The organism is Mycobacterium innocens (genome assembly GCF_900566055.1).
Lineage (GTDB): Bacteria > Actinomycetota > Actinomycetes > Mycobacteriales > Mycobacteriaceae > Mycobacterium > Mycobacterium innocens.
Genome location: NZ_UPHQ01000256.1, coordinates 1 through 56,527, shown reverse-complemented (window position 1 = coordinate 56,527; position 56,527 = coordinate 1). Strand labels below are relative to the sequence as shown.

The 56,527-nt window shown below is 66.8% G+C and carries 58 protein-coding genes and 3 pseudogenes (1 of these 61 cut by a window edge); 37 read left to right on the top strand and 24 right to left on the bottom strand.

Annotated elements, in window-relative coordinates:
- The 14 genes from folB to EET03_RS24940 form a co-directional block, all read left to right on the top strand.
- A protein-coding gene (folB, locus tag EET03_RS25005) for a dihydroneopterin aldolase (protein ID WP_075541684.1) crosses the window boundary here: on the top strand, positions 1-42 show its end. 360 nt of this gene lie to the left of the window's left edge; the window shows 42 of its 402 coding nt (coding positions 361-402); its start codon lies beyond the left edge, outside the window; the stop codon is at positions 40-42.
- Positions 39-566, top strand: a complete 528-nt coding sequence (folK, locus tag EET03_RS25000) for a 2-amino-4-hydroxy-6-hydroxymethyldihydropteridine diphosphokinase (protein ID WP_063473150.1) — start codon at positions 39-41, stop codon at positions 564-566. Before folB ends, folK begins: the two co-directional genes overlap by 4 nt.
- The gene (locus EET03_RS24995) at positions 566-1,042 is read left to right on the top strand and encodes a DUF3180 domain-containing protein (protein ID WP_075541685.1); all 477 of its coding nucleotides are present in this window, start codon (positions 566-568) and stop codon (positions 1,040-1,042) included. The genes folK and EET03_RS24995 overlap by 1 nt, the downstream gene beginning before the upstream one ends.
- 110 nt (positions 1,043-1,152) lie before the next feature.
- Positions 1,153-2,532, top strand: coding sequence for a DUF6779 domain-containing protein (locus EET03_RS24990; RefSeq protein WP_075541686.1), 1,380 nt, complete (start codon positions 1,153-1,155; stop codon positions 2,530-2,532).
- 83 nt (positions 2,533-2,615) lie between these two features.
- A complete protein-coding gene (locus tag EET03_RS24985) occupies positions 2,616-3,527 on the top strand; it encodes a Rossmann-like and DUF2520 domain-containing protein (protein ID WP_075541687.1) in 912 nt (303 codons plus the stop codon).
- The gene (gene panC / locus EET03_RS24980) at positions 3,524-4,462 is read left to right on the top strand and encodes a pantoate--beta-alanine ligase (protein ID WP_075541688.1); all 939 of its coding nucleotides are present in this window, start codon (positions 3,524-3,526) and stop codon (positions 4,460-4,462) included. Before EET03_RS24985 ends, panC begins: the two co-directional genes overlap by 4 nt.
- Positions 4,462-4,881 (top strand): aspartate 1-decarboxylase, encoded by a 420-nt coding sequence (gene panD / locus EET03_RS24975; protein ID WP_063473145.1) that lies wholly within the window; start codon positions 4,462-4,464, stop codon positions 4,879-4,881. Before panC ends, panD begins: the two co-directional genes overlap by 1 nt.
- 2 nt (positions 4,882-4,883) lie before the next feature.
- Positions 4,884-5,702, top strand: a complete 819-nt coding sequence (locus EET03_RS24970) for a type III pantothenate kinase (RefSeq protein WP_075541689.1) — start codon at positions 4,884-4,886, stop codon at positions 5,700-5,702.
- Between the two features lie 107 nt (positions 5,703-5,809).
- A complete protein-coding gene (gene lysS / locus EET03_RS24965) occupies positions 5,810-7,309 on the top strand; it encodes a lysine--tRNA ligase (protein WP_075541690.1) in 1,500 nt (499 codons plus the stop codon).
- 115 nt (positions 7,310-7,424) lie between these two features.
- Positions 7,425-7,763, top strand: coding sequence for a histone-like nucleoid-structuring protein Lsr2 (gene lsr2 / locus EET03_RS24960; RefSeq protein WP_023368518.1), 339 nt, complete (start codon positions 7,425-7,427; stop codon positions 7,761-7,763).
- Between the two features lie 301 nt (positions 7,764-8,064).
- The gene (gene clpC1, locus EET03_RS24955) at positions 8,065-10,611 is read left to right on the top strand and encodes an ATP-dependent protease ATP-binding subunit ClpC (RefSeq protein ID WP_063468840.1); all 2,547 of its coding nucleotides are present in this window, start codon (positions 8,065-8,067) and stop codon (positions 10,609-10,611) included.
- A 265-nt stretch (positions 10,612-10,876) separates the two neighbouring features.
- A complete protein-coding gene (locus EET03_RS24950; protein WP_063468841.1) occupies positions 10,877-11,086 on the top strand; it encodes a CbtB domain-containing protein in 210 nt (69 codons plus the stop codon).
- Positions 11,087-11,105: 19 nt separating this feature from the next.
- Positions 11,106-11,897 carry a CbtA family protein gene (locus EET03_RS24945; RefSeq protein ID WP_075541691.1) on the top strand — a complete coding sequence of 264 codons (792 nt, stop codon included), beginning with the start codon at positions 11,106-11,108 and terminating at the stop codon, positions 11,895-11,897.
- Between the two features lie 7 nt (positions 11,898-11,904).
- A complete protein-coding gene (locus EET03_RS24940; RefSeq protein ID WP_075541692.1) occupies positions 11,905-12,456 on the top strand; it encodes a histidine phosphatase family protein in 552 nt (183 codons plus the stop codon).
- A 4-nt stretch (positions 12,457-12,460) separates the two neighbouring features.
- Here EET03_RS24940 and EET03_RS24935 read toward each other — a convergent pair whose 3' ends face one another.
- Positions 12,461-13,837 (bottom strand): serine hydrolase, encoded by a 1,377-nt coding sequence (locus EET03_RS24935; protein WP_425271559.1) that lies wholly within the window; start codon positions 13,835-13,837, stop codon positions 12,461-12,463.
- On the bottom strand, positions 13,800-14,117 hold the full coding sequence (mhuD, locus tag EET03_RS24930; protein ID WP_023368509.1) for a mycobilin-forming heme oxygenase MhuD: 318 nt from the start codon (positions 14,115-14,117) through the stop codon (positions 13,800-13,802). Before mhuD ends, EET03_RS24935 begins: the two co-directional genes overlap by 38 nt.
- 14 nt (positions 14,118-14,131) lie before the next feature.
- Here mhuD and EET03_RS24925 point away from each other — a divergent pair, with 14 nt between their 5' ends.
- Complete coding sequence (locus EET03_RS24925) at positions 14,132-14,908, top strand: alpha/beta fold hydrolase (protein ID WP_099193800.1); 777 nt, start codon at positions 14,132-14,134, stop codon at positions 14,906-14,908.
- 156 nt (positions 14,909-15,064) lie between these two features.
- The gene (locus EET03_RS24920) at positions 15,065-15,388 is read left to right on the top strand and encodes a helix-turn-helix transcriptional regulator (protein ID WP_063468853.1); all 324 of its coding nucleotides are present in this window, start codon (positions 15,065-15,067) and stop codon (positions 15,386-15,388) included.
- A 38-nt stretch (positions 15,389-15,426) separates the two neighbouring features.
- Here EET03_RS24920 and EET03_RS24915 read toward each other — a convergent pair whose 3' ends face one another.
- The 6 genes from EET03_RS24915 to EET03_RS24890 all read right to left on the bottom strand — a co-directional run bounded on the left by EET03_RS24915 (position 15,427) and on the right by EET03_RS24890 (position 22,928).
- Positions 15,427-16,197, bottom strand: a complete 771-nt coding sequence (locus EET03_RS24915; protein ID WP_075541695.1) for a hypothetical protein — start codon at positions 16,195-16,197, stop codon at positions 15,427-15,429.
- A 422-nt stretch (positions 16,198-16,619) separates the two neighbouring features.
- On the bottom strand, positions 16,620-17,234 hold the full coding sequence (locus EET03_RS24910; RefSeq protein WP_075541696.1) for a carbonic anhydrase: 615 nt from the start codon (positions 17,232-17,234) through the stop codon (positions 16,620-16,622).
- 33 nt (positions 17,235-17,267) lie between these two features.
- Positions 17,268-17,591 (bottom strand): P-II family nitrogen regulator, encoded by a 324-nt coding sequence (locus EET03_RS24905; RefSeq protein WP_075541697.1) that lies wholly within the window; start codon positions 17,589-17,591, stop codon positions 17,268-17,270.
- Positions 17,573-20,179 (bottom strand): DUF2309 domain-containing protein, encoded by a 2,607-nt coding sequence (locus EET03_RS24900; protein ID WP_075541698.1) that lies wholly within the window; start codon positions 20,177-20,179, stop codon positions 17,573-17,575. Before EET03_RS24900 ends, EET03_RS24905 begins: the two co-directional genes overlap by 19 nt.
- On the bottom strand, positions 20,176-21,738 hold the full coding sequence (locus EET03_RS24895; RefSeq protein WP_075541699.1) for a proton-conducting transporter transmembrane domain-containing protein: 1,563 nt from the start codon (positions 21,736-21,738) through the stop codon (positions 20,176-20,178). The genes EET03_RS24900 and EET03_RS24895 overlap by 4 nt, the downstream gene beginning before the upstream one ends.
- A gap of 278 nt (positions 21,739-22,016) precedes the next feature.
- Entirely contained in the window at positions 22,017-22,928 is a 912-nt protein-coding gene (locus EET03_RS24890) for an HhH-GPD family protein (RefSeq protein WP_075541700.1), read from the bottom strand.
- Here EET03_RS24890 and EET03_RS24885 point away from each other — a divergent pair.
- Both EET03_RS24885 and EET03_RS24880 read left to right on the top strand, forming a co-directional pair.
- On the top strand, positions 22,927-23,550 hold the full coding sequence (locus EET03_RS24885; RefSeq protein ID WP_075541701.1) for a carbonic anhydrase: 624 nt from the start codon (positions 22,927-22,929) through the stop codon (positions 23,548-23,550). The two genes, EET03_RS24890 and EET03_RS24885, sit on opposite strands and share 2 nt — an antisense overlap.
- A 119-nt stretch (positions 23,551-23,669) precedes the next feature.
- The gene (locus EET03_RS24880) at positions 23,670-24,464 is read left to right on the top strand and encodes a hypothetical protein (protein WP_099194274.1); all 795 of its coding nucleotides are present in this window, start codon (positions 23,670-23,672) and stop codon (positions 24,462-24,464) included.
- Between the two features lie 17 nt (positions 24,465-24,481).
- Here EET03_RS24880 and disA read toward each other — a convergent pair whose 3' ends face one another.
- From disA to EET03_RS24865, 3 genes are read right to left on the bottom strand one after another with little or no spacing between them, the layout of a single operon-like run.
- The gene (disA, locus tag EET03_RS24875; RefSeq protein ID WP_099193798.1) at positions 24,482-25,558 is read right to left on the bottom strand and encodes a DNA integrity scanning diadenylate cyclase DisA; all 1,077 of its coding nucleotides are present in this window, start codon (positions 25,556-25,558) and stop codon (positions 24,482-24,484) included.
- Positions 25,559-25,578: 20 nt separating this feature from the next.
- Positions 25,579-26,991: a DNA repair protein RadA gene (gene radA, locus EET03_RS24870; RefSeq protein WP_075541703.1), complete on the bottom strand. Its 1,413-nt coding sequence runs from the start codon at positions 26,989-26,991 to the stop codon at positions 25,579-25,581.
- Between the two features lie 56 nt (positions 26,992-27,047).
- Positions 27,048-27,605, bottom strand: a complete 558-nt coding sequence (locus tag EET03_RS24865) for a copper chaperone PCu(A)C domain-containing protein (protein WP_075541704.1) — start codon at positions 27,603-27,605, stop codon at positions 27,048-27,050.
- Between the two features lie 227 nt (positions 27,606-27,832).
- Between EET03_RS24865 and EET03_RS32805 the strand changes: the two genes are divergently transcribed.
- From EET03_RS32805 to rlmB, 7 genes are all read left to right on the top strand, one after another.
- On the top strand, positions 27,833-27,967 hold the full coding sequence (locus tag EET03_RS32805; RefSeq protein ID WP_122508839.1) for a PE domain-containing protein: 135 nt from the start codon (positions 27,833-27,835) through the stop codon (positions 27,965-27,967).
- Positions 27,945-28,415 carry a PE family protein gene (locus EET03_RS32800; protein WP_341868771.1) on the top strand — a complete coding sequence of 157 codons (471 nt, stop codon included), beginning with the start codon at positions 27,945-27,947 and terminating at the stop codon, positions 28,413-28,415. Before EET03_RS32805 ends, EET03_RS32800 begins: the two co-directional genes overlap by 23 nt.
- Positions 28,416-28,833: 418 nt before the next feature.
- Positions 28,834-29,322 carry an RNA polymerase-binding transcription factor CarD gene (gene carD / locus EET03_RS24850; RefSeq protein ID WP_007166539.1) on the top strand — a complete coding sequence of 163 codons (489 nt, stop codon included), beginning with the start codon at positions 28,834-28,836 and terminating at the stop codon, positions 29,320-29,322.
- Positions 29,323-29,339: 17 nt separating this feature from the next.
- Positions 29,340-30,020 (top strand): 2-C-methyl-D-erythritol 4-phosphate cytidylyltransferase, encoded by a 681-nt coding sequence (gene ispD, locus EET03_RS24845; protein ID WP_099193797.1) that lies wholly within the window; start codon positions 29,340-29,342, stop codon positions 30,018-30,020.
- Entirely contained in the window at positions 30,017-30,514 is a 498-nt protein-coding gene (gene ispF / locus EET03_RS24840; protein WP_063471552.1) for a 2-C-methyl-D-erythritol 2,4-cyclodiphosphate synthase, read from the top strand. The genes ispD and ispF overlap by 4 nt, the downstream gene beginning before the upstream one ends.
- A gap of 43 nt (positions 30,515-30,557) precedes the next feature.
- Complete coding sequence (gene cysS, locus EET03_RS24835) at positions 30,558-31,964, top strand: cysteine--tRNA ligase (RefSeq protein WP_099193796.1); 1,407 nt, start codon at positions 30,558-30,560, stop codon at positions 31,962-31,964.
- Positions 31,965-32,897: a 23S rRNA (guanosine(2251)-2'-O)-methyltransferase RlmB gene (gene rlmB / locus EET03_RS24830; protein WP_075541708.1), complete on the top strand. Its 933-nt coding sequence runs from the start codon at positions 31,965-31,967 to the stop codon at positions 32,895-32,897.
- A 194-nt stretch (positions 32,898-33,091) separates the two neighbouring features.
- Here rlmB and EET03_RS24825 read toward each other — a convergent pair whose 3' ends face one another.
- The 5 genes and pseudogenes from EET03_RS24825 to EET03_RS24805 form a co-directional block, all read right to left on the bottom strand.
- Entirely contained in the window at positions 33,092-34,153 is a 1,062-nt protein-coding gene (locus tag EET03_RS24825; RefSeq protein WP_244232521.1) for an adenylate/guanylate cyclase domain-containing protein, read from the bottom strand.
- 453 nt (positions 34,154-34,606) lie between these two features.
- Positions 34,607-35,356: pseudogene (locus EET03_RS24820) on the bottom strand (SLC13 family permease); the annotation flags it as partial.
- A 13-nt stretch (positions 35,357-35,369) separates the two neighbouring features.
- Positions 35,370-36,290: an MBL fold metallo-hydrolase gene (locus tag EET03_RS24815; protein ID WP_075541709.1), complete on the bottom strand. Its 921-nt coding sequence runs from the start codon at positions 36,288-36,290 to the stop codon at positions 35,370-35,372.
- Complete coding sequence (locus EET03_RS24810; RefSeq protein ID WP_075541710.1) at positions 36,290-37,048, bottom strand: LamB/YcsF family protein; 759 nt, start codon at positions 37,046-37,048, stop codon at positions 36,290-36,292. Before EET03_RS24810 ends, EET03_RS24815 begins: the two co-directional genes overlap by 1 nt.
- Positions 37,049-37,092: 44 nt before the next feature.
- Positions 37,093-37,781: pseudogene (locus tag EET03_RS24805) on the bottom strand (sensor domain-containing protein).
- Between the two features lie 186 nt (positions 37,782-37,967).
- Between EET03_RS24805 and EET03_RS24800 the strand changes: the two are divergent.
- Positions 37,968-39,047 carry an Rv3575c family transcriptional regulator gene (locus EET03_RS24800; protein WP_075541711.1) on the top strand — a complete coding sequence of 360 codons (1,080 nt, stop codon included), beginning with the start codon at positions 37,968-37,970 and terminating at the stop codon, positions 39,045-39,047.
- Positions 39,048-39,049: 2 nt separating this feature from the next.
- On the opposite strand, the gene kstR is transcribed toward EET03_RS24800, so the two are convergent.
- On the bottom strand, positions 39,050-39,649 hold the full coding sequence (gene kstR / locus EET03_RS24795) for a cholesterol catabolism transcriptional regulator KstR (protein WP_167470699.1): 600 nt from the start codon (positions 39,647-39,649) through the stop codon (positions 39,050-39,052).
- Positions 39,650-39,930: 281 nt separating this feature from the next.
- On the opposite strand from kstR, the gene EET03_RS24790 reads away from it, so the two are divergent.
- Positions 39,931-42,072, top strand: a complete 2,142-nt coding sequence (locus EET03_RS24790) for an acyl-CoA dehydrogenase family protein (RefSeq protein WP_099193795.1) — start codon at positions 39,931-39,933, stop codon at positions 42,070-42,072.
- 103 nt (positions 42,073-42,175) lie between these two features.
- Here EET03_RS24790 and EET03_RS31985 read toward each other — a convergent pair whose 3' ends face one another.
- Positions 42,176-42,442: a hypothetical protein gene (locus EET03_RS31985; RefSeq protein ID WP_244232522.1), complete on the bottom strand. Its 267-nt coding sequence runs from the start codon at positions 42,440-42,442 to the stop codon at positions 42,176-42,178.
- Between EET03_RS31985 and EET03_RS24785 the strand changes: the two genes are divergently transcribed.
- The 3 genes from EET03_RS24785 (at position 42,327) to EET03_RS24775 (ending at position 45,406) form a co-directional block, all read left to right on the top strand.
- Positions 42,327-42,863 carry a fasciclin domain-containing protein gene (locus EET03_RS24785; protein ID WP_244232519.1) on the top strand — a complete coding sequence of 179 codons (537 nt, stop codon included), beginning with the start codon at positions 42,327-42,329 and terminating at the stop codon, positions 42,861-42,863. The two genes, EET03_RS31985 and EET03_RS24785, sit on opposite strands and share 116 nt — an antisense overlap.
- A gap of 100 nt (positions 42,864-42,963) precedes the next feature.
- Positions 42,964-44,718, top strand: coding sequence for a cytochrome c biogenesis protein DipZ (locus tag EET03_RS24780; protein WP_075541714.1), 1,755 nt, complete (start codon positions 42,964-42,966; stop codon positions 44,716-44,718).
- 112 nt (positions 44,719-44,830) lie between these two features.
- Positions 44,831-45,406: a fasciclin domain-containing protein gene (locus tag EET03_RS24775; protein ID WP_075541715.1), complete on the top strand. Its 576-nt coding sequence runs from the start codon at positions 44,831-44,833 to the stop codon at positions 45,404-45,406.
- A 247-nt stretch (positions 45,407-45,653) separates the two neighbouring features.
- Here the strand turns inward: EET03_RS24775 and EET03_RS24770 are convergent, their stop codons facing one another.
- A complete protein-coding gene (locus EET03_RS24770; RefSeq protein ID WP_075541716.1) occupies positions 45,654-47,018 on the bottom strand; it encodes a flavin monoamine oxidase family protein in 1,365 nt (454 codons plus the stop codon).
- Between the two features lie 89 nt (positions 47,019-47,107).
- A complete protein-coding gene (locus tag EET03_RS24765; protein ID WP_063471564.1) occupies positions 47,108-47,719 on the bottom strand; it encodes a TetR/AcrR family transcriptional regulator in 612 nt (203 codons plus the stop codon).
- Between the two features lie 112 nt (positions 47,720-47,831).
- Between EET03_RS24765 and EET03_RS32795 the strand changes: the two genes are divergently transcribed.
- Positions 47,832-48,554 carry a hypothetical protein gene (locus EET03_RS32795; RefSeq protein WP_341868770.1) on the top strand — a complete coding sequence of 241 codons (723 nt, stop codon included), beginning with the start codon at positions 47,832-47,834 and terminating at the stop codon, positions 48,552-48,554.
- Here the strand turns inward: EET03_RS32795 and EET03_RS24755 are convergent.
- Together EET03_RS24755 and EET03_RS24750 are read right to left on the bottom strand one after the other, a co-directional pair.
- Positions 48,514-49,056: a hypothetical protein gene (locus EET03_RS24755; RefSeq protein WP_075541717.1), complete on the bottom strand. Its 543-nt coding sequence runs from the start codon at positions 49,054-49,056 to the stop codon at positions 48,514-48,516. The two genes, EET03_RS32795 and EET03_RS24755, sit on opposite strands and share 41 nt — an antisense overlap.
- Before the next feature lie 39 nt (positions 49,057-49,095).
- Positions 49,096-50,181, bottom strand: a complete 1,086-nt coding sequence (locus EET03_RS24750; protein ID WP_063471566.1) for a ferredoxin--NADP reductase — start codon at positions 50,179-50,181, stop codon at positions 49,096-49,098.
- A gap of 164 nt (positions 50,182-50,345) precedes the next feature.
- Between EET03_RS24750 and hsaA the strand changes: the two genes are divergently transcribed.
- From hsaA to hsaB, 4 genes are read left to right on the top strand one after another with little or no spacing between them, the layout of a single operon-like run.
- The gene (gene hsaA / locus EET03_RS24745; RefSeq protein WP_099193794.1) at positions 50,346-51,530 is read left to right on the top strand and encodes a 3-hydroxy-9,10-secoandrosta-1,3,5(10)-triene-9,17-dione monooxygenase oxygenase subunit; all 1,185 of its coding nucleotides are present in this window, start codon (positions 50,346-50,348) and stop codon (positions 51,528-51,530) included.
- Entirely contained in the window at positions 51,530-52,411 is an 882-nt protein-coding gene (hsaD, locus tag EET03_RS24740; protein WP_063471568.1) for a 4,5:9,10-diseco-3-hydroxy-5,9,17-trioxoandrosta-1(10),2-diene-4-oate hydrolase, read from the top strand. The genes hsaA and hsaD overlap by 1 nt, the downstream gene beginning before the upstream one ends.
- Positions 52,408-53,310, top strand: a complete 903-nt coding sequence (hsaC, locus tag EET03_RS24735; protein WP_075541719.1) for an iron-dependent extradiol dioxygenase HsaC — start codon at positions 52,408-52,410, stop codon at positions 53,308-53,310. The genes hsaD and hsaC overlap by 4 nt, the downstream gene beginning before the upstream one ends.
- 2 nt (positions 53,311-53,312) lie before the next feature.
- Positions 53,313-53,876 (top strand): 3-hydroxy-9,10-secoandrosta-1,3,5(10)-triene-9,17-dione monooxygenase reductase subunit, encoded by a 564-nt coding sequence (hsaB, locus tag EET03_RS24730; RefSeq protein ID WP_063471570.1) that lies wholly within the window; start codon positions 53,313-53,315, stop codon positions 53,874-53,876.
- Positions 53,877-54,236: 360 nt separating this feature from the next.
- Here the strand turns inward: hsaB and EET03_RS24725 are convergent.
- Positions 54,237-54,569 (bottom strand): annotated as a pseudogene (locus EET03_RS24725) (protein kinase domain-containing protein); the annotation flags it as partial.
- 322 nt (positions 54,570-54,891) lie between these two features.
- Here EET03_RS24725 and EET03_RS24720 point away from each other — a divergent pair.
- Both EET03_RS24720 and EET03_RS24715 read left to right on the top strand, forming a co-directional pair.
- On the top strand, positions 54,892-55,266 hold the full coding sequence (locus EET03_RS24720) for a BlaI/MecI/CopY family transcriptional regulator (RefSeq protein WP_075541721.1): 375 nt from the start codon (positions 54,892-54,894) through the stop codon (positions 55,264-55,266).
- A gap of 212 nt (positions 55,267-55,478) precedes the next feature.
- Positions 55,479-56,240: a M56 family metallopeptidase gene (locus EET03_RS24715; RefSeq protein WP_244232518.1), complete on the top strand. Its 762-nt coding sequence runs from the start codon at positions 55,479-55,481 to the stop codon at positions 56,238-56,240.
- A gap of 117 nt (positions 56,241-56,357) precedes the next feature.
- On the opposite strand, the gene EET03_RS32540 is transcribed toward EET03_RS24715, so the two are convergent.
- Positions 56,358-56,516 (bottom strand): transposase, encoded by a 159-nt coding sequence (locus tag EET03_RS32540; RefSeq protein ID WP_279637749.1) that lies wholly within the window; start codon positions 56,514-56,516, stop codon positions 56,358-56,360.
- Between the last annotated feature and the right edge of the window lie 11 nt (positions 56,517-56,527).

Here is a 56,527-nt window from a genome sequence, read left to right as displayed (position 1 = left end):
GGTGGCCGCGGTTCGGTGGTCCCCGCGGGCGGGGCGGTATGACGCGGGTAGTGCTGTCGATCGGCTCGAACCTCGGTGACCGCCTCGCGCATCTTCGGTCGGTTGTCGACGGGCTCGGTGATGCGTTTGTCGCCGCGTCCCGGGTGTACGAGACCGACCCGTGGGGCGGCATCGAGCAGGATCCGTTTCTCAATGCGGTGCTGATTGCCGACGACCCGAGTCGTGACTGCCACGCGTGGCTGTGCCGGGCTCACGAGTTCGAGCGGGCCGCGGGCCGGATGCGCGACGAGCGCTGGGGTCCGCGAACGCTGGACGTCGACCTGGTCACCTGCGCCGAGATCACCCCGTCCGGCCGGGTGGACGTGCTTACCGACGACAGCGATCTGCGGCTGCCGCACCCACTGGCACACCTGCGGGCTTTCGTGATGATCCCGTGGCTGGACGTCGATCCTGCGGCTGAAGTGCCGATGCCGGACGGTCCGCGACCCGTCGCCGAGCTGCTGGCCGAGCTGGAGCCCGCCGATCGGGCGAGTGTCCGGTTGACGCCCCTGACCTTGGGAAACTGATGGGGCCCACCCGCAAACGCGATCTGATGGCCGCGGTGATCGCGGCTGCGGTGGTGGGTTATCTGCTGGTCATCGTGCTGTTCCGGTGGTTTCCGCAGATCACGGTGTGGACCGGGCTGTCGCTGCTCGGCGTCGCGATCGCCGAGGCGCTGTGGGCTCGCTACATTCGGGCCAAGATCGTTGACGGCGAGATCGGCGACGGGCCCGGCCGGCTGCACCCGCTCGCGGTGGCCCGCAGTCTGATGGTCGCCAAAGCGTCGGCGTGGGTGGGCGCCCTGGTGCTGGGCTGGTGGATCGGGGTGTTGGTGTTCCTGTTGCCGCGGCGGTCATGGCAGCGGGTTGCCGTCGAGGACACCACCGGAACCGTCGTGGCGGCCGGCAGCGCACTGGCGTTGGTGGTTGCCGCGCTGTGGCTGCAACATTGCTGCAAGTCTCCGCAGGATCCCACCGAGGGCGGCGAGGGAGCCGAAACCTAGCCGGTTGCTCGCCATCGCTCGCCGACGTTGCTGGCGGCCTCGTCGAATCGGCTGAAGAATCGCCGGACCGGCGCGACACGCGGACGGCGCTGCCCGGGTACAGTCAGGCCATGACCGTTCTGTCCCGCGGCGCCCGGGTCCGGCGCGGCGGCCGCAGGCCGGGTTGGGTGCTCTTGACGACGTTGCTGGTCCTCGCGATTGCGGCCAGTTCGGCACTGGTTTTCACCAACCGCGTGGAACTGCTCAAGCTCGCGGTAATCCTGGCGCTGTGGGCTGCCGTCGCCGGTGCTTTCGTGTCGGTGCTGTACCGCCGGCAAGCCGATGCGGAGCAGGCGCGGACGCGGGATCTGAAGCTGGTTTACGACTTGCAGTTGGATCGCGAAATCTCGGCTCGCCGCGAGTACCAGCTGACGGTGGAGTCGCAGCTGCGTCGCGAGCTGGCCGTAGAGCTGCGCGGTGCGGCCGCCGACGAGGTGGCCGCGCTGCGGGCGGAACTGACTGCGTTGCGGACCAGTCTGGAGATCTTGTTCGACACGGACTTCGAACACCGTCCGGCGCTGGAGCCCTTGGACAAGACGGGGGCAACAGAGGCGCGCCGCTCACGTGCGGTGGCCGATCGGGTCCAGAATGGGCGGGGCCCGTCTGCCGACTGGGTATCCATCGACCGGGTTGCGGTGGTTCGCCCGGGTGACGCGGTCAACCGTGCCGAGGAAGCGATCATCGACGTGCCCGAGGTGGGAATGCCCCCATACGACGACCGGGATGTTCCACCAGCGGGACCGTTGCCGCCGCCCGCCGAGCCCGCGGGAACGAAACACTCCGCCGAGCGGGTCGGGTTGCCCTACGAAACCGCGCCGGCTCCGCCCGGTCCGCGGTATGAGCCCCGTCACCGGCCACCGCCCCCGCCGGCTCCGCCGCCACAACCGGAGCCGCAATCGGAACCGTCGCGGGAACCCGTCGCCGCCGATGGACAGTGGTTACCACCCGGGGCGCCCGGCAGCCACTGGGCGTCCGGGGAACCCGCCGCCGCGCCGCCTGCCCAGCCGTCGGGCCGCCGACGGCGTTACCGGCATACCAGACCGGAAGAAGATCAGGGGGACATCAACCTGGACCACGTCGAGGTGCCCGGAGATTACGGTGGTCGCCGATCACGATCTCGCCATTCGACGGAGTACCGCGACCATGGCGTGGGGAGCTTGGGATCCGCCCGCAGGGCGGAAGGCCCAGGTCCGGTCGCCGCTCCGCCTCCCTACGCCGCCCCACCTCCGCCTCCACCGGCACCTGCGCGGCCCACTGCCCCGCCGCCGCCCCGCCTGGCCGCGCCGCCGCCTCCAGAACCGGCTGCCCGCCATCGCAGCCCGGAGCCAGAGCCCGCGGCCGGAGCACATGGCTCCGACGCGCAAACCGGTGGTCAGTCGGTCGCGGACCTGCTGGCCCGGCTGCAGGTCCAGCCGTCGGGTGGTGGGCGGCGTCGCCGCCGCAGCGGCTGATCGACTACAGTTTTAGTGACCGTCCGGTACCCGCTCAGTCAAGGGACTGGAACGAACGAAAGAAACCTGTGAGGTCGTCTGCGATGGTGCAGTTCGACGGATTGCGCCCGGCCAGGCTCAAAGTGGGGATCGTCTCCGCCGGCCGGGTAGGCACCGCATTAGGAGTGGCGCTGGAGCGTGCCGACCACGTTGTGGTGGCCTGCAGCGCCGTCTCCCATGCGTCGCTGCAACGCGCCGGGCGCCGGCTGCCCGACACCCCGGTATTGCCGCCGCCGGACGTCGCTGCCGCGGCCGAGCTACTGCTGTTGGCGGTGCCCGACAGCGAACTGGCGGGTTTGGTGTCCGGCTTGGCAGCCACCTCGGCGGTGCGGCCCGGGACACTTGTGGCGCACACCTCCGGCGCCAACGGGATCGGGATCCTGGCACCGCTGACCCGGCAGGGCTGCATACCGCTGGCCATTCACCCGGCGATGACTTTCACCGGGTCCGACGAGGACATCAGCCGGCTGCCGGATACCTGCTTCGGGATCACCGCGGCCGACGGCGTCGGATATGCGATTGCCCAATCGCTGGTACTGGAAATGGGCGGGGAGCCGTTCAGTGTCCGCGAGGACGCCCGCATCCTTTACCATGCGGCGCTGGCCCACGCGAGCAACCACATCGTGACGGTCCTCGCGGACGCTCTCGAGGCATTGCGCGCCGCGCTGCGCGGCAGCGAACTGCTGGGCCAACAGTGCGTCGACGACCAGCCCGCGGGTATCTCCGAACGCATCATCGGACCGCTGGCCCGCGCGGCGCTGGAGAACACACTGCAGCGCGGGCAGGCCGCGCTGACCGGGCCGATCGCCCGTGGTGATGCGGCCGCGGTCGCCGGGCACTTAGCCGCGCTGACCGGCGTCGATCCGCAACTGGCCCACGCCTACCGGGTGACCGCGCTGCGGACCGCGCAGCGGGCGCATGCGCCCCAAGAAGTCGTCGAGGTGTTGGCGCGGTGAAAGTCAGCTTCAACCCGGGCGAACTCAACCGGTACTCGGTGCCACGCCAGGTCAGCGACGTCTGCCGGGCGCTGCGGCACACCGGCCGGCGCGTGATGCTGGTGCCCACGATGGGCGCCCTGCACGAGGGTCATCTTGCGCTGGTGCGCGCGGCCAAGAGGATACCCGGCTCGGTGGTCGTGGTGTCGATCTTCGTCAACCCGCTGCAATTCGGCGCCGGGGAGGATCTCGACGCCTACCCCCGAACCCTCGAGGACGACGTGGCGCAGCTGCGTGCCGAAGGCGTGGAGATCGTGTTCGCGCCGACGGCTGCGGCGATGTACCCCGACGGGATGCGCACCACCGTGCAACCCGGGCCGCTGGGCGCCGACCTGGAAGGCAGCGCGCGGCCAGGCCATTTCGCGGGTGTGCTGACCGTGGTGCTCAAACTGCTGCAGATCATCCGGCCCGACCGGGCCTATTTCGGCGAGAAGGACTATCAGCAGCTGGTACTCATCCGGCAGATGGTGGCCGACCTGAACGTCGACGTGCAGGTGGTTGGGGTGCCGACCGTGCGGGAGGCCGACGGGCTGGCGATGTCGTCGCGCAACCGCTACCTGGACCCGGCTCAGCGGGAAGCGGCGGTCGCGCTGTCGGCGGCGCTGACGGCCGGGGCACATGCGGCTGCATTAGCCGGCGCCGGTGCCCGGGCCGCGCTGGACGCGGCCCGCGCGGTGCTCGACGGCACGCCTGGGATCGCGGTCGACTATGTGGAGTTGCGCGACGCCGGGCTCGGCCCGGCGTCCGCTGGCGGATCAGCCCGGCTGCTGGTTGCGGCGCGCGTCGGCGCGACCAGGCTGCTGGACAACGTGGAAATCCAGATCGGAAATGTCGCCGGCACCCTCGGGCCGGACGAATCCCGGGCACACTATGCCCAATCACCTTGGAGGAATTGATGTTACGGACAATCCTGAAGTCGAAGATCCACCGCGCGACGGTGACGCAGGCGGACTTGCATTACGTCGGGTCGGTGACCATCGACGCCGATTTGATGGAGGCCGCTGATCTCCTCGAGGGTGAACAGGTGACGATCGTCGACATCGACAACGGGGCCCGCCTCGTCACCTATGCGATCACCGGCGAGCGCGGCAGCGGCGTCATCGGGATCAACGGTGCCGCCGCTCATCTCGTGCACCCGGGCGACCTGGTGATCCTGATCGCCTACGGGACCATGTCGGATGCCGAGGCGCGCGCCTACAAACCGCGGATCGTGTTCGTCGACGCCCACAACAAACAGATTGACCTGGGCAGCGATCCGGCTTATGTGCCCGACAACGCCGCCGAGCTGATGAACCCGCGGATGGGTGCACGGTAGCCGTGCTGCTGGCGATCGACGTCCGCAACACCCACACCGTCGTCGGCCTGCTGTCCGGAGCCAAGCAGCACGCAAAGGTGGTGCAGCAGTGGCGGATACGCACCGAATCCGAAGTCACGGCCGACGAATTGGCGCTCACCATCGACGGCCTGATCGGCGACGACTCCGAGCGGCTCACCGGTGCGGCCGGTCTGTCCACGGTCCCGTCGGTGCTGCATGAGGTGCGGATCATGCTCGACCAGTACTGGCCGTCGGTCCCGCACGTGCTGATCGAACCGGGGGTGCGAACCGGTATCCCGCTGTTGGTCGACAACCCCAAAGAAGTGGGCGCCGACCGGATAGTGAACTGCCTGGCGGCCCATCACAAGTTCGGTAAGGCCGCCATCGTCGTCGATTTCGGATCGTCGATCTGCGTGGACGTGGTATCGGCCAAGGGCGAATTCCTCGGCGGTGCCATCGCGCCCGGCGTGCAGGTGTCTTCCGACGCCGCGGCCGCCCGCTCGGCCGCGCTGCGCCGCGTCGAGCTGACCCGGCCGCGTTCGGTCGTCGGCAAGAACACCGTCGAATGCATGCAGGCCGGCGCGGTGTTCGGCTTCGCCGGGCTGGTCGACGGCTTGGTTGGACGCATCCGCGAAGACGTCAAGGGTTTCTCCGCCACCGACGACGTCGCGGTCGTGGCCACCGGGCACACCGCGTCGCTGCTGCTGCCGGAACTGCATACCGTCGACCACTATGACCAGTACCTGACCCTGCATGGGCTGCGGCTCGTCTTCGAACGAAACCGCGACGCCCAGGGGGGCCGGTTGAAGAGCACGCGCTAGAACCCGCAGCGAGTCTGCGTACAGCGCGCGCCGCGAGCCCGGCAGTCACGCCGTCAGCGCAGGCTCGCTGCCGTGAGCGCAGACTCGACCCCTTAAGCTGGCAGGTCGTGGACTCGGCCGAGACAGACATTCCCGAGCAGTTCCGCATCCGTCGGGACAAGCGTGCTCGGCTATTGGCAGAAGGGCATGACCCCTACCCGGTTGCCATCGAACGCACCCATACCTTGGCCGAGGTCCGCGCCGCCCACCCAGACCTGCCCGTCGACACCGCGACCGACGACATCGTCGGTGTCGCGGGCCGGGTGGTCTTCGCCCGCAACACCGGAAAACTGTGCTTTGCGACACTCCAGGACGGCGACGGCACCCGCCTACAGGTGATGATCAGCTTCGACAAGGTCGGCCGGGAAGCCCTCGACGCGTGGAAAGCCGATGTCGATCTCGGCGACATCGTGTACGTGCACGGCACCGTGATCAGTTCACGGCGAGGCGAATTGTCGGTTCTCGCCGACTCGTGGCGGATGGCCGCCAAGTCGCTGCGACCGCTGCCCGTCGCGCACAAGGAGATGAGCGAGGAGGCGCGGGTACGGCAGCGCTATGTCGACCTGATCGTCCGCCCGCAGGCGCGTGAGGTGGCCCGGCAGCGGATTGCCGTCATCCGAGCGCTACGGAATGCGCTGGAACGCCGGGGGTTCGTCGAGGTCGAGACGCCCATGTTGCAGACGCTAGCCGGCGGCGCGGCAGCCCGGCCGTTCGTCACCCATTCCAACGCTCTCGACATGGACCTCTACCTTCGTATCGCGCCGGAACTGTTCCTCAAGCGTTGCATAGTCGGCGGCTTCGACAGGGTCTTCGAACTAAATCGGGTGTTCCGAAACGAAGGCGCCGATTCTACACATTCCCCGGAATTCTCGATGTTGGAGACCTACCAGACCTATGGAACCTATGACGATTCCGCAGTGGTCACCAGGCAGCTTATTCAAGAGGTAGCCGACGAGGCGATCGGCACCCGACAACTTCCGATGCCCGACGGCAGTGTCTACGACATCGACGGAGAATGGGCGACAATCCAGATGTATTCCTCCCTGTCGGCGGCTCTCGGCGAAGAGATCACACCGCAGACGTCGGTCGATCGGTTACGCGAGATCGCGCGTCGACTCGATGAAGAGATTCTGGACAAGGGTGGCTACCGTCACGGCAAACTCGTCGAGGAACTCTGGGAGCACACCGTGGGCAACACGTTGACCGCACCCACATTTGTGAAGGATTTTCCGGTAGAGACAACGCCATTGACCCGCCAGCACCGCAGTATCGCCGGAGTAACCGAGAAGTGGGACCTCTACCTGCACGGAGTCGAACTGGCCACCGGGTACTCTGAATTAAACGATCCGGTGGTACAGCGGGATAGACTCGCTGACCAGGCCCGCGCCGCGGCCGCGGGCGACGACGAGGCGATGTTGCTCGACGAGGATTTTCTGGCAGCCCTGGAGTACGGGATGCCGCCGTGTACCGGAACGGGAATGGGTATCGATCGGTTGCTGATGGCTTTGACCGGCCTGTCAATTAGGGAGACAGTTTTGTTCCCGATTGTTCGACCGCACTGCAACTGAACTGCCCGCCGATGTGTCCAGATTGAGTATTTCACGTTCTTATGGCAGATTAGTGACCGGGGAGTCTATCCATCCTGCACGGTAACTGCACGGGAAGAAACGCGAGGGTAAGCCAATGGCGAAGAAAGTAACCGTCACCTTGGTCGACGATTTCGACGGTTCCGGCGCCGCCGACGAAACGGTCGAATTCGGGCTTGACGGGGTGACCTATGAGATTGACCTTTCTTCTAAGAATGCCGCGAAACTGCGCGGCGACTTGAAGCAATGGGTGGAGGCCGGCCGTCGTGTCGGCGGTCGCCGGCGCGGGCGTTCCGGCTCCGGTCGCGGCCGCGGCGCGATCGATCGCGAACAAAGCGCCGCGATCCGGGAATGGGCGCGTCGCAATGGACACAACGTGTCGACTCGGGGCCGCATCCCGGCTGACGTCATCGACGCTTTCCACGCCGCAACCTAGCAATCGCTCACACCGGCGCCCAGGCTCCAAGCCTGGGCGCCGGTGCTGTGTCGCTTTCGCTGGTGGCGAACTTGCCGCCGGTCGGCACCGGAAACATAGCGGCGATTCTCCTCGTTGACGTGGTGCGGTTCTGAAGTAAGAGGTGCCACGCGGACAGAGGTCCGCGCCGCGGAACCGCTAGGCACCGCAAGGTTATGAACCCTGGCGGGCCGACCATTACAGTGGACAGCAGGTACGCGGGGCCGAGCCGGACTGGCTCGGGGCCGACCAAAGTACCGATGAGGAGAGCAGGTAACCGCCGATGTTCGAACGATTTACCGACCGTGCCCGCCGGGTCGTCGTCCTGGCGCAAGAAGAGGCCCGGATGCTGAACCACAACTACATCGGCACCGAGCATATTCTGTTGGGTCTTATTCACGAAGGCGAGGGCGTAGCCGCCAAGTCGCTGGAGTCGCTGGGTATCTCGCTGGAAGGGGTCCGCAGCCAGGTCGAAGAGATCATCGGCCAGGGCCAGCAGGCGCCGTCCGGGCACATCCCGTTCACTCCGCGCGCCAAGAAGGTCCTCGAGCTGAGCCTGCGCGAGGCGCTGCAGCTGGGCCACAACTACATCGGCACCGAGCACATTCTGCTGGGCTTGATCCGCGAGGGTGAGGGCGTAGCGGCTCAGGTTCTGGTGAAGCTGGGCGCCGAGCTGACCCGGGTGCGTCAGCAGGTCATCCAGCTGCTGTCCGGCTACCAGGGCAAGGAAGCTGCCGAGGCCGGCACCGGTGGCCGGGGCGGCGAATCCGGCACACCGTCCACCTCGCTGGTGCTCGACCAGTTCGGCCGCAACCTGACGGCGGCCGCCATGGAGGGCAAGCTGGACCCGGTCATCGGCCGCGAGAAGGAAATCGAGCGGGTGATGCAGGTGCTGAGCCGGCGCACCAAGAACAACCCGGTGCTGATCGGCGAGCCCGGTGTCGGCAAGACCGCCGTCGTCGAAGGCCTCGCGCAGGCCATCGTGCACGGCCAGGTTCCCGAGACGCTCAAGGACAAGCAGCTCTACACGCTGGACCTCGGCTCCTTGGTGGCGGGCTCGCGCTACCGCGGTGACTTCGAGGAACGCCTCAAGAAGGTGCTCAAGGAGATCAACACCCGGGGCGACATCATCCTGTTCATCGACGAGCTGCACACTCTGGTCGGGGCGGGCGCGGCCGAGGGTGCCATCGATGCGGCAAGCATTCTCAAGCCCAAGCTGGCCCGCGGTGAACTTCAAACGATCGGCGCCACCACGCTCGACGAGTACCGCAAGTACATCGAGAAGGACGCCGCCCTGGAGCGCCGCTTCCAGCCCGTGCAGGTGGGCGAGCCGACGGTGGAGCACACCATCGAGATCCTCAAGGGTCTGCGCGACCGCTACGAGGCCCATCACCGGGTGTCCATCACCGACAGCGCGATGGTGGCCGCGGCGACGTTGGCTGACCGCTACATCAACGACCGGTTCCTGCCGGACAAGGCGATCGACCTGATCGACGAGGCCGGGGCCCGGATGCGAATCCGCAGGATGACCGCGCCGCCGGACCTGCGCGAGTTCGACGAGAAGATCGCCGACGCGCGCCGGGAGAAGGAATCGGCGATCGACGCCCAGGACTTCGAGAAAGCCGCCAGCCTGCGCGACCGCGAGAAGCAACTGGTCGCCCGGCGCGCCGAACGCGAAAAGCAATGGCGCTCAGGCGATCTCGATGTGGTCGCCGAGGTGGACGACAACGAGATCGCCGAGGTGCTGGGCAACTGGACCGGTATCCCGGTGTTCAAGCTCACCGAGGCCGAGACCACCCGGCTGCTGCGCATGGAAGACGAGCTGCACAAGCGGATCATCGGGCAAGAGGACGCCGTGCGAGCTGTCTCGAAAGCCATTCGGCGTACTCGCGCCGGGCTGAAAGACCCCAAGCGCCCGTCGGGCTCGTTCATCTTCGCTGGCCCGTCCGGTGTGGGTAAGACCGAGCTGTCCAAGGCGCTGGCCAACTTCCTGTTCGGTGACGACGACGCGCTCATCCAGATCGACATGGGTGAGTTCCACGACCGGTTCACCGCGTCGCGGCTGTTCGGTGCTCCGCCTGGGTATGTCGGCTACGAGGAGGGGGGTCAGCTCACCGAGAAGGTGCGGCGCAAGCCGTTCAGCGTGGTTTTGTTCGACGAGATCGAGAAAGCGCACCAGGAGATCTACAACAGCCTGTTGCAGGTGCTCGAGGACGGCCGGCTCACCGACGGTCAGGGCCGCACGGTCGACTTCAAGAACACCGTGCTGATCTTCACGTCCAACCTGGGGACATCCGATATTTCCAAGCCCGTCGGCCTCGGGTTCACCAAGGGCGGCGGTGAGAACGACTACGAGCGGATGAAGCAGAAGGTCAATGACGAACTCAAGAAGCACTTCCGCCCGGAGTTCCTCAACCGCATCGACGACATTATCGTCTTCCACCAGCTGACCCGCGACGAGATCATCCAGATGGTCGACCTGATGATCAACCGGGTCGCGGGCCAGCTCAAGAGCAAGGACATGGCGCTGGAGCTGACCGACAAGGCCAAGTCACTGCTGGCCAAGCGCGGCTTCGACCCGGTGTTGGGTGCCCGCCCGCTGCGGCGCACCATCCAGCGCGAGATCGAGGACCAGTTGTCGGAGAAGATCCTCTTCGAGGAGGTCGGGCCTGGACAGATCGTCACCGTCGACGTGGACAACTGGGACGGCGAAGGCGCCGGCGAGGATGCGGTGTTCACCTTCACGGGCACCCGCAAGCCGCCGGCCGAGCCGGATCTGGCCAAGGCCGGAGCACCTAGCGCCGGGGGTCCCGGGCCGACCTCGCAGTAGTAGCCACGCAGTAGCGCTCGCGCGCGTGCGGGCGGACAATTGAGCGATCCTGCCGAGACATGCCCACACCTGGGCGCCTCGGCAGGGCCGTCTGCTTGCCGGACCGTCGACCGGCAACGCTTGAGCGGTTTACACTGACCGGTGTCGACGACGGCAACGGAATCTGGTGAGACTCCAGAACGGTCGCGCCACTGTGCACAGTCAGACCCGTTGCCCGTCACTAGCACCCAACGTGGGACGCGAGATCCCCAGAAGGAGTCCACCCGTGGCGAATTCCCAGGCAACCCCCGCCCTGCCGGTTGATGTGTCGGCGGTAAGCGCCGCGCTATGGTTGGCGGCCACCGCGGTTCTGGCGCTGTTGGCCATCTATTTTGTTGGCTTCGACCAGGGCGCGGTCTCACTGTTCGGTGGCGACTCGCATGTGCACGAGTTCTTCCACGACGCAAGGCATCTGCTCGGCTTCCCCTGCCACTGAGTCGTCCAGGGCTGACACCATGGAGAAGCGTCTGATAGCGTGCGGACTCCTGGCCGGCGCGGTGGGCGCCGTGCTGGCGTTTGTGTTCGCTCGCGTGTTTGCCGAGCCCGTCATCGGCCGTGCAATCGAATACGAGGACGGCCGCACCGATGCTGTGCACGCTCAGGGCGTGCACGAGCACGGTGTCGAATTGTTCAGCCGCGGCGTGCAGGGCAACGCCGGATTGGGTTTCGGTGTCCTGATTTTCGGCATCGCCATGGGTGCGTTGTTCGCCGTGCTGTTCTGCCTCGCCTACTCTGGGACCAGAAACGGTGGACCGCAAAGGCTTTCGATTCGTCTGGCAGCCGGAGCCGTTGTCGCGGTGTATCTGGTGCCCTTTCTGAAGTATCCGCCAAACCCACCGGCCGTGGGTCAGGCGGACACCATCGGGTCCCGCACCCTGTGGTACCTGGTGATGGTGGTGGCGTCGGTGGGGCTGGCGATCGGCGCGGTGTGGCTGTGCCGCCGATTGGCTCCCCGGCTGGGTGCGTGGAACGCCGGGCTTTCAGGTGTCGGTGCCTACATCGCGGCGACTGCGCTGATCATGCTGGTATTGCCGACAGTCGACGAGATACCCGGGCCGATGCGCGACGCCGGCGGAACGATCATCTATCCGGGTTTCCCGGCCGATGTTCTCTACGAATTCAGGCTGGCGTCGCTGGGCACCCAGGTGGTGCTGTGGGCGGCGATCGGAGTGGTCTTTTCGACGCTGGCGCGGCGGCTGCTGGATGGGCCGGCCGGGACGAGACGGGGGGCGAGCATCGCGGCGTGACCCGCCAGTGAACCACATCACCAAACTGACATTGGTGTCGCACGCGATGACCGATGCCATGGCGGTCGGGCGGTTTCCGGCTGACGAGCCGCTCAACGACGCCGGCCGTCGCCAGGCCGAAACCGCTGGGCCCATCGAGGTCAGGCCCGGAGTGCCTGGCGTTACCCAACTGGCCGCACCCGAGCGGCGGACCCGGCAAACGGCTCAGCTGTTGGGACTACGGGCCGCGACGGAGCCGCGGCTGGCCGACCTCGACTGCGGATGTTGGCGGGGCGCCGGCCTTGAGCACGTTGACGACCATCAGCTTCAGGCGTGGCTTACGGAACCCGCCGAGGCACCGCACGGCGGTGAGTCCATCGTCGACCTGATCGACCGGGTAGCCGGATGGCTGGCGTCGCTGGTCGGCAACACCGTGGCGGTGACCCATCCCGCGGTGATCCGGGCGGCGATCCTGCTGGCGCTCGACAGTCCACCGAATTCGTTCTGGCGCATCGACATAGCGCCAGTCAGCCGAACCGTCATGCACTACCGCGGGCATCGGTGGACGCTGCGGCTGTAGCTACCTATCGCGGACCCACCAATGCGAAGACCTGCTTGGCGACCTCCAGCATCCATCCGGTCACCGTCGGTCCGTGATCGCGGGGCCAGTTCAGCTGGAAGCTCGCCACCCACGGCTGACCGGTCTTGTCCTCGGCATACCAGCTGAAGGTCAGGTCCCCTGGCAGGCCACCGGCTTTCGCGCCGATGTAAGGCCATTCGTTGCGATCCAGTTGGATACCCGCAACTGCCGACAGGATCTGCCTGACCGGGGCGGCCGGACCAACCGCGTCGGCCTGCAGGGCCAGGTGCACCCGGCAGATGTCCTCGGCGCTGCCGTACCACTCCGCGCCGTAGGTGGAGGCCGGAGTGTGGGCACGCGTTGGATCAGGTTGGTAGGGCGTGGCATTCGCCTGCTGCAGCAACTGAGCGCGGACTTGCTGGGATGCGTGCTTCCATTGGTCACGCACATCCGGTTGACCCCAGCCGACGGAGAACAGCTCGTACATTGTGGGAAACGGTGTCATGCTCGCCGGGTCGTGATGGCCGGCGGTTGCCAGCGCCTCCTCGATAGCGTGGGTGCCCAGCCGCTCGATCAGCAAGTCGGTGGCCATGTTGTCGCTGGTGGCGATCATCTTCTCGGCGGCGGTGCGAACCGAAACATGCGCCCCGGGCGACAGTTCCAGACCCGACGAGCCCACCGCTTTGCTCTTGGCGGTCACGGTGAGCATTTCGTCCCAGGATACCGTGCCGTCCTTCACCGCGTCCGCCAGGGCGTGCAACACGTACAATTTGAAAATCGAAGCAAGAGGCAAGGATTCGCGGGTATTGGTGCCCGCTACCGGGTCACAGTTGCCGTTGGTCACCTTGGCGACTTGGTACGAATAGCGGGCGCCGGTTCGGCTCAACACGGCGTCGACGTCGCGCCACGAGCCGACCGACGGTGGTTGGGTCTCGAGATCGAACCGATCGACCTGGCCCTGGTCGTCGGTATGGATCCGAATGTCTTGCCGCGCACCGTAAGACGAAATGAGATGCAGCGTGGCCACACTGGCGCCGATGGCTACGCCCTCGACGGTGAACGGGCGGTCCCACCACAGCTCTGCCATGGTGCGCTCGACGGAGCCGATTTGCCCGGGCGTCGCCAGGGTGCCGACGCCCACGGGGCCGATCGGCCAATCCGAGTTGAGCATGTCCACGGTCTGCTGGGCGCGCAGGCCGGGTGGTGTTCTGGTGTCGATGCGGCGCCCTGGATCCGCTGCGTTAGCGGTTGGGGTGGGCGAGTGCGCGCAACCGGGAGCCAGGGTGACCACTAATGCGGCAGCGGCGCCTAACGCCAACGCACGGCGCGGCGCCGCGTGCCGGCTATTTCGCTTCGCCAGTCCCGGCAACGTCGAGTACAACCTCGAATTCCAGCAGCGAAGCGCCTGTCGCCACGGGGTTGGCCCGGTGGCCGGCATGGGCTTCGATGGCCGGCCCGTTCGCCCAGGCCTGGAATGCTTCATCGGACTCCCAGTGTGTCACCACGAAGTAGCGGTCTTCGCCCTTGACCGGACGTAGCAACTGAAACCCGAGGAAACCGGGAGAATTCTCCACCGCATGCGCGCGGTGGGCGAAACGCTTCTCCAGTTCGGGGCCAGCGCCGGCAGGCACCTCGATTGCGTTGATCTTCACCACTGGCATGTCGTTAGGTTACCGTGCCCCGCATGCCGACTGATCTGTTGACCCATCGCGGCGGGCGAGGTGAACCGCTGGTCCTGGTACATGGGTTGATGGGCCGGGGTAGCACGTGGTCGCGGCAGCTGCCCTGGCTGACCCGGCTGGGCAGTGTTTATACCTACGACGCGCCGTGGCATCGGGGCCGTGACGTCGACGATCCGTACCCGATCAGCACCGAACGCTTCGTGGCCGACCTGGGTGATGCGGTTGCCCCGCTGGGCGTGCCGGCGCGGCTGGTCGGGCATTCGATGGGTGCTCTGCATTCGTGGTGTTTGGCCGCGCAACGTCCCGATTTGGTTTCGGCATTGGTGGTCGAGGATATGGCACCGGACTTCGTTGGCCGCACCACCGGTCCGTGGGAGCCGTGGCTGCATGCGCTTCCCGTCGAATTCGCCGCTGCGGAGCAGGTTTTCGCCGAGTTCGGCCCGGTCGCCGGTCGATACTTCCTGGAGGCCTTCGACCGCACCGCGACCGGTTTACGGCTGCATGGAAATACCTCACGGTGGATCGAGATCGCCGCCGAGTGGGGCACCCGCGACTACTGGGCGCAGTGGCGGGCGGTGCGGGCCCCGGCACTGCTGATCGAGGCCGGCGACTCGGTCACACCGCCCGGGCAGATGCGCGAGATGGCTGAAAGAGATCGCCCGACAACGTATCTGAAAGTTCCGGATGCGGGTCATCTGGTGCACGATGAAGCGCCGCTGGTGTATCGCCACGCGGTCGAATCTTTTTTTGCCGACCTCGGTGCCGGCTGAGCCGACGCCCTGCAAGCCTCGACGGAAACTCGGCCGGCGCCCGCCCCGCGACGACTGTCGCCGTTACCCGTCCGGGGCATGGGTACCCGAGCCGCTAACCCGATGGTCAATTAACGAAGCGGTTTACGCGAATCTCAAATGTCTTATAATGAGGGAATGGACGCTGCCGAAAAACGGAGCGCGGCCGCCCAACCTGCTGTCGAAGCTCCCGACCGAACTTGGACCTTCCTGACGAACCATGCCCATGTGCTGCTGTGCGTGTCGACCGGCGAGCCCCTGACAGCTCGCGAGCTGGCGTTGCGAATCGGCATCACCGAGCGTTCGGTGCAGGCGATATTGACCGACCTGACCGAGGAGGGCTACCTCATCAAGTCCAAGGTTGGTCGTCGCAACGTGTACGAGCTCAATCCGCAGGGTCGGCTACGCCACCCACTCGAAGCCAGCCATACCGTGGGTGAGCTCGTTACGGCTTTGTCCTGAACGCCTTGGCGTGACCGGTTGACCGCCGCGCCGGTGCGTCATGCCGACGTCCGGGCAAGGCGTCGGGCACGGTCCTTTCGTCTCGTTTCGGCGCCAGCGAGCTGATGCCGCGCTGCCCGCTTGGGTTGGGGTAGCCCGGCCAGACGGCGCCATGACTGGATCGCCTCGGAGGTGAACTGGGCGTATCGGATCGGCGAGTCAATTCCGGTACCGAGCATGTGGGCGCGCAGGGCGCTGCCGGTGACGGCGTCCAGTGTCGCCTGGCGGCGATCTTCGACGAGCTCGGTCGACTGGTGTGCCGCCTGCAGGGCATAGAACCCGGCGGGATTCGACGCGGGGACGAAGGCATTGGCTTCGCCCATCGCAATGTCGTACGCGGTATGCCAACTGGCGAGCGACGGCATAGTGCCTCGCGCAACGCGCCGGTGCAGTTCGGCGATATCGGCGATCGCCTTGATTGTGGTGATTTTGGCGTATCGGACGAGTCCCCAGGTCGGACTGGTCAACAGCTCGGCCACCCAGGCATGGACGACCCGGCGGGAAACCCCGGCGGTTCCCACCGTCTGCCAGCCCAGGTCGAGGGCGATAATGCTGTTTTCGGGCGTCAGGTAACCGCCCGGACCGGCCAGCAGGTCATTGCACGATTGGACGAACGCGGCCAACGGGCGGGCCGAGCATGCCGGGTAGTCGGTGATCTTCGAGTCGCCGTTGATGTATGAGATGACGTTCATGGCGCAGCCGGCGCCCGTTCCGGGCTGGTGAGGGCCTTTGGCCAACCTCAACGGGTTGGTGATGCGGTCGAGATCCATGTGCCCTTCCTCCGGTGTGCGCCACTCCCCAATGCAAAAGCTATATACCCGAAGTATTTTTCATCAATGGAAATTCATATGAGTTTGCTATGAGTGGGGAAGTGGGAGGCCGGTAAGACGGGCCGTCGCCATCGGCGCTAACGGCCTGGCCACCTCGGCGGTTCCGAACTGATTGGTGTCGATCCCGTCCGGCGCGAAGACCATGCGCGCCAAGCGTGTCGGCGAACGCCGGCGCCACCTGGCGCTCTTTGCCGTGCATGGGGCCCATTCGCGACCACTGCCCCGGCATAGTTGCCCGCCCGCGCGCGGTGCGCCGCAACTTCTACGGCATCACCCGACCGCTGGCGCCGCGGCACGCGAACCCCTCCTCGCCGGGGGTGCTAGCCCGGCCGCGAACTCGCGACGGGCTAGCACCTCACGGGTTAGACGCACTCCAACAGCGCCGAGTCGCCGTCGTCGACGTCGCCGAACGTAGCGCACGCCCGCAGCCCACCGTCGTGGGCATTGCTGGCCAGGCACACGATCGCCGACTGTCCGCTATCCACGGCCTTGGCGATCACCGCTGACTTGTGTAGCAGCGAGACACCGGTGTGCACCACGTGGGCGGCCGACAGCTCGTCGGCACTGTTGATGTTTGCGTCCTGCCGGGCGAGCGACGATATCGCCTGTTCGACGACTGTGCGAGCAGCGCCCTCCGGAATGGTGACGTTGTTCCAGGCCTCGAGCGCGGTCTCCATTGCGGCGCAGTGTTCATGGCCGAGAATGACGATCAGCGGTGTCTTGAGGGTGCCGACCGCGTACTCGACGGTGGCCAGTACGCCGGTGTCGATGACGTGTCCCCAGGTGCTGATGTCGATGAGTGAGCCCCAGCTTTGACCGAGCACCACCTCGCTCGCCGTGTCGGCATCTGCGCAGCGAAAGACCACTGCGACGGGCGAGTGGTCCTTGGCGCCGGCCTTCTGCTTCGACCGCAGGGTGGCGTAGAAACGTTGGTTTCCGGCTTGCAGGCGCTGCCAGGCGATTGACGGGTTGGACATGATGGTTTCCTTTCTTTTGGGGCTTGGTGGGGGCTAGCTGAAGTACTCGGGTCGGCTGACGTAGGTGTCGGTGACGAACATGACCCCGGGCGACCCCTCGAGCAGGCGGCGCAGTCCGGCGATCAATGCCTCGGATTTGGCGTCCGGGACGACGGTGATCAGCAGCTCCAGCGCGGCCTGTTGATTGAAGAGCAGCCGGCCCTGGTGATAGCCGTGATGGCCGAGCCCCGAGACACCGGACAAGCTGGTGAATCCGGTTGCCCCGGCGCTGTGGAACTGCTCCCGGACTGCGGACGCGTGTTCTCCGGCGACGACCACTTCGATCTTGGTCATCTTGGTCAAGCCGTTGGTTGGCATGGCATTACCTCCTGGTCGGTCGGGTAGTGGTCTTCGGCGGTTGCTGTGGTTTCCCAGCGCCGCCAACCGCCGCGGGTCCAGCGCTGCCAGCCGTCGTCGGGGCCTTCCCGGGCGACCAGGCACACCCAGTCGTTGCCGAACAGGTGCTGCAGGACGGGGTTGCGCTCGACGACCATGTCGATGCGCCGCAGCGGCGCTTGCACGACGGTTAGCAGGCGCATGGGTTCATGCCCGAAGGACCGGCCGTCGGTAAGGGACTGTCGAGGCAGGCCCAGCTGAAGGTCGCCGCCGTGTCCGGCGAGCACACCAACGCCGCCGACCACGTTGTGGATGGTCTTGGTTCCGGCTCCGAACATTTCCGGCGCCACCGTGGAGAAGTAGTACTGGCAGTTGATCCACTGAGCGACCACCATCGGTGCGGTGAGGATGGTCTCCAGCGCGCCGCCCCCGGCGTCGACGTCGGCTTCGTAGGAGTGCAGGAAAACCCGTCGCCGCAAGTCGATGCCGCGGGTAAGCGCGCGGGGCGCGACGACGAAGGCCGCGTTTCCGGCCAGGCCCCACTCGGGAAAGACCTGCGCCCAGTCGACGGATCGGTGAGCGACGTGGCGGGCAGCGCGCCCCGGGTCGGGGTCGGCAGGGCCACCGGGAAGCCCGGAGCAGCGCTCGGCGGCCAGCTCGGCGCCGGCGATCCGAAGATCCGCGATGAGCCGGTGCACGTCCGGTAGGTGGCTATCCGGAACCAGGTGCTGGTCCAACACCGTCACAAGGTCGGTAGCGGTGTCGTGCTGCGCCGCGACGAACCAGGTGTCGTCGGGAATCGTGATTCCCAGCTCGCCCAATTCGGCCCGGACGTCGGCGTCGTTGAGGATCGCCGCAGCGGTACGGGCGTTGGGCCCGCCGGCCTGTCCGCCGCAGGCCCCGCAGTCCAGCGCCGCCTGGTACGGGTTGTTCTCGGTGACGCTGCCGTGCCCGCACAGGACGACCAGCCGGGCGAATTCCCCCGTGAGGCCCATGGTGGTGAGCGCGACTTGTGCGTAAAGGGCGCGATGGGCCAGTGCGACGGTGTCGTTGATCGACAGCACGGTAGGAGCCGGGGGTGCCAGCCGATCGCGTAGCCGTCGCCGTAGTTTCCCGCTGCCCATCGGGCTCAGCGTTTTGGCCGCCGCCCACGGACCGGCCGCCCAACCGGCCGCCTCAGCCAACGCGAACGGGGCGATCAACGCCTGCTTGGCGGCATGAAATGCCGCTTCGGCGCCGGCCATGATCGTGCTGCCGTTGCGCTGCCGCTGCGCCGCAGCGGCAGCCGACGGCACCGGGCTTTCGACGACTTCATGTTCGGGGCGGATCAGCACCGGGCACAGGTCGTTGGGCGATCCGCCGAGCAGGCTGGTGAACCGGATGGCGACGGCGAAGAAGCCGGCGAAGCCGAAAGTCTGGTATTCGCCGAGGAATTCGATGTGGCGGCGTAGCCCCTCGGATCGGGTGTCGATGCAGCACACGATCTGGGCAGCGGCGCGCCCATTCCCGGGTGCCGGGGGATTTTCCGCCAAGGCTCGCAGTAGCGCGTCCCGATAGTGCGCCTCGTAGGCCTGCTGCCACACCAGCTGCCGTGCAGTAACCGGCAACGCCGACAAAACCCTTGCGGCAGCGCCCAAGTCGGTGTCGCTTACCTCGTCCAGCCCCCATACGCGGGCCAGCGCGGCGGCCCGTTCGCGGGCTGAGGGTATGCGCGGCCGGGTAGCCGCCACCGGCTCGTCAGGCTCGCTGAACGTGTTGTGGGACAGCAATACTGCTTCGTACGTCAGCCTCATGGCGAGGTAGTCCAGTAGGTCCACACCGGTGGCGCGCTCGGCAGACCAGCGGACGTGGGCAGCCCATCCCGGAAGCCGCGTCAAGTGGGCTTGCAAATAGGTGATCCGGTCGTCGTCGGCGACGCCCAGCTGGCGCAGGGCTTGCAGCGCGGCGTCGTCGGCCCGGGTGGGCACCTTGCGCAGCGAGGCCCGCACCCGTCGGCTCAGCTTGTGGTCGCCGGGGGCCAATGTCCGCCAGGCGCGGTAAAAGCCCAAGTGGTGGTCGGGCATCGGCCAGCCCGCTGCCGGCGATCCGAAGAACGCCGCACACCATTTGGCGGCTTGGGCGTCGACCTGCCCGGCTACCTGTGGTGCCACCTGCTCGCCCCGAGTCATGTTGCGGCGTAACGGCTTCGGAGCCAAGCTGCCGTGCAGCAGGTCGCCGCGCAACAATTGCGAAGGTGTCACCACGCGGGTGCCCATCCGGACGGGCTCGCCGTCCAGCAATGTGGGGTAGCGCAGCCGCAGCGTCGACTCGAGATCGGCGTCGGTGATCCGTCCGCTGCGGTACAGGCCGCGGAACGTCGTCTCGTCCAGCACGCCGGCGCTGCCGTAGAGGTCGCCGGCCCGGCGCACCGCCTGCTCGAAGGGCATCGACTCCAACCCGGCCAGCGGGTTGACCGCGATAAAGGTCTCCAGCGGGTAGTGGGTGGGTATCACACGGGCGGCCAGGTTCACGTCGCTGCGTAACTGCGCGCGCCGGGTTTCGGTCGAGACGTTGTCAGCCACGATGGTCACTGGAGGGCTCCTGTCAGTTGCGTGTTCGGTTGTGGACGGGCTGCCGGAACATCGCCGGCGACAAGCGCTTTCGCGTACAGGGCGCGTTGCAGTCGACCGAACCAGCCGTTGGCCGGGGCCCGGGGCAGCAGGGTCAGTGCCGCAAGGATGACCGCGACTGCGACGATGCCCGCAGGCGAGGCGGACGGTACGGTGACCGCGGGCAGATCGGGAGCCAGTAATCCGGTTACCGCGCCGACCAGCGCGACATATCCGATGGCCGCCACGAGCAGTGCGACGGCTCCGATGAGAGCAGCCCGTGCGCCCGGGCTCCGTGCCAACCAGCCCGTCAACGCCGCCGCGGCCGTCGCCCAGGTGAAGACCAGCAGCACCTGCGCCGAGCCGTGCTCGACGTTCGGCAGGCGCACGATGCTGCTGGCCGCATACAGCGCGGCGGCCGGCAGCAGCAGCGCCGAGGCATGGATCGCCGCCCAGCGGGCCCGGGTCGGCGTCGGCGCCGGTGGCCGAGCGGCCTTTTGGCGCCGCTTGGCTATCGCCGAGCCGGACGACAGGAACAGGGTGGCTTTGTAGAAGCCGTGGCCCACCAGGTGGAATACCGCGGCTGCGGATAGGCCCAGCCCGCAGGTCAAGATCATGAAGCCCATCTGGGCCATCGTCGAATACACCAGCGAGCCCTTGATGTCGGACTTGGTGAGCATCACAACCCCGCCGTAGAGCATGCTGAGTGTCCCGGCGGTGAAGGCCAGGCCCATGGCGATGGCCGATCCGCTGACGATCGGGCTCAACCGCACCAGCAGCACACCGCCGGCGTTGACGACACCGGCGTGCAGCAGTGCCGAGACGGGTGTGGGCGCAGCCAGGGTGGCCGGCAGCCAGCGATGGAAGGGAAGCTGCGCCGAGCGCGACAGAGCCGCCACCACGATCAGACCCGCTGCCGCCCACAAGGCCGGTGACCGGCCCTCGAATGGGTTGGGCCCGAGGTCGAACAGGCTGACGTTGCCCCATTGCATGGTGATCAAGCCGACCGCCGACCACAACGCCAGATCGCCCAGCAGGAACGCTGTCGCCGTCCGCAGCACGCCGTCTCGGGCGGCGGGCAGCTCCCAGTAGGTGGCCTGCAGCAGACACAGCGCGATACCGGCCACGGTCCACGAGACGGCCAGACCGATCAGAGTTCCCGAGGTCATGAGGCCGGCGGAGGCCGTAGTGAGCAGGCCGGTACCGGCGGTGAACCACCCCGATCGCCGGTCGCAGGCGAGGTAGCGCAGCGCGAAAACCTGTACGACCGTGCTTACTCCGTACACCAGCACCAGCAGCAGCGCGCTGAGCCGGTTGGCTCCTAGCTCGGCGATCAGGGTGCCGCCCGCTGACCGCAGGGCGGCCGACAAGGGGCCGTCGACCGCTACGTGCAGCGCGATCAGCAATGCGGAAACCAAGCCCGCGGCGGCGGCTGCGGCACCCAATTGGCCGACGAGGCGTGGATGCCGCGTACCGGCCAGCAGCGCGCTCAGCGATGCGAGCAGGGGCAACGTCAAGGCACCGACGAGAACGGCGTTCACCGGCCATCACCGCCAGTGCCGGCAGCGGTAGGTCTGAGGTTCATGCGAAGCAAACTACGCGATATCTAATACATCTGTCAAAATTCACGAAATAAATCTCATATCTTTTACAAGGCGAGCTCCGCCAGACGCGGCGGGATGAAGCAGCACCGCCCGTACAGCTGCGCCGCCTTACCATTTGGCTGCCGGGAACGTGACGCACCGCGAAAGACCTTGGCCCACGACCGGTTAACCGACGTTTGTCCCAGGCGGGCAAGGTCAATACGGCGCTAACCGAGCTACTCCTCGCCGGCCAGCGCGAACCGCCCGTCGAGGGTCCGGGTCACCAGGCCGTCGGCAAGCAACGAATCGAGCGCGCGGTCGCGCTGCGCAGCATCAGTGAGCCAGGCCACGTCGAGTTCTGCGCGAACCACCGGAGAACGCTTGGCGCGCAATACATCTAGCAACCGCCCGCGGACCTGCCGGTCGGTTCCCGCATACGCCTGCACGCGCCGCGGCGGACCATCCGCGGCGGGATATCCGGCGGTCCGCCATGCGCAGCCGCTCACCGGGCACAAACCGCAGCGCGGGGCCCGGGCCGTGCACACCGTTGCACCCAGCTCCATGAGGGCGACCGAAAAGCGTGGCGCCGAATCATGATTCGGCAGCATCGCCAGGACGTCGGCGTGGTCCCGGGCGGCCGACGGCGCACCCGCATCGGCGTGCCCGTGTACCGCACGAGCCACTACCCGGCGCACGTTGGTGTCCACCACCGGCACCCGCTGGCCGTACGCGAAACACGCCACCGCGCGTGCCGTATAACTACCGACACCCGGCAGCCTCAACAGGGTTTCGACGTCGTCGGGGACCACGTCGCCGTGGTCCCGCGCGATGATGGTGGCGCATTCGTGCAACCGCTTCGCCCGCCTCGGATAGCCCAGCTTCCCCCAGGCCCGCAGCACATCGGCGGCAGTCGCCGTGGCCGTGGCCGACGCGGTGGGCCAACGCCGCACCCAGTCCGGCCATATCGAGAGCACCCGCGACACCGGAGTCTGCTGCAACATGAACTCGCTCAGCAGAATCTGCCAGGGACTGACGTCTGGCCGGCGCCACGGCAGGTCGCGACGCGATCGCTCGTACCAAGCAAAAAGATTGGCGGATGATATGTGCTGCGGAGCGGTCACCGGCCGGTACGGCAGAATGCGTGACATGCCCAACACCAACCCGGTAACCGCGTGGAAAACACTCAAAGAGGGTAACGAGCGATTCGTCGCCGGCAAGCCCGAGCATCCCAGCCAAAGCGTCGAGCATCGCGCCAGCCTCGCCGCTGGGCAGCAGCCGACCGCAGTAATTTTCGGCTGCGCGGACAGCCGGGTGGCCGCGGAGATCATTTTCGACCAGGGCCTCGGCGACATGTTCGTGGTCCGCACGGCCGGGCACGTCATCGACTCGGCGGTGCTGGGCTCCATCGAGTATGCGGTGACCGTGCTGAACGTCCCGCTTGTGGTCGTCCTCGGCCACGACAGCTGTGGCGCGGTGAATGCTGCCCTAACGGCGCTGGACAGCGGCGCTTTGCCGGAGGGCTATGTGCGCGATGTGGTGGAGCGGGTGGCTCCGTCCATTCTGTTGGGCCGGCGCGACGGCCTGAAGCGGGTCGACGAGTTCGAGCAGCGACACATACACGAGACGGTGGCGCAGCTGATGGCGCGTTCGACGGCCATATCGAAGCGGGTGGCCGCGGGCGCGCTGGCGATCGTGGGCGTGACCTACCAGCTTTCCGACGGCCGGGCGGTTTTGCGCGATCGCGTCGGTGACATCGGCGAGGAAGGCTGACATTCGACCGCCGCCAGCACGGCCTCTAACACGGCCCGCGCTCGATAGGGCCCAGCTAACCTAGCGACACGCCGAGGCAGGTCAAACAAGTCGGCGTGACCTGGGCCTACGGTGTGAATGTGCTGGATCTGGAACCGCGTGGCCCGCTACCTACCGAGATCTACTGGCGGCGCAGGGGACTGGCCCTGGGTATCGCGGTCGTGGTGATCGGAATCGCGGTAGCTGCCGTCGTCGCCTTCGTCGGTAATACCGCCGGCGCCAAACCCGTCAGTGCCGAGAAACCAGGCTCCGCGCAAAGCCATCCAGGCTCAAACGCGCCGCAGGCGCCGGAATCGGCCGGGCAAAGCGCCGCCAACGCTCCGGCAGCTCCGCAGGGGCAAAATCCGGAGATGCCGACTCCCACCGCCGCGGTGCAACCGCCGCCGGTGCTGAAAGAGGGGGACGACTGCCCGGATTCCACGCTCGCAGTCAAGGGACTGACCAACGCCCCCCAGTACTACATCGGCGACCAGCCGAAATTCACCATGGTCGTCACCAACATCGGGCTGGTGGCCTGTAAACGCGACGTCGGGGCCGCGGTGCTGGCGGCATACGTCTACTCGCTGGATAACAAGCGGTTGTGGTCCAACCTGGACTGCGCACCCTCCAACGAGACCCTGGTCAAGATGTTCACCCCCGGGGAGCAGGTGACAACTGCGGTGACCTGGACCGGGATGGGGTCGGCGCCGCATTGCCCATTGCCCCGGCCGGCGATCGGTCCCGGCACCTACAACCTCGTCGTCCAGCTGGGCAACCTTCGGTCGCTTCCGGTTCCATTCGTGTTGAACCAGCCACCGCAGCCGCCGGGGCCGCCGCCGGCCCCTGGCCCGGCCGTGGCACCACCGCCGGAGGCGCCGCCCGCTCAAGGCGGTTAATCACCTTACTGGTCGGGTTACTGGTCAGCAATCGTCGACTCGGCCAGCTGCGACAGCCCCTCGCGCACATGACGGGCCCACATCGTGCCGATGCCGTCGACAGATTGCAGATCGCCGGCGCTCGCGGCCAATAGACCCTGCAGCGTTCCGAAGGAACGGACCAGCAGATCGGCATGGGCGAACTGCAGTCGCGGGATGACTGCCATCGCGCGGTAGCCCCGCGGGCTCAGTGCCGAATCCTGTGCCTCCGCCGTCGTGGGATAGCCGAAAACCTTTGCCAGCACGCTGAAATCGAGCAGTTCGGTGTCCGAGAGCGCGTCCAGCTCAGCCAGGGTGGCGTCGATTTGGGCTTTGGTCGGCGGTTCCGGGTTGGCGTGGTAGTCGCGGACAATCAACTCGCGGGCGTTGTCGTTGCCGCCGAGCAGCTCCTCCAGCTGCAGCCGCAGCTGGCGCCCATCGGTGCCGAGTTCGACGGCGTCGTAGTCGATCACCAGGCCGATTCGCCGGACCAGCTCGAGCCGCTGCACCACCGTCATCACGTCGCGCAGCGTGACGAAGTCTTCGATCTCGGCCCGCGAGAGTTGCCGGCTGACCTCATCGAGCCTGGTCTTGTAACGTTCCAGCGTCGCGATCGCCTGGTTGGCTCGGGACAAGATGGTCGCCGAGTCGGTCAGCACGTGACGTTCACCGCCGACATAGACCGTCACGATGTTCATCGAGTGGCTCACCGAGATCACCGGGTAGCCGGTCTGGATCGCGGATCGTTCCGCCGAGCGGTGGCGCGTGCCCGATTCGTCGGTCGGTATCGACGGATCCGGGACCAACTGCACGTTGGCCCGCACTATGCGGCTGCAGTCGGTGGAGAGCACCACGGCACCGTCCATTTTGGACAGCTCGCGCAGCCGGGTGGGGGCATAGCGGACATCGAGGGAGAAGCCGCCGTCGCAGATGGCCTCGACGCTCTCGTCGTAGCCGAGCACGATCAGGGCGCCGGTGCGGCCGCGCAGGATACGTTCCAGGCCGTCCCGTAGCCCGGTGCCGGGTGCCAGGCGGGCGACAGCCTCACGCAGGGTCGGACGTGTCACAGCGTGCATTCTGCTATGAGCGGGGCCACTCAGTGACGAGTGTCCAGACGACACACGTTCGCGGGGACGCTGGTGCGGTGGTCGGCAATGTCGATCATGTGCTCGAGCGCCGCCACGATAGTGGGCGCGTGCAGTGCTCGCAGACCCGCCGGCACCGCCTGGCGACCGGGCGGGATCAATGCGATGTTGAATCCCTGACGAACTGCCTCGGCCAGCCGCCGATCCATGCCGTTGACCGGCCGCAGGTCGCCTGCGAGCCCGACTTCGCCGATCGTCACCGCCGTGGTGGGCAGCGGCAGGCTCGCGTATGCCGAGGCCAGCGCGATCGCAACCGCCAGATCGGACGACGGATCGGTCAATCGCATCCCTCCCACCGTGGACAGATAGATATCGTTGACACCGATGGTCAGCCTGGCGTGTTTCTCCAGCACGGCAGTGATCATCGCCGCGCGGGCGTGGTCGATCCCACTGACGGCCCGTCGCGGCGAACCGCCGGCCGGAGTGGCCAGCAACGCCTGGACTTCCCCGATCAGCGGCCGCTTCCCGTCGAGTGTCACGGTGATGGCGGTACCGGGCACGGGAGCGGACCGCTGATCGAGGAACAGGTTCGACGGGTCGGCGATTCCGTCGATACCGTTGTCGTGCAACAGGAAACACCCAACCTCGTCGGCGGCGCCGAACCGGTTCTTGACGCCCCGAACCATCCGTAACCCGCCATTGCGGTCGCCTTCGAAATGCAGCACCACGTCGACGAGATGCTCCAGCGAGCGCGGTCCGGCGATCGACCCTTCCTTGGTCACGTGACCGACCAGGATCAGCCCGAACCCGTTAGCCTTCGCGGCCGCGGTCAGGGCGGCCGTGACGGCGCGCACCTGGGTGACCCCGCCGGCTACGCCGTCGGCCTCGCTGGTGGACATCGTCTGCACTGAGTCGATGACGACCAGCGCCGCCTGCACGGTCTCGATGTGGCCCAATACCGCGTGCACGTCGGATTCGGCGGCCAGATACACCTGTTCGTCTTGACAGCCGATCCGGTCGGCGCGCAGCCGGATCTGCCCGGCGGACTCTTCGCCGGAGATGTACAGCGCGCGCTGCCCCGACTGCGCCCAGCGGTGCGCGACCTCGAGCAGCAGCGTCGATTTGCCCACACCGGGTTCGCCGGCCAGCAGCGTCACCGACCCCGGCACCACGCCGCCACCCAGCACCCGGTCGAGCTCGTCGATGCCGGTCGGACGGTGCCGGTTCAGGTTGGGCTGCACCGAACTGATCGGAACGGCGCGCGACGCCGGCACCGGCACGCGGCGACCACTGCCGCCGACCCCGTTGCGTAGCGACACCTCTTCGACGGTGCCCCAGTTGCCGCATTCCAGGCACCGCCCCACCCACTTGGCGGTGAGATGACGACAATCCGAGCAGCGGAATTGCGAACGCACGTTGGCCACGCCGTGACCGTATCGGCCGGGTACGACAGCCCCGGCGCAGCAGGCTGCGCTGGGGGTTAGTGCCGGACCGGAGCGGTCGTCTGCTCGTGCGGCTGAGCCAGCGGCGCCGCGATCGGCACCATCACGGTGCCCTGCCCGGCCTTCTCGAAGTTGAAGGTGAAGCTGTACGTCAAGCCGTTCGTGATGGGTTTGGTCAACACGACGCTCGCCCTGGCCGCCTGATTCGACCCCAGCGGGCCCGGCGCGACGAGCTGGCCGTCCGGAGTACCGACAAACAGCATCCCGCCCGCGGGCAGTCGCGCGTCACCGGTCATCGTCACCGTGCCGACATCGCTGCCGATGCTGACCAAACGATCCGCCACATCCGGGGATTGGTTGACGGCCACCAGCACCAGGTCCACCGTCCTGCCGGGTTCCAGAAAATCACCACTGCGCTGCAGGGCTTGGATCCGCACATCGCGCAGCACCACGTTGTTGATGGTCAGCCGGTTGCCATTGACGGCGGGCTCCTGGTTCGCCGTCTGCGAGATCTGGCCGGTTCCGCAAGCGCTCACCAATGCGGCAATCAGTGCGACCAGGCACACCAGGGTGAGGCGGATCTTGAAGCGGTGCACTCAATGCCTCCTGCTGGGTTCGGAGCTTGCCAGGTCGCATGACGGCCTGCTGACTGCGATTCGACTATGCACAGTAGTAGGTTGCTGCCGCCGACGGTAGCGCCGGTGTGGATGGCGGGTGCGATTTCGCGATCTGCGTGGAGACTTCACGAAGATTTCCTGGCGGTGGCATCGCCATTACCTATACCAGCAGGTGAGCGGTGGCTATCGGCTGGCGGAGGCTTGTCATGTCCTTTCTTCTGGTGGCGCCGGAATTGGTGTCCGGCGCGGCGTCGGATTTGGCGGCGGTCGGCTCGGCAGTGAGCACGGCCAATGCGGCGGCGGGGATGACGACGCAGTTTGCGGCCGCGGGCCGGCGATGAGGTGTCGGCGGCCATTGCCGCGTTGTTCAGCACCTATGGGCGGCAGTACCAGGAGTTTTCGGCGCAGATCGCGTCGGCGCAGGTTGTGCGTGCGCTGAATGGCGGCGCAGCCGCATATGTCGCCACCGAATTCGCCAATGCTGAGCAGGCCATGTTGCGCATCGTTAATGCGCCGACGCAATTGCTCGTTGGGCGTTCGTTGATCGGTAATGGCGTCGACGCGAGCGTGCCGGGGCAGGCCGGCGGGGATGCGGGTAGTTGTGGGGCAACGGGGGCCGTGGTGCGGCTGGTGCTGGTGGATCCGGCGGTGTGGGCGCGGCGGGCGGCCAAGGCGGCCAGGAGGCGGGGGCGGCGACGGCGGCTCCGGCGGTGGCGGCGGCGGCGGCGCCGGCGGCAACGGTGGGAAAAATGTCGATCCGGTGTTCGGCAAGGGTGCCGACGGAGCTGACGGCCGGTCCGGTGCCAACGGCTGGCGGCGAGCCGGGGTGGGTCAGCGCGACCTGGTGCTGACGCAGCTGTCGGCCGGTCCGGTGCCAACGGAGTCCGGGGCGCAGACGGTCAGGCGGGTGCCTCCAATTAACCGGAACAGGCGGTGTTTGAACCATCTGCTGGCAGCGTCGACCAACCTTCCGGCACCGGCTGACCATGCTCCGCCGAGTTGGCCAGCGGGGCCCGTCCCACCCGGCTGGAGCCGGCGGCGCTGCTAACGGGTGCGCCATCGGGTACCGCATTACAGAGCGCGGATGCACGTCTTGCATCGCCTGTCAACCCCCAATCTCCAACCGCGGTGCCCCTGACCTGCACCGTTGATCGCCACGCGTCAGTGCGGCGTGTTAGCATGGAGTGACGAAAGGGGCTCAAATCAGATGATCTTCAAGGTCGGTGACACCGTCGTCTATCCACACCACGGTGCAGCGTTAGTCGAGGCGATCGAAACCCGAACCATCAAAGGGGAACAAAAAGAGTATCTCGTCTTGAAGGTGGCACAGGGCGACCTGACCGTTCGTGTGCCGGCTGACAACGCTGAGTACGTTGGAGTCCGCGACGTCGTCGGCCAAGAAGGCCTTGACAAGGTTTTCCAGGTGTTGCGCGCCCCGCACACCGAAGAGCCCACCAACTGGTCACGCCGTTACAAGGCCAACCTCGAGAAGCTGGCTTCCGGCGACGTGAACAAGGTCGCCGAAGTGGTGCGTGACCTGTGGCGTCGGGACCAGGAACGCGGTTTGTCCGCAGGCGAGAAGCGGATGCTGGCCAAGGCTCGGCAGATTCTGGTCGGGGAACTGGCGCTGGCTGAGAGCACCGACGACGCCAAAGCGGAGACCATCCTCGACGAGGTTCTGGCCGCCGCGTCCTGAACACCCCGAGACGCCGGGTGACTGCAGCCAGCGGCGCCGTAGTCGCAATTGTTCCGGCCGCAGGGTCGGGTGAGCGGCTGGCAGTCGGAGTGCCCAAGGCGTTTTATCAACTCGACGGGCAGACCCTGGTCGAGCGCGCCGTCGACGGCCTGCTGGAATCGAAGGTCGTCGACAATGTCGTCGTAGCGGTCCCGCCGGATCGAACCGACGAAGCAAAGCTGATCCTCGGGCATAAGGCCATGATCGTTGCCGGCGGCGCCAACCGTACCGAGACCGTGCGCCTGGCGCTCTCCGCGCTGGAGACCTCCGAGCCGTCGTTTGTGCTGGTGCATGACGCAGCGCGGGCGTTGACGCCACCTTCGTTGGTCGCGCGAGTGGTCAACGCATTGCGGGCCGGCCACCTCGCCGTGGTGCCCGCGCTACCACTCACCGACACCATCAAGGCCGTCGACGCAAATGGGGTGGTCTTGGGCACCCCGGAACGGGCGGGCCTCAGGGCGGTGCAGACCCCGCAGGGGTTCGCCGGCGATCTCCTGCGCCGCGCCTACCAGCACGCGGACACCGCCGACTTCACCGACGACGCATCACTGGTCGAGCACATCGGCGGCCAGGTTCAGGTGGTCGAGGGTGACCCGCTGGCGTTCAAGATCACCAACCGATTCGATCTGTTGTTGGCCCAGGCGGTAGTGCGCGGGTGAACGGACTGCCGCGGGTGGGTTTGGGTGTCGACGTGCACCCGATCGAGCCCGGCCGCCCATGTTGGCTGGTGGGCCTGCTGTTCCCGAGCGCCGACGGCTGCGCTGGCCACTCCGACGGTGACGTTGCGGCGCATGCGTTGTGTGACGCCGTGCTGTCGGCTGCCGGGCTGGGCGACATCGGCGACGTGTTCGGAGTCGACGATCCACGTTGGGCAGGTGTCAGCGGAGCCGCCATGCTGCGTCATGTTGTCGAGCTGATCACGCAGCACGGCTATCGGGTGGGGAATGCCGCCGTGCAGGTGGTCGCCAATCGGCCCAAGATCGGTTGGCGCCGTGTCGAGGCGCAGGCCGTGCTGTCGCGGCTACTCAATGCGCCGGTATCGGTATCAGCAACCACCACCGACGGGCTCGGCCTGACCGGACGGGGCGAGGGTCGGGCCGCCATCGCTACGGCATTGGTGATTTCGCTGCGCGACCCGTTCCGAGCCCAGTAGGGTCGGGCGGCCGATGCGGTTGTAGGCAGTAAGCTGGCACGTCGTGACCGATCGCGCCCGCTTGCGGCTCCATGACACGGCGGCCGGCGCCGTGCGCGATTTTGTACCGCTGCGCGACGGACACGTTTCGATCTACCTGTGCGGCGCCACCGTGCAAGGCCTGCCGCACATCGGGCATGTCCGCAGCGGGGTGGCATTCGACATCCTGCGCCGCTGGCTGATCGCACGCGGTTTCGACGTCGCGTTCATCCGCAACGTGACCGACATCGACGACAAGATCTTGAACAAGGCCGCCGCCGCGGGCCGACCGTGGTGGGAGTGGGCGGCCACCTACGAACGGGCGTTCACCGCCGCCTACGACGCCCTGGATGTCATGCCGCCGTCCGCGGAACCGCGAGCCACCGGGCACATCACCCAGATGATCGAATTGATGGAACGTCTGATTGCAACGGGCCATGCCTATACGGGCAACGGGGACGTCTACTTCGACGTGCTCAGCTACCCGGATTACGGCCAGCTGTCCGGGCACAAGATCGACGACGTCCACCAGGGCGAAGGGGCGGCCGCGGGCAAGCGCGACCAGCGCGACTTCACCCTGTGGAAGGGCGAAAAACCCGGAGAGCCGTCCTGGCCGACGCCCTGGGGCCGGGGCCGTCCCGGCTGGCACCTGGAATGCTCGGCAATGGCCCGTACCTACTTGGGGTCTGAGTTTGACATCCATTGCGGCGGAATGGATTTGATCTTCCCGCATCACGAGAACGAGATCGCGCAGAGCCGGTCCGCCGGCGATGGGTTCGCCCGCTACTGGCTGCACAACGGCTGGGTGACGATGGGCGGGGAAAAGATGAGCAAGTCGTTGGGCAATGTGCTGGCCATACCGGCGATGTTGCAGCGGGTCCGGCCGCCCGAGCTGCGCTACTACCTGGGCAGCGCGCACTACCGGTCAATGCTCGAGTTTTCCGACACCGCCCTCCAGGACGCCGTCAAAGCCTATGTCGGAGTGGAGGATTTCCTGCACCGGGTGCGCAGCCGGGTGGGTGCCGTCCTACCCGGCGAATGGACGCCGCGATTCGCCGAGGCGCTCGACGACGATCTGTCGGTTCCGATCGCGCTGGCCGAAATTCACCACGCCCGCGCGGAAGGAAACCGGGCACTCGACGCCGGTGACCATGAAGGCGCATTGCGAAGCGCCGGTTCGATCCGCACGATGATGGGCATCCTGGGCTGCGACCCGCTCGACGAACGCTGGGAATCGCGTGACGAGACAACGGCTGCCCTGGCGGCTGTCGACGTGCTGGTACACGCCGAGCTGGAAAACCGCGAGAAGGCGCGCGAGCAGCGTAACTGGGCACTTGCCGACCAGATTCGGGATCGCCTCAAGAACGCCGGCATCGAGGTCACCGACACCGCCGACGGGCCACAGTGGACGCTGGGCGGTGACGGCAAGTAAATGGCCGGCAACTCGCAACGCCGGGGGGCGGTACGCAAATCCGGCACCAAGAAAGGCGCCCCTGTCGGGTCGGGCGGGCAGCGCCGCCGGGGGCTGGAGGGCCGCGGTCCCACCCCGCCGGCGCACCTGCGTCCCAACCATCCCGCCGCCAAGCGGGCCAAGGCGCAGTCGCGCCGCCCGGCACGGCGCCGCATTGACGAAACCGAGACGGTGCTGGGCCGTAACCCCGTGCTGGAATGCCTGCGGGCCGGTGTTCCGGCTACCGCCCTCTACGTCGCGCTCGGCGCCGAAGCTGACGAGCGGGTGACCGAATCCGTTGCCCGGGCAGCCGATTTGGGGATCTCGATCCTCGAGGTACCGCGTGCCGATCTGGACCGGATGACGGCCAACCACCTGCATCAGGGCATCGCGTTGCAGGTGCCGCCGTATGACTACGCCCACCCTGACGATCTTCTCGCGGCAGCCATGGACACCCCGCCGGCGCTATTGGTGGCGCTGGACAACATCTCCGACCCACGCAACCTCGGCGCGATCGTGCGCTCGGTGGCTGCCTTCGGTGGCCACGGTGTGCTGATTCCGCAACGCAGATCGGCGTCGGTGACCGCGGTCGCATGGCGTACCAGCGCGGGCGCGGCCGCCCGTATTCCGGTGGCTAGGGCGACCAATCTCACCAGGACACTGAAGGATTGGGCCGACCGCGGGCTACGGGTGATCGGGCTGGATTCCGCCGGTGAGACCGCAGTCGACGACCTGGATGGTAGTGACCCGTTGGTGGTGGTCGTCGGCTCCGAGGGCAAAGGGCTGTCGCGGCTGGTGCGGCAGAACTGTGACGAGGTGGTGTCCATCCCGATGGCCGGGCATGCGGAGTCGCTGAATGCCTCGGTGGCCGCCGGCGTGGTGCTCGCCGAAATCGCCCGCCAGCGCCGGCCTTAACACTTACTGCAACACGGCGAGCAGACATAGAATCGCCCAAATCCCCATGGAATACTGCGATTTTGCGTCTGCTCGCCAATAGGCGCCGGCGTGAGGGGCTCCGGCCGCAGGCCCGGCAATCATCTCGCCGATCTGGGAAACCGACGGATCGAGGCCTAACAGCTCGGCGATCAGCGTCGCGGTTTCCGCATCGCTCAGCGGTGCCAGCGCAATGGTCTGCGCGCCGGCGAGATGGGCCAGGGCTCCGTGACATTCGGGTCGGTTGGGTGATCAGCACCAGCGAGGGAGTCTGGTGGGGTCACGGCAAGGAAGTCGGCGAGCATGGATTCGCTGACCTCGTCGATCCAGTGCGCATCCTCCACGACGAACACCGCCGGTTGGCTGCGGGCCAGCTGGGCGGTGTTGATCAGCGCGGTCAACCGCCGTCGTCGCGCATCGGGGTCGATCCTGGGCAACTCCGCCTCTGAATCGGCGACGCCCAGCAAGTCGTCAAGCAGCAGCAGGTCCTGCGGATCGGCGTCCGGAAAGCGTGTCCGCACCTGTGTCCGCGCGGTTTGATCGTCCAGACCGTTGGCCTGTCCGACGGAACGCAACCGGCGCGCCACCACAATGGAACGGCACGTCGGTGGCATGCGACTCACAGAAGGCCGAAACACCTCGACACCAAGCTGTTTCGCAAGCTGTACGGCTTCCGCGATCAGCCGGGTCTTGCCGATGCCGGGAGGACCGACCACCGTGACCACAGACCCGCGGCCGGCCATGGATCGATCGAACATCGCGGCCAGCGTGGCCAATTCCCAGTCGCGGCCCACCAACGTCGAATGCGAGACACCGGTCCGCTGAACGGCCACGCTCAGCAGCCGCCGCGCCGGCACCGCGTCGGCGGCACCCTTGATGCGCGCCAATTGCGGGTCTCCAAGCACCGCGGCGCCCTCGACCAACCGCGCGGTGGAATCGCTGAGCATCACGCCGCCGGGCGGGGCGACCGACTCCATCCGCTGAGCCATCCCCACCTGCTCACCGATGGCGGTGTAACCCAAAGCAGCAGCACCGATTTCGCCGGCAATCAGTTGACCGGAGTTCAGTCCCACCCGCAGCAGCAGGTCGACACCGTCGCGGCGGTGCACCTCCGCCGCCAACCGGATGATCTCCTCCTGGATGCCCAACGCCGCCAGACATGCTCGCAGCGCGTGGTCCTCCAGTGCCACGGGAGCGCCGAACACCGCCATGATGCCGTCACCGGTGAACTTGTCCACCGTGCCCTTTCGGCTGCGGCAACTCGTGAGATGATCGAAAACACGCTGGGCGGTCCGGTCGACGCGCGTAGCGCGGCTCGGTTCCGAGAGCTGACTGGCGGAAACACCTTGTTCCTTCGGCAGCTGCTGACCGATCAGATGGTGGCCGGGCAAATGCGGGAATTGGCCGGGGTGTGGATGTGGGAGGGCGACGTCGCGGTCTCGGCGAGCCTGTCCGACACCGTGACGCGCCAGCTGGGTGAGCTCACTCCGCGGCTTTCGAGGGTGGTCGACACGTTGTCGCAGTGCGAACCGCTGGCCGTTGATGTGCTGTGCGACTTGGTGTCCCGGCGTGACCTGGCCGCCGCCGAGCAAATGGGCCTGGTGAGCGTCGAACGCACCGACGCCGGGCTGATGGCGAGGTTGGCCCACCCGCTGTTCGGGGAGCTGCGCCGCGCCAGCGCCGGCGAGATGTAGCGACGCGCCGGCCAATGCGGCCCACGCCGGCGCCACCCCCGCCGCCTCGGCGATCACGAACCCGGCCAGGGTCAGCGCTACGACCACCAACACGAACACCGGCGGTCGCGGCGGCGGCCCGAGTTGCTCGGGGTCCGGCGCAACGCGCAGGTCCCGGGCGAAGAACCACCGGAACATCGCGTAGACCGCCGCCACCGCGGCCAGCCACGGCAGCCCCATCACCAGCGTGAACTTGATGAACGAGATCCCGGCGACGTGGTAGGCGAGCAGATTGGTCAGGTTCGACACCGGAAGCAGCAGCGACGCGGCATTGGCCAGGTGCGCGGTGGCGTAGGCGTAAGGCCGCACCGGCGGTCTCAGCCGCCGCACGACGGCCAGCACCACCGGTGTCAGCAACACCACGGTGGCATCCAGGCTGAGCACCGCGGTGATGACTGCGGCAATGACGAACACGTGCCGCAGCAGCCCGGCCGACCCGGTGCTCGTTCGCGCCATCGCCGCACCGGCGGCCTCGAACAGGCCCTCGTCGTCGCACAGCTTGGCCAGCACCAGTACGGCACCCAGGAATGCGACCACCCGTGCCAGCCCGGCAACCTGGGCGGCAGCCTGCTGTAGCGAAATTGCGCCGATCCCGATCAGGATGACGGCCACCGGGACCGCCGCCAGCGGCTCGGGCCAACCGCGCGGACGGGCGACCGCGAAACCCAGGACCACAGCAAGCAGCAGCAGCGCAACGACGAGGGTCAAGGCGTAGGGCTCTTCAAACCCACGGGTCCTCGCGCCGCCACACCGTCGGCAGCTGTAACGAGATGCCGTCCGCGGCGGCCAACTCGTCGAGGATGCGCATCGACACGTCCAAGTCGTCGGCCGCATACGGTATGGCGCGCAACGGTTTTGACAGAGGACGGAAGAAGTCGTCCCAGTGGACCAGGATCACCCGGCGGGCGCCGACCGCCCGCACCACCTCGGTCCAGTAGTCGACCAGATAGAACCGCGGTTGCAGGCCCAACTGGCCGACACCGAGGTAGACGACCTCGGCCCGGTACCCGTCCAGTGCGCCCTTGACGAAACCGGCGCTGCCCTGGATCAACAGCCGACGACCCGACGGACGGTGGCGCACCAGCGTCGACCATGCTTCACCGCAGCGGTAGGCCGACGCCCGCACCGGCGGCACCACCGGTGCGCCGATCACCCCGGGAAACCGGTCCGGCGGGCAGTGGTGCGACTCCACCAGCGTGACGTCGTAGGCGCCCAACTCGATCGGCTGCCCGGGGACCGCCACCACCAGCCGGTCCTCGGCCAGCCCGTAGCCGCGCCCGACATGGGCCGCCGACTCGCCCCCGACCAGCTGCGCACCGGTGCGGTCGGCCACCAACGCGGAGTCCATCGCGTGGTCGATGTGGGTGTGCACCGGGATGACGGCCGCAAGGCGCGACACCTTGGCGCGGGCCAGGCAGCCGTCCACCCGCGCCGGCGACGGCGCCACTTTGGCCGCGGCCACCTGCGCCAGCCGGGGCCGGGAGAAGTAGCCGTCGGTCATCAACGCGGACGCGCCGTCGTCGAGCAGCAGCGTGCTGACGCCCATCCAGAGCACCGACAACGGCGAATCCGGTTGTGCCGCGGGCACACTGAACCGGCTGGAATAGCGGGCCAGGTCGGGACGACCGAGTTTCAGCCGCATCAGCAGAACGCCTTGATCTCGGCGCCGGAGGCCGCCAACAGCTCTCGCACCGCGGTCGCAATCTGCACCGCGCCCGGCGAATCTCCGTGCACACAAAGCGATTCCACCGTGATGGGCACGGGTGTGCCGTCGACCGCGGTGACTGCGCCGGTGGCCACCATGGCGACCGCGCGCTCGGCGATCGCCGTGGGGTCGGCCAGCACCGCACCGGGTTCACGGCGGGACAGCAGTTGCCCGTCGGGCCGGTAGGCGCGATCGGCGAACGCCTCGGCCACCGTGCGCAGGCCGAGGCGGCCGGCCTCTTCGAAAAACGCCGAACCCGTCATGCCCAGCACCGGCAGCGCCGGGTCGACCATCCGCACCGCCGCCGCCACGGCAGCTGCCTGCTCGCGGTGGGTGACGATCGTGTTGTACAGGGCGCCATGGGGTTTGACGTAGGACACCGTTGAGCCGCCGGCCTGGGCAATGGCCTGCAGCGCGCCGATCTGATACACGACTTCGGCAAGCAGGTCCTCGGGGTCGACGTCGATGAAGCGCCTGCCGAACCCGGACAGGTCGTGGTAGCCGACCTGGGCTCCGATCCGCACGCCGCGCTCGGCGGCCGACCGGCAGACCCGCAGCAGTCCGGCCGGGTCTCCGGCGTGGAAGCCGCACGCCACGTTGGCGCTGGTGACGATCTCGAGCATGGCGTCGTCGTCACCCAGCTGCCAGGCGCCGAATCCTTCACCAAGGTCGGCATTGAGGTCGATGGAAGCCACCTGCCCAGCTTATTGCGGGATGCCGGCGACCGAGCGAGGCCCGGTCAGTGTCGAGCGGCCTTTGCCGCGATCTGCTCGGCGATGTGGACTGCCGCCGAACGTTTTGACTGTAGGCGCACGTCGCCACGTCGATGGAGACGTTGTTGCGGACGGTCAGGGCACGCTGGCAGGCCCAGCCGTCGCCGCCTTCCTGCCGTTGCGAGGCGCTGAGCGTGTCGTTTTCGGTGACGACGTCGGTGACCGTCCACACGGTGGTGGGCTCACCCGGAGCGACGTCGTCGAACCGGCGGTGCGAGCAGTTTTTGCAGCTCTGCACCGACGTGGTGTAGAACGCGGCGGCGTCGTGAGCGGTGGGGAAAGCGACGACCGCCTGAATGGCGTAGTGCTGGCGATTCTTCGAATCGTCGGCGCTGTCGTCGAGCCGCTGGCCGCGCACCGCGGTCCAGCCGCTACCGGCGTACACGGTGTCCTGCGCCGGGCCGTCCACCGCGAGGCAATTCTTGTCGGCGACGTTCTGGCTCCAATCCCACATCGCCTTGGCCCGGTACCACACCTTCATCGACATCGCATCCAGCTCGGTGTTGACCTGGCTCACCTCGAGCAGCAGCTCGTCAAGGGCGCTCACCGATATCGGAGTCTGGATCGGTCCCGACGTGTCGGCCGCCACGGCGTTGCCGTCGACGATGCTGGCGCAACCCGCGAAGAACATGCACGCACCGGCCAGCGCGGCCATCTGCTGGCGCACTGTCTTCTCTCCCTCGCGAACCTTGCGACGCCTGAACCCGGCTGCGCCGGCGCCGTGCCGACCGCCACGGGACCAGGTGCGACCAGCATAAAGGCCGGGACGTCGAGGCCGCGTGAGCCCTCGGCGAAACGGCCACGTAGCCGCGCCGACGGAGCCGCGGTAGCCTCACCGAACGTGGGCCCCACACCTCGCCGGCGGGCGACTCTGGCGTCACTGGCTGCTGAGCTCAAGGTGTCGCGCACCACCATTTCGAATGCGTTCAACCGGCCGGACCAGCTTTCCACCGAACTGCGGGAGCGGGTGCTGGCCACGGCCAAGCGGATGGGTTACGCCGGACCCGATCCGGTGGCGCGATCGCTGCGGACTCGCAAAGCGGGCGCCGTCGGCCTGGTGATGGCCGAGCCGTTGACCTACTTCTTCAGCGACCCGGCGGCGCGGGATTTCGTGGCTGGGGTCGCGCAGTCGTGCGAGGAGCCGGGTCAGGGCCTGCTATTGGTAGCCGTCGGCGCCAGCCGCAGCCTGGAGGACGGCATGACCGCCGTGCTCAACGCCGGGGTGGACGGCTTCGTCGTGTATTCGGTGTGCGACGACGATCCCTACCTGCAGGTGGTTCTGCAGCGGCGGTTGCCGGTTGTGGTGGTCGACCAGCCGAAAGACCTGCCGGGAGTGTCCCGGGTCGGCATCGACGATCGCGCTGCGATGCGCAAGGTCGCCGACTACGTCCTCGGGTTGGGGCATCGCGACATCGGGCTGCTGACCATGCGGCTGGGCCATGACCGGCGCCTAGGCCTGGTCGACGCGGAGCGGCTGAAGTCGCCGGCTTTCGACGTGCAGCGTGAGCGCATCGTCGGCGTCTGGGATGCGATGACGGCCGCCGGGGTCGACCCGGCTTCGCTGACCGTGGTGGAAAGCTACGAGCACCTGCCGACGTCGGGCGGTGCTGCCGCCAAGGTGGCGCTGACGGCCAACCCGCGGATCACCGCACTGATGTGCACCGCGGACATATTGGCGCTCTCGGCCATGGATTATCTTCGCGGACACGGCATTTACGTGCCGGGTCAGATGACCGTCACCGGGTTCGACGGAGTACCGGAGGCGATCAGCCGCGGGCTCACCACGGTGTCCCAGCCGAGTCTGCAGAAGGGCCGACGGGCCGGTGAACTGCTGCATCAGCCACCGCGGTCCGGTCTGCCCGTCGTCGAACTGCTCGCCACCGAGCTGATCCGGGGCCGTACCTGCGGGCCGCCCACTTAGGCTTAGGCGCTCTCCTGACCACCGAGCAACAGACGCACGGCGAGGTCCAGCCGCTTGCTGACGTCGGTGGCCGACGCGCGACGGGTCAGCCACGCAAGCAGATTCGACAACCACACATCCGAGATCACCCGGGCGATGTGGTACTGATCCTCGGTTGGTTCACCGTCGGCCATGGCGCGGGCGAACATGCTGTCGATGAGCTTCTCCACGTGGTCGACCTCGCTGGCCGCCGAAGCGTCGGCGAAGACGTAGGCACGCGTCATCGCCTCGGTGAGCAACGGATTGCGCTGCATCGCGCGATTGAGCTTGCCGACCATGAAGCTCAGCCGCTGATATGGAGTGCCGCCGGCCAGCGCGGAGCGGTCGGTCTTGGCGTCGATGCGGCTGAATTCCCGGCCCAGCGCCGACACCAGCAGATGCACCTTCGACGGGAAGTACCGGTACAGCGTGCCGACCGCGACATCGGCCCGATCGGCGACCGCGCGCATCTGCACCGCCTCGTATCCGCCCTTCGACGCGATGGCCATGGTGGCATCCAGGATGCGCTTGCGACGCTCTCGCTGTGCCTCCGAACCCAACTCGGACTCAGCCAATACCGCCACGTTCATGACCTCGCGCGGTTGAGTGTCAGAAACGCGGCCCGGACTCGTGTTCGGCGCAGACATGTAACGCGCAACTCCTCTCCCGGGCGGTCCGTCGCCAAACGATACGCATGCTGTGCGTGAATTTCCCACCTCCCGGTCGCGGAGACAACGTCGTGTACTGGCCTAATAGCTGTCGACTTGACGGTTGATCATTTTCACTATTAGAACACGTTCTAGTGGCTTTGAATGTTCCTCGGACGTTTCCGGCCGGGTGAATTTCACGACGGGAAGGGCTGAAGGTGGTAGCGACCGTCACCGACGAACAATTCGCGGCTCGCGAGTTGGTGCGCGACTGGGCTCGCACTTCGGCCTCCGGAGAGGCTGCGACGGCGGCGAGCCGCGCCATCGAACACGGCGACCCCGACGCCTGGCGGCCGGTGTTCGCGGGCCTGGCCAAATTGGGGCTGTTCGGCGTTGCCGTCCCGGAGGATCGCGGCGGCGCCGGCGGCAGCATCGAGGACCTGTGCGCCATGGTCGAAGAGGCCGCCAAGGCTTTGGTGCCGGGGCCGGTGGCGACCACCGCGCTGGCCGGCCTGGTGGTGCCGGATCCCGAATTGCTGGCGGGGCTGGTCGCCGGCGAACGCGTCGCCGGGCTCGCTCTGGAAGGCGATGTTCAGTTCGACGCCCAGACCCGACGAGTATCGGGCACGGTTGCGTGGGTACTGGGCGCCGTCGCCGGCGCGGTGCTGCTGTTGCCGGCCGAGGGCAGGTGGCTGTTGGTCGATACCGCCGGCGACGGCGTGCAGCTGGAGCCGTTGCGAGCCACCGACTTTTCGCGGCCGTTGGCGAAAGTGGTGCTGACTTCTGCGCCGGTGGCGCCGGCCAGCGTGATCGCCGATTCCCGGGAGCGCGTCGAGAACCTGGCCGCCACCCTGCTGGCCGCCGAGGCCGCGGGAGTGACCCGGTGGGCGCTGGACACCGCGGTGGCCTACGCCAAGGTTCGTGAGCAGTTCGGCAAGCCGATCGGCAGCTTCCAGGCTGTCAAGCACCTATGTGCGGAGATGCTGTGCCGCGCCGAGCAGGCCGAGGTGGCCGCCGCCGACGCGGCCCGGGCCGCTGGGGAAGCTGGGGACCCCGACGACCGCCAGTTCGCCATCGCGGCCGCGGTGGCCGCCGGCCTCGGTATCGCCGCCGCCAAAGCCAACGTCAAAGACTGCATCCAGGTGCTCGGCGGCATCGGCTGCACCTGGGAGCACGATGCGCACTTGTACCTGCGCCGGGCCCACGCCAACGGCCGGTTCCTCGGTGGTGCCGAGCGCTGGCTGCGCCGCATTGCCGCGCTCACCCGGGACGGCGTTCGCCGCCGGCTGACTATCGACCTGACCGGGGTGGCGGAGCTGCGACCCGAGATCGCCGCCGCGGTAGCCGAAGTCGCGGCGTTGCCGGAGGAGAAGCGGCAGGCTGCCCTGGCCGATGCCGGGCTGTTGGCGCCACACTGGCCGCCGCCGTATGGGCGCGCCGCATCCGCGGCCGAGCAGTTGCTGATCGATCAGGAGATGGCGGCAGCCGGCGTGGTGCGGCCCGACCTGGTGATCGGCTGGTGGGCGGCGCCGACCATTCTCGAGCATGGCACGCCCGAACAAATCGAGCGCTTCGTGCCGGCCACCCTGCGCGGCGAATTCCTTTGGTGCCAGCTGTTTTCCGAACCGGGCGCCGGGTCCGACCTGGCGTCGCTGCGCACCAAGGCGATGCGCACCGAAGGTGGTTGGCTGCTGACCGGGCAGAAGGTGTGGACGTCCAAGGCGCACCTGGCCAGGTGGGGGGTGTGCCTGGCGCGGACCGACCCGGACGCGCCAAAGCACAAGGGCATCACCTACTTCCTGGTGGACATGACGTCGCCCGGGATCGTGATCCGGCCGCTGCGCGAGATCACCGGCGACGCCTTGTTCAACGAAGTCTTTCTGGACAACGTGTTCGTGCCCGACGAGATGGTGGTCGGCGCGGTCAACGACGGCTGGCGGCTGGCGCGCACCACGCTGGCCAACGAGCGGGTGGCGATGGCCACCGGTACCGCGCTGGGCAATCCCATGGAGAAGCTGCTCGAGGTGCTGGCCAAGACGGAGCCCGACGTCGCCCAGCAGGATCGGCTGGCGAGGTTGATCGTCATTGCTCAATGTGGTGCGCTGCTGGATCAGCGCATCGCCCAGTTGGCCGTCGGCGGTCAGGATCCGGGCGCGCAATCCAGCGTGCGCAAACTCATCGGGGTCCGCTACCGCCAGGCGCTGGCCGAATTCATGATGGACGTGTCCGAGGGTGGCGGCCTGGTGGAAAACCACGCGGTTTACGACTTCCTGAACACCCGCTGCCTCACCATCGCCGGCGGTACCGAGCAGATACTGCTCACGCTGGCCGCCGAGCGGCTGCTTGGCCTGCCGCGTTAAGTACCCGTCGCCGGTTCGCGGATCTCGCACCCATCGCACCCGTCCGGGGCGGCCGTGTCTCCGAATGGCTTATGTCCGACAGGAGCGGCACCCGGCCGTCTGGTTACGAAGGAGTCGAAACGCACATGATGAACGCTTGGGCCAGAACAGTCGCGGCGACTAGCCTCGCGGCGATCGCAATCGGGGGTTTCGCGGCTTGTTCGAGCAACAAGTCGGCCAGTGGGCCATCGACGAGCAGCAGCGCGCCGACCAGCATGGCGGCGCCCGCGTCGACGTCGGCGATGGCCGATCCGGCGGCTGACCTGATCGGTACGGGCTGCTCGGAGTACGCCAAGCAGAATCCCAGCGGTCCCGGTTCGGTAGCCGGCATGGCGCAGCATCCGGTGGCGACCGCGGCGTCGAACAACCCCATGTTGACGACGCTCACGTCGGCGCTGTCGGGCAAGCTGAACCCGAACGTGAACCTGGTCGACACCCTCAACAGCGGCCAGTACACGGTGTTCGCGCCCACCAACGCGGCCTTCGACAAGCTGCCCGCGGCCACCATCGATCAGCTCAAGACGGATTCAGCGCTGCTGCGCAGCATCCTGACCTATCACGTGGTGCAAGGTCAGGCGAGCCCGAGCAAGATCGACGGCACCCACAAGACCTTGCAAGGGGCCAACGTGACCGTGACGGGCCAAGGTAACGACCTCAAGGTCAACGATGCGGGGCTGGTGTGCGGCGGCGTTCATACCGCCAACGCGACCGTGTACATGATCGACACGGTGTTGATGCCGCCGAACCAGTAGGCTTTGCCAGTTCTATCCAAAACAGCCCGGCCGCGGCCGGGCTGTTTTTGTTGCGCCTCGTTGCACCAATCCAATCGCGGATCTGCGCCGAATACCAAACATGGTGACACTTGCGCTGATTGGCTTTGTCGGGGGCCTCATCACCGGCATATCACCGTGCATTCTCCCGGTGCTGCCGGTGATATTCTTCGCGGGCGCGCAGCAAGGCGGCCCAGAGTTGGCCGCGCGGAACGCGTCTGGCGGCGACGTCGCTGTGGCGACGAAACCGCGACGCGGGCTTTCGGAGACGTTGCGCCCCTACCGGGTGATCGGCGGCTTGGTGTTCAGCTTCAGTGTGGTCACTTTAACCGGCTCGGCATTGCTGTCGCTGCTCCACCTACCGCAGGACGCGATTCGCTGGGTCGCGTTGGTCGCATTGGTCGCGATCGGGCTGGGCCTGATGTTTCCCACGGTCGAGCAGCTGCTGGAACGGCCGTTCTCGCGGATCCCGCAAAAGCAGGTCGGCAACCGCCGCAACGGGTTCGGCCTGGGCCTGGCGTTGGGTGTGCTTTACGTCCCGTGCGCGGGGCCCGTGCTTGCCGCAATTGTGGTTGCCGGGGCGACGGCGCAAATCGGGGTGGGCACCATCGTTCTCACGCTGGCTTTCGCGGCCGGCGCCGCGCTGCCGTTGTTGTTCTTCGCGTTGGCCGGCCAGCGGGTGGCCGAGCGGGTGAGCGCTTTTCGGCGTCGGCAGCGGGAAATCCGGGTTACCGCAGGCATCGTGACGATTCTGCTCGCGGTGGCGCTGGTGTTCAACCTGCCCGCGGTGTTGCAGCGGGCCATTCCCGACTACACCAGCTCGCTGCAGAACAGACTGGGCAGTGATCGGCAGCTCCGGGAAAAGCTCAACCTCGGCGGCATCGTCAACGACCAGAACGCGCAGCTGTCGAATTGCAGCAACGGCGGCAAGGAACTCGAAAATTGTGGCACAGCACCAGATTTCAAAGGTATCGCCAGCTGGCTGAACACGCCCGGTGGCCAACCGCTCGACCTGCGATCGCTGCGAGGCAAGGTGGTCCTGGTCGACTTCTGGGCCTACTCCTGCATCAATTGCCAACGGGCCATCCCGCACGTCGTCGGCTGGTACAACGCCTACCGGGACCAGGGTTTCGAGGTCATCGGAGTCCACACACCGGAGTACGCGTTCGAGAAGGTGCCCGGCAACGTCGCCAAGGGCGCGGCCGATCAGGACATCAAATACCCGGTCGCGCTGGACAACAACTACTCCACCTGGACCAATTACCGCAACCGGTACTGGCCCGCGGAGTATCTGATCGACGCCGCCGGCACCGTGCGACACATCAAGTTCGGCGAAGGCGACTACGACGTCACCGAGAACCTGATCAGGCAGTTGCTTGTCAATGCCAACCCCGGAGTCAAACTCCCGCCGCCGGTGGACGCGACCGACCTCACCCCGCGGCAACAAACCACTCCCGAGACCTACTTCGGGGTCGGCAAGGTGGTCAACTACGGCGGCGGCGGTCAGTACGACGAAGGCTCGGCGGCATTCGACTATCCGCAAATCCTGGCCGCTGACAGTTTCGCGCTGCACGGGCCATGGTCCCTGGACTACCAGGGCGCGACGGCCGAAAGCGACGAGTCGAGCATCAAACTCAACTACCACGCCAAGAACGTCTACGTCGTCGTCGGCGGAACCGGAACCCTCACGGTGACCCGGAACGGCCAGACCGCCACGGTGCCGATCAGCGGGCCGCCGACGTCGCACCAGATCGTCGGCGGCGACCGGGTCGAGAGCGGCACCTTGGAGGTGCGTCCCACCAAGGGCCTGCAGGTTTACTCCTTCACCTATGGCTGATTTTCGGTGATTGCCAATCCAAAACCGGTGCGGCTCCGAATCACCAATGTCCGGCATGAATGAGACGGCACAACAACGTCGTCGTCGACAATACTGAAGGAGCCGATTAGCGATGAAAAGTTCAATTGCAGCAACAGGTTTGGTGGCAGCGGCCGTCGTGGGTCTGGCGGTAGCCACCTCGCCAAGTGCCGCCGCGGCTGATCTGGTCGGGCCGGGATGTGCGGATTACGCGGCCGCCAACCCCAGCGGCCCGGCATCGGTGGAGGGCATGTCGCAGGTTCCGGTGGCGGTGGCGGCCTCCAACAATCCGATGCTCACCACACTGACGTCGGCGGTGTCCGGCCAGCTCAACCCGCAGGTGAACCTGGTCGACACGCTCAACAATGGGCAGTACACCGTGTTCGCGCCGACCGATGCCGCGTTCGGCAAGCTGCCGGCATCGACGATCGACCAGCTCAAGACCGATTCAAACCTGCTGAGCCGCATCCTGACGTACCACGTGGTGCAAGGTCAGCTGAGCCCGGCCAGGGTGGTCGGGTCCCACAAGACCGTGCAAGGTGCAAACGTGACGGTCAACGGCCAAGGCAACAACCTGCGTGTCAACAATGCCGGCGTGGTCTGCGGCGGGGTACCCACCGCCAACGCGACGGTGTACCTCATCGACACCGTGTTGATGCCACCGGCGTAGTCGCGCCGCGGCAAGCCGCCCAGCACTGCTGATGGGATCCCCGGCCAGGAACTCGACTACCTCAGCTTCCTGGCCGGGATCCGGCAGCTGTACGACCAACGCGACGACGGCGAGCGCACTGTTCATCGATCCTCCAATTCCCTTGAGTGGATCGGTGATCCAACGGTGATCCAGCCGCCACAGACCCCCGGCTCGGTGCCACCCCTTGCGGTTCACCGTGCCTGTGGTCGGTTGAGTAAGCGCACTCTCAAACCGCAGCGAGGATCTCCTCGGCGGCGCGGCGGCCCGAGGTGATCGCGCCATCCATGTAGCCACTCCACACCTGGGCCGTCTCCGCTCCGGCCCAGTGGATGCGGCCGACCGGCGCAGCCAGCGCCTTGCCATACTGAGTCAGTGCGCCGGCACCGAGACGGCCTCCGTAGCAACCTCGCGTGAATTCCTCTGCAGCCCAGTCTTGTTCGACGATGTCGAACGGCTCAGCGGCTTGCGGCCCGAAATACTTCACCAGCGAATCGATTACGAGCTGGTGGCGCTGCTCGGTCGGCAGCTCCGCCGCCTCGCGGGCGTGGGCGCCCTCCAAGAAGCCGACCAGCACACCGCAGGAAGCGTCGGCAGGGGAGTTGTCGAGGACGACGTTGAACGCGTCGTCCAGGCTGGTCACGAAGCCGCTGAGATCGGCCTCGCGCCAGAACGGGGTCTCATAGCCGACCTGGAACTTGATCACCGACCCCGCCGGGAACTGCTGGGTGAGGCCGTCGCGCGCGGCGGGCAGCGGCGGCAAGTAACGGATCCGGCCAGCCAGCGTCGGCGGGATCGCGACCACCACGTGGCCAGCCTTGATCTTGCCCGTCTGGCCGGCGTCGGCGTCCTCGTAGGAGACGATGACACCCTGCCCGTCCTGGGTGATCGTGCGTACCACCGCCCCAAGTTGCACCCGATCAGCAAGATCCTCGGCCATCCGCTCGGAGATCCGGTGCGTCCCACCCACGACACGGCTCTCCTGTGCGCCTCCGGTGACGGCGAGCATGGTCGCCAAATTGTTGCCCGACCGGATGTAGAACAGGAAGTGCAGAAACGAAAGCTCAGGTGTTTCCGCGGAGAATAGCGTTGGCACGATCAGCCTGAAGAACCGAAGTGCCACGGTGTCAGTCGTATTCGCGGCCAGCCAGGTGTCGAAATTCTGTCGGTCCAGCTCCGCCGCATCGTCCGCTCGCCAGGGCGCCGAGGTGGGTATCGACGCCGCGAGCGTCTCGATAACCTCGAATAGGCGACCGATTTCGGCCAAGCTTTCGGCCGGGAGGCCGAACGTCGCGTCGGAGTACCGGACCACCTGTCCGTCGTAGAACGAGATCGCGTCGCCGGTGTCGTAGGTGGGGAACGTCTCCAGTCCGAGTTCGTCGATCAGATCGAGTACGGCGTGCTGGCTCGGCCCCACCCACTGGCCGCCCATCTCGACCGGCACGCCGTTGCTCAGAAACCCGCCAAAGTTGCGGCCCGCGACCCGATCACGGGCCTCGAGGACGCGCACGGTCATTCCCGCCGCCACCAACGTGCGGGCCGCCGAAAGCCCGGCGAGCCCGGCGCCGACGACAACGACATCCACATCCGGCATCGAAAATTTCCCCTAAACTAATACAGTCGTATGACTTAGCTCGGATGAGAGTAGAGCATGTGGCATGAGCCCACAAGGTTTAGTGCGGTTTAGTTCGAGGCCGATCGGACCGCGGCGAGTGCGGTGACTGTCTCGATGATCGCCTCGAGGTCCTGCGCGGAGCGCCTGACGTCCGGGTTGGCCAGATGCTGCAGGATCAGCCCATCGATGCTGGCCACCAGCACCCGAGCGAGCCGATCGAAGGGAAGCGCGCATCTCTCCCCGGCCCGTGTCGCTGCCTCCTGGCACCACTGCGCAACGACCTCGGTGTACCTCTCGTACTGCCAGCGCGGCAGCGCCTCCAAGCCGGGCGTACGCAGCGCGTGGGTGACGAGTTCGTACTGCACGAGTTGCAGATTGCGGTGGTCGATGACCAGCGTTTCCCAGAAATTGCGCAACCCGCACCCGATTGCGTGTTCCAGCCCGGCCTCGAGCTGGGCCGAACTCTTCAGCAGGTCCGCAATCTCCTCCACGACATCCTCGATGACCGCGCGCAGCAGGCCCTGCTTGCTCGGGAAGACGTATTGCAGCGTCCCCAGCGGTATGCCGGCTTCGTCCGCCACGGCGCGCATCGTGGTGCCGCCGACTCCGTCACGCATCAGCACGACGCGCGCGGCAGCCACTGCCTGCTTGCTGCGCACAGCGGATTTGACGTAGGGCATCGAATCTCCCGTCGCGGATATCCTCCCGAATGGGGCCACGGTAGCTGCTTGCCGGCCATCCAGTGCAATCCACAACTTTGCTACCGGTGGTGCAAACCGCTACGCATCTGGCATGACTGCTGACGTTGCCGCGAGCGTCTATGCGGGCGGTCGACCGCGTCGTCGCCAACAACTCGCCGTTGGCGTGCTGGTCAACAATGCCGGCTGTTCGCGGTCAGGCGCGCTGGAGACGCTGCCGATGCAAGACCTGCGCCGCCAGTTCGAGACCAACGCGTTTGGCCTAGTGCGGATGTGCCAGCTCGTCGGCCAAGCAGGCGTCCGCGTGCCGCCCTCGGCACGACCACCGAAGCGGTTCACCAGACGGGCGCGTTGGACAAGCTCGGCGGCGGACCCGACACCGTCGCCAAAGCGGTCGGAGAAGCGATTACCGCAGACCACCTATCGGTGCGGATCAGGTCACGCCCTCGGCGCGCCCACACATCGGCACCCGGTGCTTGATGACCGATCGGACGTGGGATCGCTTCCCGGCCAATCAATTTCCGCGGTCAGGAGTCGAGTCCGGGGTCTCAGCTGGCGGACGGGTATTCGACGAAGTGGCCGGCGACTACCCCGGCATCGCCGCCGAACACTGGATCGTCGACATTGGCGCCGCGAAGCTTCTTCGATGCGCTGGTTGCTCGGTCAAGGTAACCGCCCAGATTGCCGCCATGGCTGTCGAAACCCCGAATACCACAGCCATGGCGGCAATTTCGGTGACAACGCGGTCGCGGCGGCGCGCAACCGCGTGTACCGCGCTACGAGAAGTTCGTTTGGGCGCAGGTGCTGGGCGAGGTGAGGTTCACGCCGGAATAGACCACCTGGATGTGGGTGCACACGATGACGCCGGCGTTGGTGCTCGGTTGGCCGGTCGACCAGCTGGTCGAGTCGATGACGCCGGTCGTCTGATACTTGTCCGGCGGGCCGTCACCGAAGTACACGGTGGTGATCACATCGGAGCCGCCCGCCTTCATCACCCGCTCGAACTGGCCGGTGGCATGGGCGTCCAGGTAGGTCAGCCGGTTCGTCGGCCGGATCTCGGTGGTTTGGCGTGCCCACAGATCGGGGGGGAACCCGGTGACGCCGTCGGGGGTGCGCAAGTCGGCGCCGGCGACGAAGTCACAGCTGCCGTTCGGGTGGCAATTCACAAAGGTATGTGTCTCCAGTTGAGTGGTGTCGTCGACCGGAAACAGCGTGGTGGCCGTGTTGCTGGCCGCCGCCGAATGTGGGGCGGGCGTGAAGGCCAGCAGCACCCCGGCGATCACCGCGACCGTCGGAGTGCCCGGTAGCAGCCGCTTCATCTCGCATCCTTCCGCCCGGATGAAACCTTGCCCCTGCGACTATTCGTCGTAGGTCACTTCTACCGAATCAGATTCCGGATGAGATTGACAGGCCAAAATCAGCCCGTCGTCGAGGTCTTGCTGCTCCAGCACGTCGTTGACTTCCATGCTGACTTTGCCGCCGCGCAGTGTGCAGGCGCAGGCGCCGCAGTGGCCTTCCCGACAGGAGAACGGCGCGTCGAGACCGGCGGCCAGCAGCACGTCGAGCAACTTGGCGTTGCGCGGCCAGGACACCGTGTGGGTTTCGCCGTCAAGTTCCACCACCGCGGTTGCCGGTGGCTCAGTGTCGTCGCCGCCGACATCCTCTAGTTTCACTGCCGCGAACGGATCGGAATCCAGCGACTTGAACACCTCGATATGCACTTGCCGGGCAGGCACTTTCAGCATTTCCAGGGCGTCTCGCGCCGCCTGCATGAACGGGCCGGGGCCACAGATGTAGGCCGGCCGTTCGGAGTACGGGGCGGCCAGCTTGGCCAGTGCCGTCGCGCTCGGCAGCCCTTGCAGCGACTCCAGCCAGTGCACGACGGTGAGGCGGTCGGGATACTTGGCGGCCAGGTCGCGCAGCGCTTCACCGAAGATCACCGAGCGGTCGTCGCGGTTGGCGTAGACCAGTGTCACCTGGCCGCAGCCTTGCGCCAGCGCCGACTTGCAGATCGACATGATCGGCGTGATCCCGCTGCCGGCGGCCAGCAGCAGGAAGTCGTCGTCGAGCGTCTTGGGCACGAAGGTGCCTGACGGCGCCAACACGTGAATCCGCATGCCCGGGTGCGCGTGGTCGCACAGCCAGTTCGACGCGTATCCGTCCGCGGTTCTTTTGACCGTGACGGTCAGCGCGTCGTCGGTGAACGGCGAGCTGCACAACGAGTAGCAGCGGGCCACCGAGCCGGTGCGCTCGCTGGGAACGCGCAGCGTCAGGAACTGGCCGGGTGCGTAGCGCAGTCGCTCCGCCGGGATCTGCGGATCGTCCGGTCCGTCGGGCACCGCGAACACCAGAGAGCGCGCCTCGTCGGTTTCGGCGACGACGTCGGCGATCTGCAGCTCCAGGACGTGGCTGCCCAGTGGTTCGTCAGGGATTGCCTCGGTCAATACCCTGCCTCTCTGTCTCAACTAGAACATGTTATAGAAAACTCGCTTCGCACCGCTACCAGCCGCAGGAATACCCTGCTCGACACAAATCGGAACGTGTTCTAGTCTTTTTCTAAGTCCACTCCGGTCGTCGAACAGGCCGCACTCCCAGGAGGCAAACGTAAGTGACGTCCATTCAACAGCGTGATGCGCAGGCGGTTTTGGCTGCCATCGATGATCTGCTTCCGCAGATCCGGGAGCGCGCACAGGCGACGGAAGACCTACGTCGCCTGCCCGACGAGACCGTCAAGGCACTCGAAGAAGTCGGTTTCTTCACCCTCTTGCAGCCGCAGCAGTGGGGCGGACTGCAGTGCGATCCCACACTGTTCTTCGAGGCCACCCGCCGGCTGGCCAGCGCCTGCGGTTCCACCGGCTGGGTGAGCTCGATCATCGGCGTGCACAACTGGCATCTGGCGCAGTTCGACCAACGGGCCCAGGAAGAGGTCTGGGGCGAAGACCCCAATGTGCGGATCTCGTCGTCGTACGCCCCGATGGGCGCCGGTGTCGTGGTCGACGGCGGCTACCTGGTCAACGGGTCGTGGAACTGGTCGTCGGGCTGTGACCATGCCAGCTGGACGTTCGTCGGTGGCCCGGTCATCAAGGACGGCCGGCCGGTCGATTTCGGCAGTTTCTTGATCCCGCGCACCGAATACGAGATCAACGACGTGTGGTACGTGGTCGGCCTGAAGGGCACCGGCAGCAACACGCTGGTGGTCAAGGACGTGTTCGTGCCGCGGCACCGATTCCTGTCCTACAAGGCGATGAACGACCACACCGCCGGCGGACTGCAGACCAACACCGCTGCTGTCTACAAAATGCCTTGGGGCACAATGCATCCCACCACAATATCGGCGCCCATCGTAGGCATGGCCTACGGTGCCTACGCCGCGCACGTGGAGCACCAGGGCAAGCGGGTGCGAGCGGCATTCGCCGGGGAGAAAGCCAAGGACGACCCGTTCGCCAAGGTTCGCATCGCGGAGGCGGCCAGCGACATCGACGCCGCGTGGCGGCAGCTGATCGGCAACGTCGGCGACGAGTACGCGTTGTTGTCCGCCGGCAGGGAGATTCCGTTTGAGCTGCGGGCCCGGGCCCGGCGTGACCAGGTGCGCGCCACCGGCCGGTCGATCGCCTCGATCGACCGGCTTTTCGAGGCGTCCGGCGCCACTGCGCTGTCCAACGAGGCCCCGATTCAACGCTTTTGGCGTGACGCACACGCCGGCCGGGTGCATGCGGCGAACGACCCGGAGCGGGCGTACGTGATCTTCGGGAACCACGAGTTCGGGTTGCCGCCCGGCGACACCATGGTCTGATGACAGCGCCGACCGAGGAAATCACCTTCGAGTCCACCTCGCGCTTCGCCGAGGTCCACGTAGAAGGCGGACCGCTGAAGCTGCACTATCACGAGGCCGGCGTCGGCAACGAGCAGACGGTGGTGTTGCTGCACGGCGGCGGTCCCGGGGCGTCCAGCTGGACGAACTTCGCCCGCAATATCGCGGTGCTGGCCGAGCATTTCCATGTGCTGGCCGTCGATCAACCCGGATACGGCCACTCCGACAAGCGGGCCGAGCACGGGCAGTTCAACCGCTATGCCGCGACCGCGCTCAAGGGGCTTTTCGACCAGCTTGGGCTGGGTCGCGTTCCGCTGGTGGGTAATTCCCTGGGTGGCGGCACCGCGGTGCGGTTCGCGCTCGACTATCCCGACCGGGCCGGGCGCCTGGTGCTGATGGGCCCGGGCGGGCTGAGCATCAACCTGTTTGCGCCCGACCCGACGGAGGGGGTGAAGCGGCTGGGGAAGTTCTCGGTCGAACCCACCCGGGAAAACCTCGAGGCGTTTCTGCGGGTCATGGTCTACGACCAGAAACTGATCACGCCGGAGTTGGTGGACCAGCGTTTCGACCTGGCCAGCACGCCGGAGTCGTTGGCGGCAACACGGGCGATGGGAGAGTCGTTCTCCGGGGCCGATTTCGAGCTGGGCATGATGTGGCGTGAGGTATACCGGCTGCGCCAGCCGGTGTTGCTGATCTGGGGCCGTGAGGACCGGGTCAACCCACTCGACGGCGCGCTGGTCGCCCTCAAGACCATCCCGCGCGCCCAGTTGCACGTGTTCGGGCAGTGTGGACACTGGGCGCAAGTGGAGAAGTTCGACGAGTTCAACAAGCTGACGATCGATTTCTTAGGAGGTGCCAGATGAGCATCCGGTCGCTGGGCTATCTCCGCATCGAGGCCACCGACATGGCCGCTTGGCGCGAGTACGGTCTCAAAGTGCTCGGCATGGTCGAGGGCAAAGGCAGCGTCGAGGGGGCGCTGTATCTGCGGATGGACGACTTCCCCGCCCGGCTGGTGATTGTGCCGGGCGAGCGCGACCGGCTGGCGGAGGCCGGTTGGGAATGCGCGAATGCCGAAGGGCTGCAGGAGATCCGCAATCGGCTCGATGTGGAGGGCACGCCGTACAAGGAAGCGACCGCCGCCCAACTGGCGGATCGGCGCGTGGACGAGATGATCCTGTTCGCCGACCCGTCGGGCAACCCGCTGGCCGTCTTCCACGGCGCCGCGCTGGAACACCGCCGGGTCGTCAGCCCGTATGGGCACAAGTTCGTCACCGGCGAGCAGGGTTTGGGCCACGTGGTGCTGACCACTCGTGACGACGCCGAGGCGCTGCACTTCTACCGGGACGTGCTCGGCTTCAAGCTGCGTGACTCGATGCGGCTTCCGCCGCAGGTGGTCGGCCGGCCGGCCGACGGGCCGCCGGCTTGGCTGCGTTTCTTCGGCTGCAATCCGCGCCACCATTCGTTGGCCTTCCTTCCGTTGCCGACACCGTCTGGCGTCGTGCACCTGATGGTCGAGGTGGAGAACTCCGACGACGTGGGCCTGTGCCTGGATCGGGCGCTGCGCCGCAAGGTACCCATGTCGGCGACGTTGGGCCGGCATGTCAACGACCTGATGCTGTCCTTCTATATGAAGACCCCCGGCGGTTTCGACGTCGAGTTCGGTTGCGAGGGAAGGCAAGTCGACGACGACGAGTGGATCGCCCGGGAGAGCACCGCGGTCAGTTTGTGGGGGCATGACTTCACGGTCGGTGCCCAGGGCTAGCCATGTCCGCGCCGATTGATCCTCGCACGTTCCGAAACGTGCTGGGTCAGTTCTGCACCGGGATCACCATCATCACCACCGTGCATGACGACGTGCCCGTCGGCTTCGCCTGTCAGTCGTTCGCGGCGTTGTCTTTGGAGCCGCCGCTGGTGCTGTTCTGTCCGACCAAGGTGTCGCGGTCCTGGAAGGCGATCGAGGCGGCCGGCCGGTTCTGCGTCAACGTGCTGACCGAGAAGCAGAAGCACGTGTCGGCGCGATTCGGCTCGAAGGAACCCGACAAGTTCGCCGGGATCGATTGGCATCTCTCCGAACTCGGTTCGCCGATCATCGACGGGTCGCTGGCCTACATCGACTGCACGGTTGCCGCCGTACACGACGGCGGGGATCACTTCGTCGTGTTCGGCACGGTCAACTCGCTGTCGGAAGTCCCGAAGATCAAGCCGCGGCCACTGCTGTTCTACCGCGGCGACTACACCGGCATCGAGCCGGACAAGACCACGCCGGCGCAGTGGCGAGACGACCTCGAAGCGTTCCTCACCACTACCACCCAGGACACCTGGCTCTAGGGCCTTCCGCCGTGAGCAGCGGTGATGCCGGCCTGAAACCGATTCCGTGCTGATGGCCGGATAGGCGTGGGGGCAATCGGCCGGCGGCGCGACCCAACGATTTAATGTCAACCAGGATCGACTAATACACTGGGTAACTGTAGCCTCGGAGTCGGCTAGGAGTCGCCACGGCCGTCGGCCCGCAGCGCCAAACCGGTTCGACACCAAGGTGATTCCCCACTGCCGTTCGATTGCCGCTCGGTGCCCCAGCGCTGTGCTATTGTAAACGGGTGCGTCTACAGTATTACGGAGTGTTGCCGCATGCGTCGATCGCAGTCAGGGGCCAACGGCGCCCCGCCTTCAACGCTCACCCCGTCAGATCAAGGTGTGTGAGGCGTCGCAAGGCATCACGATGTGGGGCCGGTCGCTTTCGGTGATGCCGACCCGCAGGATGTTGACGATGTTCGGATGCCCCGAGAGCCCGCCCATCGCGTAGCCCTCACGCAGGAAACGTTCCCTGCTGTCGTCGTCGAAATGCGACGGCAGCACTTTGACTGCGACATTTCGTCCCAGCGCCGTCTCGCGACAGCGGTACACCACCCCGGCGCCGCCTCGAGCCGCCTGGCGCGCGTCCTCGAATCCGGCGGAGGCCAACTCCGCGGCGATCCCGCTCTGTGCGGGTGCCGAGCCGGCAGCCCCCGGGTCTTCAGCCAGTCTTGGTATGTCTTGGCGCTCTACCTCTATGCCGTGAGAGTCGCGAGTCAAGCGTCGCGAATATGAACTCATGGGCATACTGTTCGGTGGCAATCGTTGCCGAATCGCTTTCGCCGGGTAGCTGCCTTCCGACACCCCCGGGGCAAGCAGTGCCGGTCGACCGACGACCCGGCGCCTTGGCGCTCGCTGAAATCAGTTGTGGTCCAGGTTACGCGAGAATTGCCCAGTGCTCAGCGGCTTTTCGGGAGACTCTGAGCGAGCCGCGAGATATGTGGCTACTGTTGTAGCCGTCGACAATTCCAAGGGTACGAGAGAGAAAGCTGTGCAGGTTCGGCGTTTCGGCGAGCTCGAGGCAGTGATCATGGACCGCGTGTGGAACCGCGGCGAGGTCGTCACCGTGCGCGATATTCTTGACGACTTGGCGCATGATCGCCAGATCGCCTACACCACGGTTATGTCCACCATGGACAACTTGCACCGCAAAGGCTGGTTGCAGCGGGAACGGGTGGGCAAGGCTTTCCGCTATTGGCCGACTATGACCCGCGAGGAACATTCGGCCAGATTGATGCGCGATGCCTTCGATACCGGGGGAGATTCGGACTTGGTGCTGGCGTTTTTTCTCAAGCAGATGGACGAGGATGAATCGGCGCGGGTCCGCGACGCGCTGCGCCGGTTCATTGAACGGCAAGAATCGTGAACGCGGCTCTTTTGTTGCTCCTTTATGCGTCGATGTTGACGTGGCTCGGCCCCCTCCTGCTGCGACGCGTCACCGGCACGGGTGTGCGGCCTCAGCTTGCCGTGGCTTGCTGGCTGACAGCGGTGGTTGCTGCGATTGCAGCGTGGTTGGCTGCGCTCGTGTTCCTTTGCGCCGCAGTGCTCGACAGCATCTGGCGCCACAGGGAACCAACTTTGTGCTTCAAGGCGTTAGGGGTCACCGGCCAGCTGGGATTGCCGCAGGCAATTGCGTCGGCCATGGCCATCTGTCTGTCGGTGGCCAGCCTGCTGGCCACCACCGTCGTCAGCTGGCGCGTCGCACATCAGTGGCTGCGGCAACGATCACGCAGTCTCCTGCACGCATCTGCGGCTCGGGTGATCGGAGGCGTCGGTGACAGGTATGGCCGGTCTGACCTGGTAGTTGTTCCGGCGCCGCATCTCGCTGCCTATTGCGTAACCGGTCGCCCCGACGCTGTCGTGGTGGTCACCACCGCTGCTCTGGACCGGCTCGACGAGCCGCAGCTGGCAGCTGTGCTGGCGCACGAGTACGCTCACCTGGCCGGTCGCCATCACGACCTGCTCATGGTACTGCGGGCGATCGCTGCGAGCCTGCCGCGATTGACGCTGTTTTGCACGGCAGCGGAAATGGTGGCGGACTTGCTGGAGATGTGTGCTGATGATGTCGCCGTGCGACGTCACGGGAAGATGGCGTTGCTACGCGGACTGCTGGCGCTGACGGGGGCGCCGCCGGCGATGACGTCGACGGCGCTCGGCGCGGCAGGCACCGCCACGCTGGCCCGCGCGAGCCGGCTAGCCAACCCGATATCGCGCCGCAGGCGTTTGCATGAGCGGGTAATTCTCGGTACGACAATTAGTTTTGCGGTAATCATTCCGTTGGCCTCAAAATTTCACGGTCGCCGGAGTTCTCCCCTTGCGGCTGCTGAGATCACGAGTTGATCTTGATTTCCGGCTTGTCCGTAGGCGGCACCGCCGCGTGTCGTGCGCTGACGCCGGGTTCCACGGTCCCGGGGTGGCTGCTCCTTCCTTGGGGTCGAACGGACACGGGTCCGCGGGTCAGGGGATGGCGCGGACGCGGTTGACGGCGGATGCGAATTCCTTTGCCCAGGGCCAGGTTTCGGGGACCCGCAGGATCAAGTTGCGGGATCGTTTGACCAGGCGGGCCGCAGCGTGCAGCAGCCGGTAGCGCAGGGTCGCCGGTTCGGCCTTGGCCAGCGGGCCGTCCA

What these genes read in the sequence shown, in the direction of transcription:
- EET03_RS24785 (WP_244232519.1), top strand. Translation starts at nt 42,327, where the DNA reads ATGGCGGCGCCCGCGTCGACGTCGGCGATGGCCGATCCGGCGGCTGAC.
- EET03_RS24775 (WP_075541715.1), top strand. Translation starts at nt 44,831, where the DNA reads ATGAAAAGTTCAATTGCAGCAACAGGTTTGGTGGCAGCGGCCGTCGTG.
- EET03_RS32795 (WP_341868770.1), top strand. Translation starts at nt 47,832, where the DNA reads ATGACTGCTGACGTTGCCGCGAGCGTCTATGCGGGCGGTCGACCGCGT.
- rlmB (WP_075541708.1), top strand. Translation starts at nt 31,965, where the DNA reads ATGGCCGGCAACTCGCAACGCCGGGGGGCGGTACGCAAATCCGGCACC.
- EET03_RS24910 (WP_075541696.1), bottom strand. Translation starts at nt 17,234, where the DNA reads ATGTCCAACCCGTCAATCGCCTGGCAGCGCCTGCAAGCCGGAAACCAA.
- EET03_RS24815 (WP_075541709.1), bottom strand. Translation starts at nt 36,290, where the DNA reads ATGCGGCTGAAACTCGGTCGTCCCGACCTGGCCCGCTATTCCAGCCGG.
- hsaB (WP_063471570.1), top strand. Translation starts at nt 53,313, where the DNA reads ATGTCCGCGCCGATTGATCCTCGCACGTTCCGAAACGTGCTGGGTCAG.
- EET03_RS24765 (WP_063471564.1), bottom strand. Translation starts at nt 47,719, where the DNA reads ATGCCCTACGTCAAATCCGCTGTGCGCAGCAAGCAGGCAGTGGCTGCC.
- EET03_RS24985 (WP_075541687.1), top strand. Translation starts at nt 2,616, where the DNA reads ATGGTGCAGTTCGACGGATTGCGCCCGGCCAGGCTCAAAGTGGGGATC.
- EET03_RS24995 (WP_075541685.1), top strand. Translation starts at nt 566, where the DNA reads ATGGGGCCCACCCGCAAACGCGATCTGATGGCCGCGGTGATCGCGGCT.
- hsaC (WP_075541719.1), top strand. Translation starts at nt 52,408, where the DNA reads ATGAGCATCCGGTCGCTGGGCTATCTCCGCATCGAGGCCACCGACATG.
- EET03_RS24890 (WP_075541700.1), bottom strand. Translation starts at nt 22,928, where the DNA reads ATGTCACGCATTCTGCCGTACCGGCCGGTGACCGCTCCGCAGCACATA.
- lsr2 (WP_023368518.1), top strand. Translation starts at nt 7,425, where the DNA reads ATGGCGAAGAAAGTAACCGTCACCTTGGTCGACGATTTCGACGGTTCC.
- EET03_RS24770 (WP_075541716.1), bottom strand. Translation starts at nt 47,018, where the DNA reads ATGCCGGATGTGGATGTCGTTGTCGTCGGCGCCGGGCTCGCCGGGCTT.
- EET03_RS32805 (WP_122508839.1), top strand. Translation starts at nt 27,833, where the DNA reads ATGTCCTTTCTTCTGGTGGCGCCGGAATTGGTGTCCGGCGCGGCGTCG.
- panD (WP_063473145.1), top strand. Translation starts at nt 4,462, where the DNA reads ATGTTACGGACAATCCTGAAGTCGAAGATCCACCGCGCGACGGTGACG.
- EET03_RS31985 (WP_244232522.1), bottom strand. Translation starts at nt 42,442, where the DNA reads ATGCCGGCTACCGAACCGGGACCGCTGGGATTCTGCTTGGCGTACTCC.
- EET03_RS24905 (WP_075541697.1), bottom strand. Translation starts at nt 17,591, where the DNA reads ATGCCAACCAACGGCTTGACCAAGATGACCAAGATCGAAGTGGTCGTC.
- folK (WP_063473150.1), top strand. Translation starts at nt 39, where the DNA reads ATGACGCGGGTAGTGCTGTCGATCGGCTCGAACCTCGGTGACCGCCTC.
- EET03_RS24990 (WP_075541686.1), top strand. Translation starts at nt 1,153, where the DNA reads ATGACCGTTCTGTCCCGCGGCGCCCGGGTCCGGCGCGGCGGCCGCAGG.
- EET03_RS24885 (WP_075541701.1), top strand. Translation starts at nt 22,927, where the DNA reads ATGCCCAACACCAACCCGGTAACCGCGTGGAAAACACTCAAAGAGGGT.
- EET03_RS24755 (WP_075541717.1), bottom strand. Translation starts at nt 49,056, where the DNA reads ATGAAGCGGCTGCTACCGGGCACTCCGACGGTCGCGGTGATCGCCGGG.
- clpC1 (WP_063468840.1), top strand. Translation starts at nt 8,065, where the DNA reads ATGTTCGAACGATTTACCGACCGTGCCCGCCGGGTCGTCGTCCTGGCG.
- EET03_RS24780 (WP_075541714.1), top strand. Translation starts at nt 42,964, where the DNA reads ATGGTGACACTTGCGCTGATTGGCTTTGTCGGGGGCCTCATCACCGGC.
- EET03_RS24945 (WP_075541691.1), top strand. Translation starts at nt 11,106, where the DNA reads ATGGAGAAGCGTCTGATAGCGTGCGGACTCCTGGCCGGCGCGGTGGGC.
- disA (WP_099193798.1), bottom strand. Translation starts at nt 25,558, where the DNA reads ATGCACGCTGTGACACGTCCGACCCTGCGTGAGGCTGTCGCCCGCCTG.
- carD (WP_007166539.1), top strand. Translation starts at nt 28,834, where the DNA reads ATGATCTTCAAGGTCGGTGACACCGTCGTCTATCCACACCACGGTGCA.
- EET03_RS24915 (WP_075541695.1), bottom strand. Translation starts at nt 16,197, where the DNA reads ATGGATCTCGACCGCATCACCAACCCGTTGAGGTTGGCCAAAGGCCCT.
- hsaD (WP_063471568.1), top strand. Translation starts at nt 51,530, where the DNA reads ATGACAGCGCCGACCGAGGAAATCACCTTCGAGTCCACCTCGCGCTTC.
- mhuD (WP_023368509.1), bottom strand. Translation starts at nt 14,117, where the DNA reads ATGCCAGTGGTGAAGATCAACGCAATCGAGGTGCCTGCCGGCGCTGGC.
- EET03_RS24920 (WP_063468853.1), top strand. Translation starts at nt 15,065, where the DNA reads ATGGACGCTGCCGAAAAACGGAGCGCGGCCGCCCAACCTGCTGTCGAA.